Source organism: Humidesulfovibrio idahonensis (assembly GCF_054657715.1).
This window is the reverse complement of record NZ_BAAHYE010000003.1, coordinates 1,477,936-1,534,563: the sequence shown is the minus strand read 5'-3', so window position 1 is coordinate 1,534,563 and position 56,628 is coordinate 1,477,936. Positions and strand designations below refer to the sequence as shown.

The 56,628-nt window shown below is 65.0% G+C and carries 49 protein-coding genes (2 of these 49 cut by a window edge); 33 read left to right on the top strand and 16 right to left on the bottom strand.

The annotated features are described in order from the left end of the window. The 4 genes from exbB to ACYQ4W_RS13225 all read left to right on the top strand — a co-directional run. Positions 1-70, top strand: the 3' portion of a protein-coding gene (gene exbB / locus ACYQ4W_RS13240; RefSeq protein WP_459857472.1) for a TonB-system energizer ExbB. The gene continues 359 nt to the left of window position 1, outside the view; the window shows 70 of its 429 coding nt (coding positions 360-429); its start codon lies beyond the left edge, outside the window; the stop codon is at positions 68-70. Next, a complete protein-coding gene (locus tag ACYQ4W_RS13235; RefSeq protein ID WP_459857470.1) occupies positions 63-446 on the top strand; it encodes an ExbD/TolR family protein in 384 nt (127 codons plus the stop codon). Before exbB ends, ACYQ4W_RS13235 begins: the two co-directional genes overlap by 8 nt. Before the next feature lie 10 nt (positions 447-456). Further along, positions 457-1,128, top strand: a complete 672-nt coding sequence (locus tag ACYQ4W_RS13230) for a TonB family protein (protein ID WP_459857468.1) — start codon at positions 457-459, stop codon at positions 1,126-1,128. Between the two features lie 389 nt (positions 1,129-1,517). Continuing rightward, the gene (locus ACYQ4W_RS13225; RefSeq protein WP_459857465.1) at positions 1,518-2,705 is read left to right on the top strand and encodes a glycosyltransferase; all 1,188 of its coding nucleotides are present in this window, start codon (positions 1,518-1,520) and stop codon (positions 2,703-2,705) included. Between the two features lie 69 nt (positions 2,706-2,774). Here ACYQ4W_RS13225 and ACYQ4W_RS13220 read toward each other — a convergent pair whose 3' ends face one another. Beyond that, the gene (locus ACYQ4W_RS13220; protein ID WP_459857462.1) at positions 2,775-3,479 is read right to left on the bottom strand and encodes a response regulator; all 705 of its coding nucleotides are present in this window, start codon (positions 3,477-3,479) and stop codon (positions 2,775-2,777) included. A 157-nt stretch (positions 3,480-3,636) separates the two neighbouring features. Between ACYQ4W_RS13220 and ACYQ4W_RS13215 the strand changes: the two genes are divergently transcribed. Further along, the gene (locus ACYQ4W_RS13215; protein WP_459857460.1) at positions 3,637-3,846 is read left to right on the top strand and encodes a hypothetical protein; all 210 of its coding nucleotides are present in this window, start codon (positions 3,637-3,639) and stop codon (positions 3,844-3,846) included. A 24-nt stretch (positions 3,847-3,870) separates the two neighbouring features. On the opposite strand, the gene ACYQ4W_RS13210 is transcribed toward ACYQ4W_RS13215, so the two are convergent. Then, a complete protein-coding gene (locus ACYQ4W_RS13210) occupies positions 3,871-4,491 on the bottom strand; it encodes a hypothetical protein (protein WP_459857457.1) in 621 nt (206 codons plus the stop codon). A gap of 329 nt (positions 4,492-4,820) precedes the next feature. Here ACYQ4W_RS13210 and ACYQ4W_RS13205 point away from each other — a divergent pair, with 329 nt between their 5' ends. Both ACYQ4W_RS13205 and gltA read left to right on the top strand, forming a co-directional pair. Beyond that, on the top strand, positions 4,821-5,672 hold the full coding sequence (locus ACYQ4W_RS13205; RefSeq protein ID WP_459857455.1) for a sulfide/dihydroorotate dehydrogenase-like FAD/NAD-binding protein: 852 nt from the start codon (positions 4,821-4,823) through the stop codon (positions 5,670-5,672). A gap of 1 nt (position 5,673) precedes the next feature. Beyond that, entirely contained in the window at positions 5,674-7,137 is a 1,464-nt protein-coding gene (gltA, locus tag ACYQ4W_RS13200; RefSeq protein WP_459857453.1) for an NADPH-dependent glutamate synthase, read from the top strand. Between the two features lie 248 nt (positions 7,138-7,385). On the opposite strand, the gene ACYQ4W_RS13195 is transcribed toward gltA, so the two are convergent. Continuing rightward, a complete protein-coding gene (locus ACYQ4W_RS13195) occupies positions 7,386-7,598 on the bottom strand; it encodes a hypothetical protein (protein WP_459857451.1) in 213 nt (70 codons plus the stop codon). A gap of 151 nt (positions 7,599-7,749) precedes the next feature. Between ACYQ4W_RS13195 and selD the strand changes: the two genes are divergently transcribed. Continuing rightward, positions 7,750-8,829: a selenide, water dikinase SelD gene (gene selD, locus ACYQ4W_RS13190; RefSeq protein WP_459857449.1), complete on the top strand. Its 1,080-nt coding sequence runs from the start codon at positions 7,750-7,752 to the stop codon at positions 8,827-8,829. A gap of 52 nt (positions 8,830-8,881) precedes the next feature. On the opposite strand, the gene ACYQ4W_RS13185 is transcribed toward selD, so the two are convergent. Then, the gene (locus ACYQ4W_RS13185; RefSeq protein ID WP_459857447.1) at positions 8,882-10,342 is read right to left on the bottom strand and encodes a hypothetical protein; all 1,461 of its coding nucleotides are present in this window, start codon (positions 10,340-10,342) and stop codon (positions 8,882-8,884) included. A 287-nt stretch (positions 10,343-10,629) separates the two neighbouring features. Between ACYQ4W_RS13185 and ACYQ4W_RS13180 the strand changes: the two genes are divergently transcribed. The 7 genes from ACYQ4W_RS13180 (at position 10,630) to ACYQ4W_RS13150 (ending at position 19,777) form a co-directional block, all read left to right on the top strand. Further along, positions 10,630-12,171: a sensor histidine kinase gene (locus ACYQ4W_RS13180; protein ID WP_459857444.1), complete on the top strand. Its 1,542-nt coding sequence runs from the start codon at positions 10,630-10,632 to the stop codon at positions 12,169-12,171. Continuing rightward, on the top strand, positions 12,156-13,619 hold the full coding sequence (locus ACYQ4W_RS13175; RefSeq protein WP_459857441.1) for a sigma-54-dependent transcriptional regulator: 1,464 nt from the start codon (positions 12,156-12,158) through the stop codon (positions 13,617-13,619). Before ACYQ4W_RS13180 ends, ACYQ4W_RS13175 begins: the two co-directional genes overlap by 16 nt. A gap of 217 nt (positions 13,620-13,836) precedes the next feature. Next, a complete protein-coding gene (locus ACYQ4W_RS13170) occupies positions 13,837-14,994 on the top strand; it encodes an efflux RND transporter periplasmic adaptor subunit (protein WP_459857438.1) in 1,158 nt (385 codons plus the stop codon). After that, the gene (locus ACYQ4W_RS13165) at positions 14,994-15,938 is read left to right on the top strand and encodes an ABC transporter ATP-binding protein (protein WP_459857436.1); all 945 of its coding nucleotides are present in this window, start codon (positions 14,994-14,996) and stop codon (positions 15,936-15,938) included. Before ACYQ4W_RS13170 ends, ACYQ4W_RS13165 begins: the two co-directional genes overlap by 1 nt. 8 nt (positions 15,939-15,946) lie before the next feature. Continuing rightward, complete coding sequence (locus ACYQ4W_RS13160) at positions 15,947-17,041, top strand: radical SAM protein (protein ID WP_459857433.1); 1,095 nt, start codon at positions 15,947-15,949, stop codon at positions 17,039-17,041. A gap of 263 nt (positions 17,042-17,304) precedes the next feature. Further along, positions 17,305-18,993 carry an arginine--tRNA ligase gene (gene argS, locus ACYQ4W_RS13155; RefSeq protein WP_459857430.1) on the top strand — a complete coding sequence of 563 codons (1,689 nt, stop codon included), beginning with the start codon at positions 17,305-17,307 and terminating at the stop codon, positions 18,991-18,993. A gap of 37 nt (positions 18,994-19,030) precedes the next feature. Further along, positions 19,031-19,777, top strand: a complete 747-nt coding sequence (locus ACYQ4W_RS13150) for an SPOR domain-containing protein (protein WP_459857427.1) — start codon at positions 19,031-19,033, stop codon at positions 19,775-19,777. Positions 19,778-19,917: 140 nt separating this feature from the next. On the opposite strand, the gene ACYQ4W_RS13145 is transcribed toward ACYQ4W_RS13150, so the two are convergent. The 3 genes from ACYQ4W_RS13145 to ACYQ4W_RS13135 all read right to left on the bottom strand — a co-directional run bounded on the left by ACYQ4W_RS13145 (position 19,918) and on the right by ACYQ4W_RS13135 (position 24,494). After that, entirely contained in the window at positions 19,918-20,694 is a 777-nt protein-coding gene (locus ACYQ4W_RS13145; RefSeq protein ID WP_459857424.1) for an HD-GYP domain-containing protein, read from the bottom strand. 622 nt (positions 20,695-21,316) lie between these two features. Continuing rightward, positions 21,317-21,811, bottom strand: coding sequence for an RlpA-like double-psi beta-barrel domain-containing protein (locus tag ACYQ4W_RS13140; protein WP_459857422.1), 495 nt, complete (start codon positions 21,809-21,811; stop codon positions 21,317-21,319). 118 nt (positions 21,812-21,929) lie between these two features. Next, on the bottom strand, positions 21,930-24,494 hold the full coding sequence (locus ACYQ4W_RS13135) for a PAS domain S-box protein (RefSeq protein ID WP_459857420.1): 2,565 nt from the start codon (positions 24,492-24,494) through the stop codon (positions 21,930-21,932). 640 nt (positions 24,495-25,134) lie between these two features. Here ACYQ4W_RS13135 and ACYQ4W_RS13130 point away from each other — a divergent pair. From ACYQ4W_RS13130 to ACYQ4W_RS13115, 4 genes are all read left to right on the top strand, one after another. Beyond that, a complete protein-coding gene (locus ACYQ4W_RS13130; RefSeq protein WP_459857418.1) occupies positions 25,135-27,648 on the top strand; it encodes a heavy metal translocating P-type ATPase in 2,514 nt (837 codons plus the stop codon). Positions 27,649-27,669: 21 nt separating this feature from the next. Beyond that, positions 27,670-27,870, top strand: a complete 201-nt coding sequence (locus tag ACYQ4W_RS13125) for a heavy-metal-associated domain-containing protein (RefSeq protein ID WP_459857416.1) — start codon at positions 27,670-27,672, stop codon at positions 27,868-27,870. Positions 27,871-27,999: 129 nt separating this feature from the next. After that, complete coding sequence (locus tag ACYQ4W_RS13120; RefSeq protein WP_459857414.1) at positions 28,000-29,226, top strand: MFS transporter; 1,227 nt, start codon at positions 28,000-28,002, stop codon at positions 29,224-29,226. A 57-nt stretch (positions 29,227-29,283) separates the two neighbouring features. Then, entirely contained in the window at positions 29,284-30,486 is a 1,203-nt protein-coding gene (locus tag ACYQ4W_RS13115; protein WP_459857412.1) for a glycosyltransferase family 4 protein, read from the top strand. Between the two features lie 113 nt (positions 30,487-30,599). Here the strand turns inward: ACYQ4W_RS13115 and ACYQ4W_RS13110 are convergent, their stop codons facing one another. From ACYQ4W_RS13110 to ACYQ4W_RS13090, 5 genes are all read right to left on the bottom strand, one after another. Next, complete coding sequence (locus ACYQ4W_RS13110; RefSeq protein ID WP_459857409.1) at positions 30,600-31,931, bottom strand: HDIG domain-containing metalloprotein; 1,332 nt, start codon at positions 31,929-31,931, stop codon at positions 30,600-30,602. A gap of 70 nt (positions 31,932-32,001) precedes the next feature. Continuing rightward, complete coding sequence (locus ACYQ4W_RS13105) at positions 32,002-33,363, bottom strand: dihydroorotase (protein WP_459857406.1); 1,362 nt, start codon at positions 33,361-33,363, stop codon at positions 32,002-32,004. 10 nt (positions 33,364-33,373) lie between these two features. Beyond that, entirely contained in the window at positions 33,374-34,339 is a 966-nt protein-coding gene (locus tag ACYQ4W_RS13100) for an aspartate carbamoyltransferase catalytic subunit (RefSeq protein WP_459857404.1), read from the bottom strand. 58 nt (positions 34,340-34,397) lie between these two features. Then, positions 34,398-35,528: an amidohydrolase family protein gene (locus ACYQ4W_RS13095; RefSeq protein WP_459857402.1), complete on the bottom strand. Its 1,131-nt coding sequence runs from the start codon at positions 35,526-35,528 to the stop codon at positions 34,398-34,400. A 151-nt stretch (positions 35,529-35,679) separates the two neighbouring features. Beyond that, on the bottom strand, positions 35,680-36,852 hold the full coding sequence (locus ACYQ4W_RS13090; protein WP_459857400.1) for a homocysteine biosynthesis protein: 1,173 nt from the start codon (positions 36,850-36,852) through the stop codon (positions 35,680-35,682). Between the two features lie 367 nt (positions 36,853-37,219). Between ACYQ4W_RS13090 and ACYQ4W_RS13085 the strand changes: the two genes are divergently transcribed. The 13 genes from ACYQ4W_RS13085 to ACYQ4W_RS13025 all read left to right on the top strand — a co-directional run bounded on the left by ACYQ4W_RS13085 (position 37,220) and on the right by ACYQ4W_RS13025 (position 52,119). Beyond that, positions 37,220-38,671, top strand: coding sequence for a DnaA ATPase domain-containing protein (locus ACYQ4W_RS13085; protein ID WP_459857398.1), 1,452 nt, complete (start codon positions 37,220-37,222; stop codon positions 38,669-38,671). Positions 38,672-38,813: 142 nt separating this feature from the next. Continuing rightward, entirely contained in the window at positions 38,814-39,977 is a 1,164-nt protein-coding gene (gene dnaN, locus ACYQ4W_RS13080) for a DNA polymerase III subunit beta (RefSeq protein WP_459857395.1), read from the top strand. Next, a complete protein-coding gene (gene gyrB, locus ACYQ4W_RS13075; protein ID WP_459857393.1) occupies positions 39,978-42,446 on the top strand; it encodes a DNA topoisomerase (ATP-hydrolyzing) subunit B in 2,469 nt (822 codons plus the stop codon). It begins immediately after the preceding gene. 220 nt (positions 42,447-42,666) lie between these two features. Further along, positions 42,667-45,153: a DNA gyrase subunit A gene (gene gyrA / locus ACYQ4W_RS13070; protein WP_459857391.1), complete on the top strand. Its 2,487-nt coding sequence runs from the start codon at positions 42,667-42,669 to the stop codon at positions 45,151-45,153. A 9-nt stretch (positions 45,154-45,162) separates the two neighbouring features. Next, positions 45,163-46,065: a tetratricopeptide repeat protein gene (locus tag ACYQ4W_RS13065; RefSeq protein WP_459857389.1), complete on the top strand. Its 903-nt coding sequence runs from the start codon at positions 45,163-45,165 to the stop codon at positions 46,063-46,065. Between the two features lie 294 nt (positions 46,066-46,359). Continuing rightward, on the top strand, positions 46,360-46,953 hold the full coding sequence (locus ACYQ4W_RS13060) for a flagellar basal body-associated FliL family protein (protein ID WP_459857387.1): 594 nt from the start codon (positions 46,360-46,362) through the stop codon (positions 46,951-46,953). 127 nt (positions 46,954-47,080) lie between these two features. Next, a complete protein-coding gene (gene fliN / locus ACYQ4W_RS13055) occupies positions 47,081-47,614 on the top strand; it encodes a flagellar motor switch protein FliN (RefSeq protein WP_459857385.1) in 534 nt (177 codons plus the stop codon). Continuing rightward, positions 47,607-48,089 carry a flagellar biosynthetic protein FliO gene (gene fliO / locus ACYQ4W_RS13050; RefSeq protein ID WP_459857382.1) on the top strand — a complete coding sequence of 161 codons (483 nt, stop codon included), beginning with the start codon at positions 47,607-47,609 and terminating at the stop codon, positions 48,087-48,089. Before fliN ends, fliO begins: the two co-directional genes overlap by 8 nt. Continuing rightward, complete coding sequence (gene fliP, locus ACYQ4W_RS13045; protein ID WP_459857380.1) at positions 48,046-48,861, top strand: flagellar type III secretion system pore protein FliP; 816 nt, start codon at positions 48,046-48,048, stop codon at positions 48,859-48,861. The genes fliO and fliP overlap by 44 nt, the downstream gene beginning before the upstream one ends. A gap of 17 nt (positions 48,862-48,878) precedes the next feature. Next, positions 48,879-49,148, top strand: a complete 270-nt coding sequence (gene fliQ / locus ACYQ4W_RS13040; RefSeq protein ID WP_459858552.1) for a flagellar biosynthesis protein FliQ — start codon at positions 48,879-48,881, stop codon at positions 49,146-49,148. Between the two features lie 634 nt (positions 49,149-49,782). Further along, a complete protein-coding gene (locus ACYQ4W_RS13035) occupies positions 49,783-51,333 on the top strand; it encodes an ArnT family glycosyltransferase (protein WP_459857377.1) in 1,551 nt (516 codons plus the stop codon). A 104-nt stretch (positions 51,334-51,437) separates the two neighbouring features. Continuing rightward, positions 51,438-51,701: a helix-turn-helix domain-containing protein gene (locus ACYQ4W_RS13030; protein WP_459857375.1), complete on the top strand. Its 264-nt coding sequence runs from the start codon at positions 51,438-51,440 to the stop codon at positions 51,699-51,701. A 22-nt stretch (positions 51,702-51,723) separates the two neighbouring features. Continuing rightward, positions 51,724-52,119, top strand: coding sequence for a hypothetical protein (locus ACYQ4W_RS13025; RefSeq protein WP_459857372.1), 396 nt, complete (start codon positions 51,724-51,726; stop codon positions 52,117-52,119). Between the two features lie 79 nt (positions 52,120-52,198). On the opposite strand, the gene ACYQ4W_RS13020 is transcribed toward ACYQ4W_RS13025, so the two are convergent. The 3 genes from ACYQ4W_RS13020 to ACYQ4W_RS13010 all read right to left on the bottom strand — a co-directional run bounded on the left by ACYQ4W_RS13020 (position 52,199) and on the right by ACYQ4W_RS13010 (position 55,672). Then, positions 52,199-53,530, bottom strand: coding sequence for an ATP-dependent 6-phosphofructokinase (locus ACYQ4W_RS13020; RefSeq protein WP_459857370.1), 1,332 nt, complete (start codon positions 53,528-53,530; stop codon positions 52,199-52,201). 102 nt (positions 53,531-53,632) lie between these two features. Continuing rightward, positions 53,633-54,652: a D-glycero-beta-D-manno-heptose-7-phosphate kinase gene (gene rfaE1 / locus ACYQ4W_RS13015; protein ID WP_459857368.1), complete on the bottom strand. Its 1,020-nt coding sequence runs from the start codon at positions 54,650-54,652 to the stop codon at positions 53,633-53,635. A 96-nt stretch (positions 54,653-54,748) separates the two neighbouring features. Next, positions 54,749-55,672: a ParB/RepB/Spo0J family partition protein gene (locus ACYQ4W_RS13010; protein WP_459857365.1), complete on the bottom strand. Its 924-nt coding sequence runs from the start codon at positions 55,670-55,672 to the stop codon at positions 54,749-54,751. Positions 55,673-55,773: 101 nt separating this feature from the next. On the opposite strand from ACYQ4W_RS13010, the gene ACYQ4W_RS13005 reads away from it, so the two are divergent. After that, on the top strand, positions 55,774-56,217 hold the full coding sequence (locus ACYQ4W_RS13005) for a hypothetical protein (RefSeq protein ID WP_459857363.1): 444 nt from the start codon (positions 55,774-55,776) through the stop codon (positions 56,215-56,217). Here the strand turns inward: ACYQ4W_RS13005 and ACYQ4W_RS13000 are convergent. Next, a protein-coding gene (locus ACYQ4W_RS13000) for a ParA family protein (protein WP_459857361.1) crosses the window boundary here: on the bottom strand, positions 56,214-56,628 show its 3' portion. 356 nt of this gene lie beyond the right edge of the window; only the last 415 of its 771 coding nucleotides appear in the window; the start codon falls outside the window, past its right edge; the stop codon is at positions 56,214-56,216. The two genes, ACYQ4W_RS13005 and ACYQ4W_RS13000, sit on opposite strands and share 4 nt — an antisense overlap.

Genomic DNA, 56,628 nt, shown 5'->3' with positions numbered 1-56,628 from the left:
GGCGTTCTATAATTATCTGTTGCGCCGCGTGCGGGTCATCCTCCTCGAATGGGACATAGAACATGGATGATAAACCGGTTGACAGCCTGAACATGATCCCGTTCATCGATATCATGCTGGTGCTTTTGACCATCGTGCTGATGACGTCGAGCTTCATCGCCTCGGGCCGCATTCCGGTACAGCTGCCCCAGGCCAAGGCCGCCGAGACGGACAAGACTCCGCCGAGGACCATCGACATCGACGCCAAGGGCGTGGTCTACTTCGAGGACAAGGCGATCACCCCTGCGGAACTCCAGTCCCGGCTGGCGGGTTTGGCTGGGGACACGCCGTTTCTGGTGCGGGCGGACCGCGACGTGCAGCTGCAGCGGTTCATCGATGTGGCCGACGTGTTGAAGCAGCTCAATTTCAAGCGGGTCGCCATTCAGGTCGAAGCCGCAAAACGCTAGGACGCAGCACGTGGGCATCAGCAAAAAAAGTCTCGGCCTGAACCGGGCCCTGGGCATCTCCGCCGGGGTGCATCTCCTGCCCTTTGTGCTGTTCTTCACGCTGACGCAAATCCGGTTCCTCTCGCCCCCCCCAAAGGGCGAACCCCTGCTGCTGGAACTGGCTGGCATCGTCAGCAACCAGCAGACGCAGGGTGAGCAGGCGGTGGCGTCGCGGGGCGAGAAGCAGCCGCAAGCGGCGCAGCAGAAGGCCGCGCCTCCTGCTCCAGCCCGGGCCGATGACCCGGAGGGCGTGTCCGACAGCACCCGCCAGGCCGTGGCGCACGCCGCCCAGGGACAGCAAGCGCAGGCCAGGGAGGGCCAGACCCAGCAAACCACCGGCAAAAACGAGCAAGAGGGCTCGCGCATGCGCCAGTACATGTCCGAACTGGGCCGCCTTGTGAACAGCCGCGTGCGCTATCCGGTCAAGGCCAGGGCCAAGGGGCTTACGGGCGTGACCTATGTCGCCTTCACCGTGTCTGACGGCGGCGGTATCGTGGCGGGCTCGGAATCCGTGCACAGGACGAGCGGCTCTCCCGAACTCGATCAGGCCGCTTTGAGCGCAGTGCGCAACATGGAACGCGTGCCCGCTCCCCCCCACTCCGTGCAGGTGGTCGTCGCCATCAACTTCGCGCAGAGCGGCTGATCCGCACACCCGGCCCTGGTGCTTTTGCATTCCCCCCCTCCTTGCCCGCCGCCCCGCAACGCCTGCCTGCCCGCCGGGCCTGCCGGTCCGGCTTTGCGGACCAGGAGGCCCGGCGCATGGGGAGTCCAGAAGGCGAATGCCCTCTGGCGGGGTCCAGGGGCGGAGCCCCTGCATTCTCCAGCCACCGCTGGCGGAGGGCATGGATATGCCTCCGGCGGCCGGGGGCTGGCCGCCCCCGGACCCGGCGAAATGGGGGGAGGCGGAATTGTTCCCTTGCTCATGGGCATGGGGTAGAGCCCCTGCCCCTCCCCACGGCCCCTTCACTCCTGCCGCTGCTCCACGCTCCATGCCCCAATGACAACCCAGGGCCGATACGCTACGGATGGTCCATGCCCACCCTGCGTCTTCTGCACGTCATCACCGGCCTTGGCCTCGGCGGGGCCGAGAGCTGGCTTGCGCGCCTGCTTTCCCGCCTGCCGGGCGGACAGTTCGAATGCCGCGTCGTGTCTCTGCTCGCCCTGGACGGCGAGGCGGGCGCATTGGCCGGAACTATCCGCGGGCTTGGCGTGCCGGTGCACAGCCTGGGCATGCGCCGCGGCAGGCCCGGCCCGGCCGCGTTCCTTTGCCTGACGGGACTGCTGCGCCAGTGGCGGCCGCAGGTGGTGCAGACGTGGCTGTATCATGCCGATCTGCTGGGACTTTTGGCCACGCGGGCCAGCGGCTGCGACGCTGCCGTGAGCTGGGGCCTGCGCAGCGCCTACATGGATTTCTCACGCTACGGCTTGGGCACGCGGCTCACGGTGCGCGCCTGCGCGGCGCTTTCCGCCTGGCCGGAGGCGGTGACCGCCAACTCCCACGCGGGCGCGGCGCATCATCTGGCCCTGGGCTACAGGCCAAGGCGGCTTGTCGTGCTGGAGAATGGCGTGAACGCCCAGCGCTTCCGGCCGGACGCCGGGGCGCGGGCGCGGCTGCGGGCGGAGTGGGGCGTTGCCGAAAGCACCCCGCTGGTGGGGCTGGTGGCGCGGGTGGACCCCATGAAGGGACATGCGGTGTTCTGCCGGGCTGCTGCGCTTGTGCTCCAGCGCTTTCCAGACGCCCGCTTCGTGTTTTGCGGCGCGGAGACGGAACCGGGCGCGGCGGAACTGGACCGGCTTGTGGCGGCGAACGGATTGTCGGCAGCGGCCATCCGCCTGGGAAAGCGTGCGGACGTGCCCGCTGTGGACGCGGCCCTGGACGTGCTGGCCCTGGCCTCCCTGGGTGAGGGCTTTCCCAACGCCCTGGCCGAGGCGCTGGCGTGCGGCGTTCCCGTGGCTGCTCTGGATGTGGGCGATGCGCGGCGCATTGCCGGGCCGGGCGGCGTGGTGGCGGAGGCCGCGGCTTCCGGGCCGGGCGCGGATGCGGCGGCGCAAGCGAGCGCCTTGGCGGACTGCCTGTGCCGGGTGCTGGAGTTGGAGACGGCGGCGCGGCAGGCAATGGGCGCTGCGGGCCGGGCGCATGTGCTGGAAAACTACGCGGAGGACGCTGCGGCGGCGCGGTGGGCCGCGCACTTCACGGCCTTGGCGTCCAGCCGCTCATAGATTATCGATAAACTAGCAACAAGCTGTTTTAAAAAACTTTTACGCTGTCGATAAGCTTCCGATCAAATACTAGGATTCGGGCTTTGCAACGGGTTTGAAACGGTAACCGACGCCGCGCACGGTCTCGACCCAGTCCGCATAGGGGCCAAGCTTGCCGCGCAAACGGCGCATGTGCGTGTCCACCGTGCGCGAGGTGCCCTCGAAGTCCGTGTCCCACACGGTGTCCAGCAGCCGCTCGCGCGGGAGCACCCGCCCCCGGGAGGCCACAAGCTCCTTCAGAATCTTGTGCTCCGTGGCCGTGAGCCCGGCGTCCTGCCCGTCCACCAGCACGGTGTGCGCCTCGAAATCTATCTCCAGCCCGCCCTCGCGGAAGCCTTCGGCCTGGCTCTCGTGCGGGCCGGCGCGGCGCAGCACGGCCTTCACGCGCAAGAGCAGCTCGCGCGGGCTGAAGGGCTTAGCCACGTAGTCCTCGGCCCCAAGCTCCAGCCCCACGATGCGGTCCACCTCGTCGCCCAGGGCCGTGAGCATGATGACCGGCACCTGCCGCGTGCGCGGGTCCTGCTTGAGCTTGCGGCAAACCTCCAGCCCGTCCATGCCGCCGGGCAGCATCACGTCGAGCAGAATCAGGTCCGGCTTCCCGCGCGAGGCCAGTTCGAGGCCGCTTTGGCCGTTGACGGCGGTGCGCACCAGATAGCCCGCGGCCTTGAGGTTGTAGGCCAGCAGGTCGCGGGTCTCGGGATGGTCCTCCACCACAAGGATGTTCTTCTGCGGCACAGGGGCCTCCGGATGGGGCGGGGTGTAAAGTTGCGGGCGATTGAAGCCGATATCAACAGTGTTGCCGGAACATATCCCCGCAGGCCCAGGCGCGCAAGCCCCGCCGGCGGAGCAGCCATCCGGCCCAGCACCAGCCGACTGACCACCGGGAGAGCGCATGTACTACCACGGATTCCAAAAAAAGTTCCCCTCCAGCAGCGCGCCCTGGACCCCAGGCGACGACCAGCTCGTGGGGCTGCTCTTTTCCAAAATCATCAACCGCACAGCGGGCAACGCCGGAGCGGAGCCCCCTGCCCTGGCCGACGAAATGGCGCACAACCTCTTCGACCTCATGCTGTACATCAGCAAGGACTTCCGCTCCTGTTAGAGCGCTGGCGAAAGGGGAGAGGGGCTAGGCGACGGCGGTGAGCATGGGGCGCACGGCCCCATAGTTCTGGGCGCAGGCGATGTACGCCGCAATGGCCTGCCGCACGCGCGAGGCCGGAGCGGCCTGCTGCTGCGCCGTTTGCCGCTGGCCTGTCTGCTGATCGTTCTCCTGCTCGGCGTCCTGGCTCTCCTCAGCCATGGGCAGCGCCTCGCCCGCCGAGCGCGTTGCCGCTCCGGCCAGGGTCCCGTTCGCGCCATACGTTGCGGAGTCCGCCTGACGCTCGGAAATCTGCCTGCGCCAAGCCTCCAGCATCTCCGAACTGAAGCTGCGGCCCGTCTGCTGCGCCTCGGTCTGGGCGGTCTGCTGGGCATCGGCCTGGCGGGCCGCGGCCGCGTCTTCGGCGCCGGCGCGGCCTGCCGCTCCAGTCTGCGCAGCGCCAAGCCCAGCCTCAAGCGTGCTGGCCGCAAGGCCGGTGGCGGCAGCCCCGGCGGCGGCGCTCCAAAGCACCTGGTCCGTGGAGTAGGTAATGCCCAGCGGGCCGAGCTTGAGGGAGACCCGCCGCGACTGGAGCTGCGGACGCGACGAATCCAGGGTCTCGGCGAGGCCCGTGGAGGATGTTGTTGCGCTGCCGATGGGAGCGGACATGGCCGTCTCCGAGGGTTGCCCGGGCGTCCGGTCCAAAAAAAGACCGGAAGCCGCATAAACCGCCATTGGTCCAGCAATTCACCCCAAAGCACCCTTCGGGATCGCCTCCCTCACTCCAGTGGGGGACCAAGGCAGAAGCGTCTTCCGTCCGTGGAAGCCGTGCGCGGGCCGTGTCGCCTTTCGGCAAACGGGTCATCGCGCCATACGTATACTGTAACCAGCGCGCGTCATAATGGCAAGCCCTCCGGCGGGGCAAAACAGGCCGCGCCTTGCAATCGCCTTGCGAGCGGGCTACAGAAAGCCCAACCAGTAACCCCGGAAGGTGATCCATGAACTATCGCATCCTGGAGAAGAAGGTGCTGATACCAGGGCAAACGACGCTCCTGGTCATCGACGCGCCCCACGTGGCGAAAAAAGCCAAACCCGGCAACTTCGTCATCCTGCGCACCAGCGAGAAGGGCGAACGCATTCCGCTCACCATAGCCGACTGCGACCCCGAGGCCGGAACCGTGACCATCGTGTTCCTCGTGGTGGGCAAGAGCACCGCCGAACTCAACACCTTTGAGGAAGGCCAGAGCCTGCACGACTTCTGCGGTCCGCTGGGCAAACCCACGCACATCGAGAAGCAGGGCACCGTCATCTGCGTGGGCGGCGGCACCGGCGTGGCCGCCATGCACCACATCGCCAAGGGCCACGCGGCCATGGGCAACCACGTGGTGGCCATTGTGGGCGCGCGCAACAAGGATTTGCTGCTTTTCTGCACCGAGCTCGGCAACTTCTGCCCCGAGGTGCTCATCGCCACCGACGACGGCAGCCAGGGCCACCATGGTTTCGTCACAGAGGTGCTCAAAGCGCGCCTGGAAGAGGACAAGGACGTCTCCGAGGTCGTGGCCATCGGCCCCGTGCCCATGATGGAAGCCGTCAGCAAGGTCACCAAGCCCTTTGGCGTCAAGACCACGGTGAGCCTCAACGCCATCATGGTCGACGGCATCGGCATGTGCGGCGCCTGCCGCTGCACCGTGGGCGGAAAAACGCAGTTCGCCTGCGTCGACGGCCCGGAGTTCGACGGCCATGAGGTGGACTTTGGCGAGCTGCGGCTGCGCCTCTCCCAGTTCCGCCCGCAGGAGCAGGAATCCATGCAGTTGTTCCAGCACAAGTGCCAGTGCGGGGAGGGCAAGTAACATGAGCGCCACACCCGAAAAGAAGGCCAAAAAATCCACGCCCCGCACGGAAATGCCCGTGCAGCCGCCCTTTGTGCGCATCCAGAACTATCTGGAGGTCGCACTCGGCTACTCCGAGGCCGACGCCATGGCCGAGGCCGGGCGCTGCATACAGTGCAAAAAACCCGGCTGCCGCCAGGGCTGCCCGGTGGAAATCGACATCAAGGGCTTCATCGGCCAGTTGCAGAAGGGTGATCTGCCCAGCGCCTACAAGGTGCTGCGCGAGTTCAACTCCCTGCCCGCCGTGTGCGGCCGCGTGTGCCCCCAGGAAACCCAGTGCGAGGGCATGTGCATTCTGGGCAAGAACCCGGACAAGACCGGCGGGGCCGTGGCCATTGGCCGCCTGGAGCGCTACGTGGCCGACACCTTCGCCGCGCGCCTGGCCGGGGGCGACGCCGCCTGCCTGCAGATCACCGGCGAGGCCGCCTGCCGCATGACCCGCGACGACTTGCGCGTCGCCTGCATCGGCGCCGGGCCGTCCAGCCTCACCGTGGCCGGCTACCTGGCCAGCCTGGGCATCAAGGTCACGGTCTACGAGGCCCTGCACGAGGTGGGCGGCGTGCTCGTCTACGGCATCCCCGAATTCCGCCTGCCCAAAGACATCGTCCGCCGCGAGGTGGACGCCATGCGCGACCTGGGCGTGGAGTTCAAGACCAACTGGGTCGGCGGCAAGGCCATCACCGTGCAGGAGCTTTTTGACGAAGGCTACAAGGCCGTGTTCATCGGCGTGGGCGCGGGCCTGCCGCAGTTCATGAAGGTTCCCGGCGAAAACAGCATCGGCGTGTTCTCCGCCAACGAGTACCTGACCCGCGTGAACCTGGGCCGCGCATACGACTTCCCCAACTACGACACGCCCATCTTCAAGGCCGACCAGGTCTGCGTCGTCGGCGGCGGCAACGTGGCCATGGACGCCGCGCGCACCGCCCTGCGCCTGGGCGCGAAAAAGGTCTCCATCGTCTACCGCCGCACCAAGGCCGAAATGCCCGCGCGCCTGGAAGAACTGGAGCACGCCATCGAGGAGGGCGTTCAGCTGGAGCTGCTCTGCGCGCCCCTGGCCCTGAACGCCGACGAAAACAAGCGCCTCGTCAGCATGACCGTGCAGAACATGAAGCTCGGCGAGCCCGACGCCTCCGGCCGCTGCCGTCCCGTGCCCATCGAGGGCGACACGCGGGAGATTCCCTGCCAGCTCGTCATCATCGCCGTGGGCACCAAGCCCAACCCCATCCTGCTCGAGGCCACCAAGGGCCTGAAGCTCAGCAAATGGGGCTACATCGACGCCAACCCCGAAACCGGGGAGACCAGCATCCACAACGTCTTCGCCGGCGGCGACATCGTCACCGGGGCCGCCACGGTCATCAGCGCCATGGGCGCGGGCCGCAAGGCCGCCAAAGAGATCGCCAGGCGTCTGCTCGGCGTGGATGCGTAAGAAAATATGCGCCGCAGGCCGGGGGGCATGATGCCCCCCGGTCCCCCTCATACCAGCCAAAAGCCCCTGCCGAGCAGACACTCGGCAGGGGCTTTTGGCTGGAAGGCGTAAAACGGAAAATCAGATGCCCGAGGTGGGCTTCACGGCAAGATAGCCAAGACGGCACCGCTTGAACGCACGCCCCCTCCCGCCAATTCCATGGCGGGACAGGGCTTCAAGATGAAATGCTCAAGCCGGGACAGCCGATGCTATCCGGCGTGCAGCCTGTGCCCGGGCGCGGCCAGCTCGGGCAGCATGGCGAAGGCCGTCGGCGGCATGGGGCTGGCGCAGCCATGGTGGAAGGATTTGCCGCGCGCCAGACGCGTCTGGCAGTCCTGGCAAAGGGTGCCGTCCGAGGGCTCGAAGAAGCGGTCCGTGCGGTTGATGGGGCGTCCGCAGGCGGCGCAGCAGTGGCGGATCATGCGACCTCCCTTTTTGGGGTGCGATGGATGCCATGAGAATGCATCATGCGTGCCTATTCGATTTGTCTTATCGGCAACCAGGGGCAAGACCTTATGCCTCGCATCGGTTTTTCCTCTTGGCTCGTCGCGGCGGCTCTGCTATGCCAGCAGCATGCAGCAATTCACACCCATCACCGTGGCACCGCAAAAGATCCGTCTCACCCAGGGCGTCCGCGCCGCTGGTTGAGCCGCCAAGGTGGCTCCAGGGGACCTGGAGCGGATTCTCGCCGGCCTTTTGACAGGCCAGGACGATCGCATACTCTCGGGGCCGCGCGGCGGTGGCGAGGACGCGGTGGTGGTGCGCTTTCCGTCCGGCCAGGCCCTGGTGCAAACGGTGGATTTCCTGACCCCGGTGGTGGATGACCCCTTCCGCTTCGGCCAAATCGCCGCGGCAAACGCCCTGTCCGATGTCTACGCCGTGGGCGGCGAACCCTACACGGCCATGAACGTGTGCTGTTTCCCCGCGCGCACCATGGACCCGGCCATTTTGACGGCCATCCTCAAGGGCGGGCTGTCCAAAATCGAGGAAGCCGGGGCAGTGCTCTGCGGCGGGCACAGCGTGGAGGACACGGAGATCAAGTACGGGCTGTCCGTGTCCGGCGCGGTGGACCCGAAAAAAATCGCCACCAACCGGGGCCTCAAGCCCGGCGACGTTCTTTTGCTCACCAAGCCCATCGGCACCGGCGTGCTGGCCACGGCCATCAAGGCGGGCCGGCCAGGGGCCGAGCAGCTGGAGGAACTGCTGCATTTCTGGTGCGCCAAACTCAACCGGGCGGGCGCGCAGGCCATTCGCGAACTGGGGCTCACGGCCAGCACCGACGTGACGGGCTTCGGCCTGGGCGGGCACCTGCTGGAGATGGCCGCGTCCAGCGGCGTCACCGCCGAGCTTGTTCTGGCGGAGGTGCCCTTCCTGCCGGAGGCCCTCGACATGGCGGGCATCGGCCTCATCCCGGCGGGCAGCATCCAGAACCGCAACCACTACCTGCCGCGCGCCTTGACCGGCCCGGGGCTCGACGAGCTCCTCGTCACCCTGGCCTTCGACGCCCAGACCTCGGGCGGGCTCATCCTCGGCGTGCCGGAGGACAAGGTCGGCCAGGCTCAAGAGATTCTTGCGCGGGCGGGCGACCTCGCCGTGGTCATCGGCCGCGCCGTGGCCCCGCTGGCCTCGGGCCAGGCGCTCTCGCTGATCTGACCCCCCCCGTTCATCTCACACTGCTCAGCGCATGGTGCTCACCGCATGGTGTTCAGCGCGCGTCGTTCACGCTCCGGGCTTGGCGCGCCGCGCCGCCGCCATTCGCGTCGCCGCACGCCGGGGTGAGCAGCCGCCGGCCCTCGCCCGCGCCCACAAACAGATATTGCGCGGCCTCGCACACGTGGGAGAAGCGGCTCTTCTCCGGCGCGTCGGTGTAGCGGTCCTCCCCGGACACGGCGAGCCGCCGGAAGCGCCAGGCCCCGGCCATGCCCGCGATGAGCGTGCGGCAGCGGGGCGAAAGCACGAGCCCGGGCTGGCCCTCGATGTCGCGGTCCAGGGCCGCGGCCACGGCCTCGCGCCGCAGCAGGGGGTCGTTGGTGTTGGTCGGCCGGGCGTAAAGCCCGCTGGCGCGCAGAATGTCATAGGGCGTGCGCTCGTCGGTCTGGGCGCGGGCCATGCCCGCGGGGTCGCCCCAGATCTCCGGCGTCAGGCCGCCATAACGCGAGCGCAGCAGGTCGTTCAGCAACCCGGCAAAGCGCACCATGCCCATGCTCTGGGACACCAGCTCATCCAGCAGCAGCCAGCGGCCGTTGGGCAGGCGCTGGGCAAGGGCCGCGGCCGGGGTCAGGCCGAAGTCCAGGCCGATGTAGAGCGGCAGACCTTCCACGGCATCGAGCGGAGCCGGAGCAACATGGCGCGGCTCGTCGAACTCCGGGTACACGGGCAGGCCGTCCTGCACAAAGCCGTACCGGCCGCAGTAATACACCCGCACATGGCGCGCGCTCTTGCCCGCCATGCGCCGCAGGTAGAAATCCCTTGGCAGGTGGTCGAGATTCTCGGCCCTTGGGTTGGGGATGAAGACCCCGCCCCGCTCCATGAGCCCACCCGGCTGGCAGAAGAACTCCCAGCCCTCGGGCCGAACCTCCTCGGCCAGGCGGTGCCACCAGTGGTCCGTATCCGGCGGGTTGGTGTCCAGAATGACCCCGGCCCAGGAGCAGCCGCCCTCACGGTCCGAGGGGAAACGCTCCACGCGGTCGCCCAGGGCCTCGACCAGCGTCAGGGGCAGCTCGCGCGCCTCGTTGACCCAGGCCCCGGTGAGTTCGAGCGACAGCAGCTTGCGTGCATCCTGGGGCCGGTCCAGGGCGCGGAAGAGCACCTCCGTGTCCAGGGTGGTGCCGTCGGGCTGGGGCAAACAAACCCGGTGCGCCATGTCCGTGTGGCTGAAGGAACCGAAGTCGTCCTCCGGGAACCACGAGAGCCAGGTGCGCAGGGTGGTGTCCTTGAGTTCACGGTAGGTGTTGCGCACAACGGCGAAGCGCGTGCGGCGGCGGCCCTCCGCGTTTGGCGCCTGGGCAAAGGCCTTGGCCATGAGCTCAACGGAGCAGGCCGAGGACTTGCCCGAGCCCACCGGGCCCATGAGGCCGCGATAAAGAGCGCGCGTGGCCATGAACCGGGCGATGGTGGGCGGGGCCTTGTAGCGTATGCTGATGGATTCCGGCAGTTGGTTCGTCATGGCTGCGCAGTGTAGCACGGCTATTGCGGCCGGACAAAAACAGCAATGATTTGGCCGGTAGAAAGACACGTTTTGCGGATTGACAACGAACCGGACAAGCAGCGCGACCGGCCCTTCCACCCAGCCGGATCAGCATCGGCTGGAAACGTGGCCGGGCGCATGCGCCGGAAACGACGATGCTCCGCTGCTGCGGCAACCGGCTGCGCCACGACGGCGGAAAAGCAAGACGCCCGCGCGGCTGACAAGCGCCCCGGCATGGGCTATGCTGCCGCAGGAGGAACAGGGGCATGAGCACGACGCTCAAACGATTGGCCATGAGTGTGCAGCCCTCGCTGCGCGGACGCGTGTTCGCGCTTCTGGCCGGGCTCACCATCTGCGCCTGCGCCGGAGCCACCGCCACCTACTGGCTGGCCCAGCACTACCTCTACGCCACCGACATTTTGCGCCAGGTGAACCTGAGCCAGCAGGTGGGCGCGCTCTCGCTCTCCGAGCAGCTCTCCGGCCTGGAGGCCGACGCCCTGGCCGCACGCCAGGACCCGGTGCGCTTCAAGGATTTCAAGGACCGCGAATCGAGCATCGCCCAGGCGCTGCTGCAGGTGCGCGCCTCCGAGCCGCTGGAGGCCGGGCGCGAAGCCATAAACCGCGTGGACCAGGGCTTCCGCGATCAGGCCAAGACCCTGCATGAGCTTGTGGAAAGCCGCCCGGGCGAAGGCGCGCGGTTGGCGGCCATTGCCGCGCGGCACCGGCAGGCGGCGCAGGACGCCACGCGCGAGCTGTTCGACCTGCACACGCGCGACGCGGACCTTGGCGTTTCGGCCATGCGCTCCCTGGCGCGCACGGCCACCACGGCCTCGCTGTTCGTCATCCCGGCGGGCGCGGTGCTGGGGCTGCTGCTCGGCTGGGTGCTGCTGCGCCAGGTGCTGGGGCCCATCCGCCGCCTGGCCCTGGGCGCGGCGCTGGGCGCCAGCCACGCGCAAGAGGCGCAAAACGCGGACGGAACGCCCCCTGTTCACGACCCCAGCGGCGACTCCGACGAGGTGCGGGCCGTGGGCGAGCTTGTGGCCGGGCTGCTGCGCGATGTGGACGAGACCCAGGCCCTGCTCAAGGAATCGCGCGAGCATTTGGTCCAGGCCGAAAAGCTGGCCCTTGTGGGGCAGCTGGCCGCGGGCGTGGCCCACAGCGTGCGCAACCCGCTGACCAGCGTGAAGATGCGGCTGTTCTCGCTGGAGCGCAGCCTGGACCTCTCTCCGGGCCAGCGCGAGGATTTCGAGGTCATCAGCGAAGAAATACGCCACCTGGACACCATCGTGCGGAATTTTCTGGAGTTCTCGCGTCCGCCCAAGCCCAAGCTCCAGCACGTGAGCCCCTCGGACGTGGTCGACATGACCCTGGTGCTTTTGAAGCACCGCCTGGAGACCTACGGCGTGGACGTGCGCCTGCTGCGCGAGCAGCCTCTGCCGCCTGTGGACGCGGACCCGGAGCAGCTCAAGGAGGTGCTCGTGAACCTCATCCTCAACGCCTGCGACGCCATGGGCGAAAACGGGCGCATCGAAATCGCCGAGGAAAGCGGGTTCATGGACCCGCTGGGCCGCGTGGCCATTCTGCGCCTCACCGACTCCGGCCCCGGCATTCCGCAAGACATTGTGGACCGCGTGTTCCAGCCCTTCTTCAGCACCAAGGAGGAAGGCACGGGCCTGGGGCTGGCCATCGCCAAGCGCATCATGGAGGAGCACGGCGGCTACATCCACATCCGCCCCGGGGACCGGGGCCAGGGGGCCAGCTTCGTGCTGGTGCTGCCCGTCAGGGAGAACGTATGGCTCAGATCCTGATCGTGGACGACGACGCCCAGCTACGCCAGAGCTTCGGCAAGATTCTTGAGGGCGAGGGCTTCGAGGTGCGGGCCGCGGCCTCCGGCGAGGCCGGGGTGGAGGAGGTCAAAAGCCTGCCGCCGGACCTGGTCATCATGGACGTGCGCATGCCCGGCATCACCGGCATTCAGGCCATGCAGCAAATGCGCGCGGCCTGCCCCGGCCTGCCCGTGGTCATCATGACGGCCTACGGCGGCACCGAGACGGCCATCGAGGCCACCAAGCTGGGCGCCTTCGACTACATCCTCAAGCCCTTCGACATTCCGGACATCCTGCGGCTCATCGCCCAGGCCCTCACCGCCGGGCGGCTCAACCGCGCGCGCGTGGCCATCGGCCCCGAGGACAACGCCGAGGCCGAGGCCGACGACGGCGACAGCGACGCCCTGGTCGGCCAGAGCCGCGCCATGCAGGAGGTCTTCAAGGCCATCGGCCGCACGGCCCCCACGGACGCATTGGTGCTCATCCGGGGCGAGTCCGGCACGGGCAAGGAGCTGGTGGCGCGCGCCCTGTGGCAGCACAGCACCCGCTCGGACAAGCCCTTCGTGGTCATCAACTGCGTGGCCATTCCGGAAACGCTGCTGGAGAGCGAGCTCTTCGGCTACGAGAAGGGCGCCTTCACCGGGGCCGGTTCGCGCCGGGTGGGCAAGATCGAACAAGCCCAGCGCGGCACCATTTTTCTGGACGAGATAGGCGACATGCCCATGAACGTGCAGGCCAAGATCCTGCGGCTGTTGCAGGAGAGGCAGATAGAGCGCCTGGGCGGGCGCGAGACCATTCCGGTGGACGTGCGCATTCTGGCCGCCACCAACCGCGACATGGAGGCCGCCGTGGCCGAGGGCCGCCTGCGCGAGGACCTCTACTACCGCCTCAAGGTGGTCACGGTGACCCTGCCCCCCCTGCGCGAGCGCGAAGGCGACGTGCCCCGGCTGGCCAAGCACTTTCTGGCGCGCCTTGCGCGCGAAATGGACATGCAGAACCCCGGCCTCACGCCCGAGGCCCAGGACATGCTCGCCGCGCACCCCTGGCCCGGCAACGTGCGCGAGCTGGGCAACGTGCTCAAAAAGGCCCTGATCTTTTCGCGCGGGTGCCCCATGGGCCCGGAGGAAATACGCCAGGCCATCGGCCTGAACCGCGGGCCGGGCGCGGCCGCGCGCAATCAGCAGGAGCCGTCTGCGGCCATGACCGACGACACCCTGCGCGCCTTCATCCACAGGGCGCTCATGGACGAGGCGGACAACGCCGCCTACGACCACATCCTGGACACCGTGGCCAAAAGCACCATTGCCGAGGCGCTGGAGGTCACCGGGGGCAACCGCACCCGCGCGGCCAAGCTGCTGGGCCTCTCGCGGCCCACGCTCATCGCCAAGATCGAAAAGTACGGGCTCAAGGTCACCACACAGGTGCAGTAGGCGCAGCAGCGGCCCGCGCGCGAAGCCCGCGAGGCTGCGCCGGGCCGGCGCGCTCTTGGACAGCGGCGCGCTTTCATCGTAAGGGAGACAAACACGGCGCCGGGCCGCAGGCGCTTGCGCAAGCCCAAGGCGGCCGCGCCCAGGCCAATGCAGAACGCCGGACAATGGCCTGAAGGCTTGGCGCGGCCATCACCAACCGGGAACATACACCACGACCATGACGCGCAAAAAAACTCTTTCCCTGATTCTTGGCCTCCTGCTCCTGGCGGGCGGAGGATATTACCTCGTCCAAAAGAACCGCGCCGCCAAGGAAACCAAGGTGCTGGCCACCGCCCGCGTGGAGCGCGACTCCGTGCGCCGCGTGCTGGAGGCCACGGGCATCATCAAGGCCCAGGTGGGCGCCAGCGTCAAGATCGGCGCGCGCGCCACGGGCGCCATCTCCCGCGTGTACGTGCGCGTGGGCGATACCGTGAAGAAGGGCCAGGTGGTGGCGGAGATAGACGCCCGCGAACTGCTGGCCCAACGCGCCGAGGCCGCGGCCCGGCTCAAGCTCTCCGAGGCCAAGGCCAAATTCGCGGCCATCACCCTGCCCCGGCACGAGAGCCTCGTGCGCCAGGGCATGGAGGCCCAAAGCCTTCTGGACGAGGCCGTGCAGAACCACCGGGTGGCCAAGGCCGACGCCGACGCCGCCCGCGCCGTGCTCGATACCCTGGACGTGCGCATCTCCTACACTAAGATCGTCAGCCCCATCGACGGCGTGGTCTCGCAGGTGACGGCCCAGGAGGGCGAAACCATCGTGGCGGGCCTGCAGGTGGCCAACCTCGTCACCGTGCTCGACCCGGCGCGGCTGGAGATGTGGATCTACGTGGACGAGACCGACGTGGGCCGCGTGAAGCAGGGCCTGCCCGTGGAGTTCCGCGTGGATTCGCAGCCGGGCAAAACCTTTGGCGGCACCGTGGACCGCGTGTACCCCGACCCGGAGATCCGCGACAACATCGTGTATTACAAGGCCCTGGTCACCGTGGACCGCGAGGAGGCCCTGTTTTTGCGGCCGGAGATGACCACCCAGTGCAGCATCGTGGTCGACACGCGCGAGGCCGTGCTCACCGTGCCCAACCAGGCCCTCAAGTGGGTTGCGGGCAAGCAGACCGTGTTCGTGGTGGACAAGGCCCAGCCCGACGGCGTGCGCCGGGTGGAGCCCAAGCTCGGTCTGCCGGGCCTGGAGCGCAGCGAAGTGCTGGAAGGCCTGGCCGAGGGTGAGGAAGTGGCCACGCAGATTGTGCTGGCCGGGCAGGAAAAACCGGCCGAAACGCACAAGGCCGAGGAGAAGCCCGCGCTCAAGCCCGCAAGCTCCGGCGCCAAGAAGGGGTCGTGATGGCCGCGGCGCCGCACAAGCCGGAAGCGGGCCACGAAGCGGAAGCAAGCCCGAAGGACGCCGCTGGCGCTGCCGGGGCCTCCGGCGCTGCCGCGCCCGTGGTGGAACTCGTCGGCATCCGCAAGGTCTTCCGCCAGGTGCTGGCCCCGGAGCAGCGTCCCGGCATGCTGGCGCGCCTTTTCCGGCGCGGGGCCACCACGCCTGCGCCAGCCGGGCAGACCTCGACGACGCCGGACGCCGCGGAGCTTGAAGGCGGCGTGGAGGTCCTCTCCGGCATCAACCTCACCATCCACAACGGCGAATTCGTCGCCTTGCAGGGCACTTCCGGCTCAGGCAAGAGCACGCTGCTGCACCTCATGGGCCTGCTCGACTCGCCCACCAGCGGCACCTACAAGCTGCTGGGGCGCGATGTCTCCGGCCTGCCGGACGACGACCTCTCGGCCCTGCGCAACACGGTGCTGGGCTTCGTGTTCCAAAGCTTCTACCTGGTGCCGTACGCCACGGCCCTGGAAAACGTCATGCTGCCCGGCATGTACTCCGACCTCGCCCCGGCCGAGCTGCGCAGCCGCGCCCTGGAGCTGCTGGACAAGGTGGGCCTGGCCGACCGCGTCAACTTCAAGCCCGCCAACCTTTCCGGCGGGCAGCAGCAGCGCGTGGCCATGGCCCGGGCGCTCTTGAACCGCCCCCGGCTCATCCTGGCCGACGAACCCACGGGCCAGCTCGACAGCGCCACCAGCGCGGAGATCATGCGGCTTTTCGCCCAGGTGAACGAGACCGGCACCACCATCGTGCTGGTGACCCACGACGAAGGCGTGGCCGCCAAGGCCAGGCGCGTCATCCGCATCGTGGACGGCCGCATCGCCGACGGACAGGTGCAGACGGCTGCTTCGACGGCGGCCCAAGCAGGCACATCCCCGGGCGCGCCGACCAACCCCGCAGCGTGAGACGCCACGTGGACCGCGCCCAGGCACACGCCCCCCTGCCGGAGAACGCCCGTCTTCTGCTCCGCTTTCCCCACCCCGCCCCGGCGCGGCGGAACCGGGCCCGCGTGCTGCCGGTGTTTTTGCCTTTCGCCGGGTGCCCGCAACGCTGCATCTATTGCAATCAGCCCGCGCAGACCGGCGCCCGGCCGGAACCGTTGGAAACCATTCACGCCCGCCTGGCCGAAACCCTGGCAGCGCAAGCCCTTGCCGCGCCCGCCCATGCGGAACCGGCGGACGGCCCTGCGCCGGAACTGGCCTTCTACGGCGGCACCTTCACCGCCCTGCCCGCGCCCTGGCCGGAGCGCTTCCTCGAACTGGCGCAGCCGTATCTGGAGCGCGGCAGCCTGAGCCGCGTGCGCTGCTCCACTAGGCCCGACGCCGTGACCACGGAACAGCTCTGCCGGCTGCGCAGGCTGGGCCTTTCGCTGGTGGAGCTGGGCGTGCAGAGCTTTAATGACAACGCTCTCGCGGCCAGCGGACGCGGCTACACGGGCCAAACAGCCCAAGCGGCCTGCGGACTGGTGCGCGCGGCCGGGCTGGCCCTGGGCGTGCAGCTCATGCCGGGCATGCCGGGCATGAGCCCGCAAGCCTTCCGCGACGATGCGGCCATGGCGGCGCACCAGGAGGCGGAGCTTGCCCGCCTGTATCCTTGCCTGGTGCTGGAGGGCACGCCCCTGGCAGACCTGTGGCGCGCCGGGGGCTACACGCCCTGGCCCCTGCAACTGGCCGCGGAGGAGCTGGCCGCCGCGCTGCTCGTCTTGTGGGCGGGCGGAGCGCGCGTGGGGCGCATCGGCCTTGCGGAGGAGCCGGGCCTGCGCGTGCTTGCCGGGCCGCGGCACCCGGCCCTGGGGCAAATGGCGCGGGCGCGGGCGCTGCAAATGCACGTGGCCAGGCTGGCCGCCGGGCTGCCCATGTCCGCGCCGCGGCCGAACCTGCTTTTGCTGCCGCGCGGCCTGCAGGGCGAGGCCCTGGGCCAGAGCAACACGCTGGCCAAGGGCTACGCCGACCTGGGGCTGGCCATTAAATTTCGGGATGTGGCGGAGTTGGCCCTGGCCGTGGCCTGAGCAAACAGGCCGGGACGAACCGCGAAAAGCCGCGCCCAGGCTAGGCCGCTGGAATTGCCGCCATGTTCGCGGCAAAGCGCAACCGCCAAGCCGCAGCAGCGAAACGCGGCCCCGCGGCCGAGCGCAAGCCTTGCGATCACGGATTGGCCAGACCTTGGCGCGCGGCTGGGCGCCTCCCGCCCGGTTCGGGGAGGCAGGGCGCACGGGGCTTTGCTCCCGGCGCGAAATCTGGTAGGCAGGGGCAGTTTTTCCAAGGGGAACGCATGAAAGCCAAACAATATTTCGAAGATGCCCTGCGCGCGGCGCTGAGCCGCATGGACCTCTCCTGGCCGGAGAAGACCCTCATCGAGCCCCCGCGCGAGCGCAAGTTCGGCGACTACTCCGCCAACGCGGCCATGCTTTTGGCCGGCGCGGCCAAGCAGAAGCCGCGCGACCTGGCCGAGGCAATCGCCGCGGATCTGCGCGCCCACGACGCCCTGGGTCAGTTCGAGCGCATCGAGGTGGCCGGCCCGGGCTTTTTGAACGCCACCTTTGCGCCGGGCTTCTGGCACACCATTCTGGCCGACGTGAACGCCGCCGGCGCCAGCTATGGCGCGTCCGACATGGCCAAGGGCGAGCGCGTGCAGGTGGAGTACGTCTCCGCCAACCCCACGGGCCCGCTGCACATCGGCCACGGCCGCGGCGCGGCCCTGGGCGACAGCATCGCCCGGCTGCTCAAAAAGACCGGGCACGACGTCTCCTGCGAATACTACATCAACGACGCGGGCCGCCAGATGCGCATCCTGGGCGATTCCGTGTGGCTGCGCCTGCGCCAGCTGGCCGGGCAGAACGTCCCCGATCTGGAGGACTTCTACCGGGGCGATTACATCAAGGACATCGCCGCGCGCGTGCATAAAGAAAATCCCGACATTCTCAACATGCCGGAAACACAGGCCATCGACATCTGCTTCCACGAGGCCGTGGACGAGATTCTGGCGGGCATAAAACAGGACTTGCGCGATTTCCGCGTGGGGCACGATGTCTGGTTCTCTGAGAAAAGCCTGGTCGACGCCGGGCGCATCACCGAGACCTTCAACGACCTGCTGTCGCGCGGCCTGGCCTTCGAGCAGGACGGCGCCCTGTGGTTCAAGACCACGGAATACGGCGACGACAAGGACCGCGTGCTGCGCAAATCCTCGGGCGAGCTCACGTACTTCGCGTCCGACATCGCCTACCACCACGACAAGTTCAAGCGCGGCTTCGACCGCGTCATCGACATTTGGGGCGCGGACCACCACGGCTACGTGCCGCGCATGCAGGGCGCGGTGGAGGCCCTGGGCCGCAAGGGCGCGCTCACGGTCATCCTGGTGCAGCTGGTGAGCCTGTTGAAGGACGGCGAGCAGGTGGCCATGAGCACCCGCGCGGGCAAGTTCGAGACACTGGCCGATGTTGTGGCTTACGTCGGGGCGGACGCCGCGCGCTTCCTGTTCCTCTCCCGCAAGAGCGACTCGCCCCTGGAGTTCGACCTGGAGCTGGTGCGCAAGAAGAGCATGGACAACCCCGTGTATTATGTGCAGTACGCCCACGCCCGCGTGCACTCCATGCTGGCCAAGGCCAAGGACGCGGGCATCGTTCCCGCCGCCCCCGGCGCGGCGTGCCTGACGCACCTGAGCACGCCGGAGGACCTGGAGATTTGCCGCCAGCTGGAGCGCTTCCCCGACGTTGTTGCCAGCGCGGCCCAAACCTTGGCGCCCCATGTGGTCAGCCATTATCTCTCGGAACTTGCCGCGGCGCTGCACAAATACTATACGCAGCACCATGTGCTTTCGGCCAGGCCGGAAATCGCCTCCGCCCGCCTGCTGCTGCTCTCCTGCGTGGCCGCCACCCTGGCCGCCGGGCTGGACCTTCTCGGCGTCAGCGCGCCGGAACGCATGGACCAGGTGAGCGAAGACGCCACCGCGGCAGACGCTTAAGCCGACCAGCAGAAGATCTCCCAAGGAGTCCCGCGAGATGAATGCGCCGATCCGGATCAAGGACCCCAATTCCTCCAAGCAGTACAGCTTCAACCTGACCTTTGGCGGCATGGCCGTGCTGCTCAGCGCGCTGACCCTGGCGCTGACCCTGTTCTTCATCCTGGGCGTGCTGGTGGGCCGCGGGCACAGGCCCGAGACGGCGGTGCCCGTCGTCGCCGGCATGATGCCCAAGGACCCCATGTCCAGGGCGGTGCCCTCGCCGGAGGTGCTGAAGGCCGAGGACCTGAATTACGGCGAGCAGCTCGGCAAACGCAACGATGCCCCGGCTCCGGCGCGGGCCATGGACAAGAACGAGCACAAGGCTCCGGAAAAGAAAGCGGAAAAAGCCGAGGCCAAGAAAGATCCCAAGAAGGACGCCAAAGCCGAGGCCAAGCCTGAAGCAAAGCCCGAACCCAAGGCGGAGGCCAAGACCGACGCCAAGAAGGCCGAGAAGCTGGCCGACAAGAAGGCGGCGGAAAAGAAGCCCGATCCGGATACGCAGCGCTACGACTATGCCTACCAGGCGGCCACCTTCCCCGACGCCGACTCCGCCAAGGCCTTCCTCAAGCGGGTCAAGAGCATGGGCCTCAAGGGCGACATTGAAACCGGCACCACGAACGGCAAGAACTGGCATCGCGTGGTCGTCTTCTTCCAGGGCACGCCGACCGACACGCGCGCCCTGAAGGAAAAGCTGGGCACCCTGGGCGCTCAGAAGCTGGTCATGCGCTCCAAGACCCCGATCTAATACCCTTTCATATCTTTCGACGCGAGTGGAGGCGGCCCGGATGTTCGTCGATCCGGGCCGCCTCGCTGCATAAGGAGGGGGAGGAATGGAGCGTCTGCCTGGGGTGGGAGTGGAAGCGGAAATTTCTTGCCCGGACCGGGCTAGCCCATGACAGCCAGCGCTTGGCGCATTGCCGGCCAGGATGCTTGCCCCTCTCCGTCACCCCTCTCCGCGCTCTGAGCCTTGCCCCCCAGCAACCCGGGCAGCACGCCGCGCAGGGAAAGCAGGTCGCGCACCACCTCCGGGTCGAACATGGTGCCGGACCCGCGCACAATCTCCACCACGGCATAGTCCAAGCTCAAACTCCGGCGGTAGGGCCGCTCCTCGGTCATGGCGGAGAGGGCGTCGGCCACGGCCACCAGGCGCGCCCCAAGGGGGATGTCGGCGCCGCGCAAGCCGTTGGGATACCCGGACCCGTCAAAGCGCTCATGATGCGCGAGCACGATCTCGCACACGCCGGGCCTGCCGCAGAACACGCGCACCGGACGCAGAATCTCCGCGCCGATGCGGGGGTGCTGGCGCATGATCTCCCATTCGGCGGCGTCGAGCGGGCCAGGCTTGCGCAGGATGTGATCCGGAATGCCGATCTTGCCCACATCGTGCAGGTGGCCGGCCATGTGCACCATCTGCGCCTGGCGGGGCGTCAGGCCGTGCGCCTGGGCCAGCAGGCTGGCAAGGTCCGCCACGATCTCCGAATGCTGGAACAACCGGCTGTCGCGGGCGTCCACGGCCCGGCCAAGGCTCTCGGCCAACTCGTGCGCCGTGTTGGTGGCGCAGGCCCCCAGGCCGCCGCATTTCCCGGAGCAGGCGCGGGGAGCGCTTTGGGCATTCTGTTTGTCTGCGCTTGAACGCGCCCCTTGTCCGGACCCGGTTTCCATGTAAATGCGCCTCTCCTGTGCGACGGATTCGGCAAACATCCGCTTGCCGGCACAGGCGTTCCACGCTGCGCAAAGCCCTTATGCTTGAATTGAAATTGAATGTCAACTTCACAAACTGCGTAATGACGGAACTGCGCAGTAAACACGCGCCTGCCGCAACCGGCCGGTCGTCAACGCAGAACATGACCGTGGGCGGGACCACGCCAAGTCCGGCAAGCGCCCAACGGAAATCCGGACGACGCATCTGTCCAGCGCGGCCAAGGACAAATCGCCGCGGACGCATGCCAAGGTCCATTCAGCAAAGCGCGTGCGGACGGCCTGTCCATGACGCGCGCCCTGCTCCGCTCCGGGTCGAAGCAAGACAAAGGAGCATGGCATCCGGGTTGGACAAGAGGCGTTGCGCGCACCACAAGCGGAAGGGCGCGGCGAAAAGACGTCCTGGGCACGCGGCGGTTTCGCCGCAGGCGAGGCCAACGACAATACCGCGGCATGCCCTCACGGCGAAGATCTGAGGGAAGGAAACAGAAGGCGGGGCGCTCAGGCACCGCGCCAGAACGCGGCGCAGCGGCCAGGACGCAAAGCAGCCGCCGGACGGGACCGGCGACCTTTTCTCGGCACCGGGTTAGATGCTCAACAGGGCGGCGTGCATGCGGCGCTTGCCGAAGGCATGGCACTGCTGGTTGCTGCCGATGAAGATGTCGATGCTCTTGTCGTGCCGCGCAGCCATCAGGTCGTTGATCTCAAAGATGCCGATGCCCTCGATGCGGACCTTTCTGCCAAACACCCAGCCCTTGTCGAAAAGGTCGCGGGAAACGGCGATGGTGCCGGGCCGCACATGGCGCATGGAGGCTGCGATGTTGGGATCGGAATCGGTCTGCGAAGCATCGGCGTTGTATGCGGTGACCGTGACCAGGGCCACGGGCCGGGTCTGCGCTTCCAGACGGCGCAGGTATTCCTGGTCCGTCACAAGCATGTGCACTGCCTCGGCCCGGTATTCGTAGCTCGTGGAGCTTTTCAGCGTTTGCAGCTCGCTGGCCTGTGCGGCCAAAGCGGCCAGAGAGCAGACCAGGGCGGCGGCCAGGGCCAGGAACACGGCTATGGTGAGATGCCGGGTCATGGAGCCTCCTTGGGAACGGTGGTTACGTCGTGTCGGGTGCTTGGTGCAGTTCTCCGCGTCCCCGGCACGGACAAGCAAGGTCTGTTCCAATGCGCGATAGCGGGCCTTGCGTGGCCCTTTATGGATTGTTACCCGCCATGCAGTCAACGGGAATTGTCAAGCGCATGACGGTGCCGCCGCCGGGCCGGTCCAGGGCCTCAAGCACGCCGCTCAGGCAATGGACCAGCCGGCGGGCAATGGCCAGCCCGAGCCCCGCGCCGCCAAACGTGCGGGTGAAGCTGGCATCGGCCTGCACAAAAGCCTCGAACACCTGCTCGCGCTTGTCCGGCGGAATGCCGATGCCGCTGTCCTCTACGCGGAAAACAAGGCGGCCGTCGTGCTCCGGGTCAAGCCCGGCAGCCAGGCCCACATGTCCGGCCGGGGTGAACTTGATGGCGTTGTCCAGCAATTTGGTAAGCACTTGGCGCACGGCCTGCGGATCCGCGCGCACCAGTTCGGGCAGCCCCGTCCCGGCCTCCAGCCGAAATTCCAAGCCCTTGGCCAAGGCCAGGGGTTCATACACCGCACGCAGGGCGTTGAGCAAATCCGTGGGCGGAAAGAGCAGGCATTCGCTCTCGCCCTTGGCGGCTTCAAGCCGCGCATACTCGATGACATTGCCGAGAAGCTGGTTCAACCGCTCTGCGGATTCCAGGGCCACGGCCGTGAAATCCTTCTGGTCCGGGGTCAGGTCCGTGCTCTGCAACACCTGGAGCATGCCCAAAATTCCGTTCAGCGGCGTGCGCACCTCATGGGTCATGTTGGCCAGGAAATCGCTTTTGGCCCGGCTGGAGCTCTCGGCCTCCTCCTTGGCGGCGAGCAGGTCGCGCTGGGACAGCAGCTGTTCCGCGCCAAGGGCGAAGACGTCCGCCAGGGAGGCCACGGTGTCCAGATCCGCCTGGGTGTAGTCTCTGCCTGGGTTCGCCAACGTTATCTGTCCCACCAGGCGGCCCTTGCTCAGCGCCGGCATGGAGAGCAGCTGGCGGATGGCGATGTGCCCCTCCGGCAGGCCGATGGCGCTGGGATGGCGCTGCGGATCGTTCTCGAAGTATCCCTCGCGCGTGTTGAGGCTGTGCCCCCAAAGGCCGCGGTAGCGGCCATCCGCTCCAACGGGAAAGGTCACCGGCAGTGCGCCCATGGTGCATTCGCCGCTGTTCATCATGGCGCTCATGGCGCGGGGCTGCATGCCGCCGGTGCGCTGGTCGATGAACGCCACATAGCCGTGGCGGCTGCCCGTAAGCTCACAGGCGCGGGCGAGCAGGTGCTCGGCGATGACGTCCATATCCGGGGCCGAGCCAAGCAGAGCCCGGGCGGACTCGGCCAGGCTGCGGCTCAGGCGCGTTTCGAACTTGAGGCGTTCCTCTGCTGCCTTGCGCGTGGTTATGTCGCGCGCAATGCCGACGGCGTACTCCTGGCCCTCGTGCACGACAGCGGAGATGCTGGTTTCCACGGGAAACACGCTGCCGTCTTTGCGGTAGTATTCGGCCTCAAAGGTCATTCGGCGCGCCTGCCGCAGCTTGGCGCTCATCTCCTGCCAGCTCTCATTGGTGCGCGTGGGGTTGATGCACCGCAGGTCCAGCCCTATCAGCTCCTGGTGCGCATAGCCCAAAACCTCGCAGGCGGCGCGGTTGGCGTAGGCTATGCTCCTGTCGCTCACGCGGACCCACAGGATCATGTCCTGCACGTTGCTCATGCCCACTTCGGCCTGCCGCAGGCTGGCCTCCAGCTCCTTGCGCTTGGTGATGTCGCGCACGATGTTCAGGGAGTATACTGCCCCGCCATGCTGCACCAGCGTCGCGGCGCTCTCCACGGGCACCGAGCTGCCGTCTTTGCGGCGGAACGTCATCTCGGCCATGGTGGGACCGTAATTCCGCAAAGCCTGCCCATGGGCGCGCCAGTTCTCCAGAGTGCGCGCGGGGTTGAAGTCGAGCACGCTCATGCCGAGCAGCTCGGCGCGCGTATAGCCCAGGGTGTCGCAGGCGGCCTTATTGGCGAAGACGATATGCGCGTCCTCGATGTCGGCCCACAGGACCATGTCGCCCGCGTTGTCCACGCTCACCTGGGCCTGGCGCAGGTCGTCCTCCAGGGCCCTGCGTTCCCGCAGGTCCTGCGCGATGCCCAGATAGCCCTCCAGCGCGCCGGCTTCGGAATATATCCCCGTCACGGTGAGATCCACAGGCACATGGCGGCCGTCTTTGGCCACGTAGGTCCAGTTCCGGGTGTCGAAACCCTGGGGTCCCCCCTCCCGGGCCAGGGCCACAAAGGCGTCGAACCCGGCCACGGGACGCCCCAGGCGCTGCCTCAGCTCCCGGCCGTAGGCTTCAACCTCCGCTGGCAGATGAAAGACCTGGGGCGTGGCCTTGCCCACCAATTCCCCGGCCGTGTAGCCCAGCATGTGCTCCGAACCGGAATTGAAAATGCGGATGATGCCCGCGGGATCCGTGGCAATGATGGAGATGCGGCTGGCGGCGCGCAACACGCCGGCAAGACGCGCGCGCGCATGCTCCTGGGCCTCGTGGCCTTCGCAGAGGTGCTCCATGTGGCGCAGCCGGGCCTTGGCGCGGCGTTGGGTCAGGGCGCAAACGACGGCGCCCGCAGCCAGCAGAAGGGCCAGCCCCCACAACCCCAGCGGGCCGAGCAGACTCATGGCCTGGTCAGCGCCGCCCGCCGCAAGGGCCGGTGGCGCAAAAACGGCCGGCAACGCCAGAGCGCAAAGCAAGGCCAAGGACTGCCGCCTTGTCGAATTTGCAGTGTTCCGCCCCGTGGTCTGCGGCAAAAGGTTCCCCCTGGTCGCACAGTCTTTCAATATTTCTATCAAATCCGGTAATAAGAGGCAATGGCGTCAGCCGGAAAGCAAAGCCGCGCACGCCTGGACGCAACAAGCGGCTTGCCGCGCCGCAGGGCGAAAGCCAGCATGTTCCCTCCGCCCGCCATGCCTTGCATCACGCGTCACGCTCCTTGCGTCAGAGCGGAGAGAACTCGCGCCGCACCGCCTACCGCAAAGAGCCAGCATGCTCCCGCTTCTGGCGAAGAGAATGCGCAGACGCCAAAGAGCGGCCCCGCTGTCGCACTTGCGGAAGATTGTCGCTCCTGCTGGCGGCGCCACGGCGCTCACCATCCGTCCGGGCTGCCGGACTCGACCGGCCTTTGCCCGCGCAACTCCACCCGCCCGCTTGCCCCCAGCGCCGCCCGGGGATAACAATTGGCACACTGCGGGCTTTACATGCCCGGCGCCGACCTTACCTATGGCTCCGGGGCTTGCGGCATCGGCCCCGGCTGGAGGTTTCATGGCGGAGACGATCACAGCGCGGGCGCGCATCAAAGGCATGCACTGCGCGGCCTGTTCCGCGCGCATTGAGCGCATTCTGCGCGGCCGGGAAGGCGTGGCGCGGGCGGACGTGAGCCTTGCGGCGGAAAGCCTTGAAGTCGCCTTCGACCCGGACCGCGACAACACCGAAGACATGGCCCACGCCATCGCCGACGCCGGGTTCGAGGCCTTGTTCGACGCGCCGGAGGCGGACGCGCCAAACGCCGCCAGCCTGCACCTGGCGCTGACGGGCATGACCTGCACGGCCTGCTCCGCGCGCATCGAGCGCGTGTTGAAGGCCGCCGAGGGCGTGCGCGAAGCCGCCGTGAACCTGGCGACCGAAAGCGCCAGCGTGGTCTACGATCCGCGCCTGGTCCGCCCCTCCGCCCTGCTCCAGCTCATCGCCGACGCCGGGTTCGGCGCGCAGATCGTTTCGCGCTCGGCCGCGCAGTTTGAGGAGCGCCGCCACGAGGCCGAACAGCGGCTGGAGCGCCAGAAGCGCGAGCTTATTCCGGCCTTCGCCTTCGCCCTGCCCCTGCTAGTGCTCTCCATGGGGCACATGGCAGGCCTGCCGCTGCCCGGCTTTCTGGACCCGGAGCAGAGCCCGGCGGCCTTTGCCTGCGCCCAGCTACTGCTGACCCTGCCGGTGCTGTGGACCGGACGCGGCTTCTATTTGCGGGGCATTCCCGCCCTGCTGCACAAAGCGCCCAGCATGGACACCCTGGTGGCCGTGGGCACGGGCGCGGCCTTCCTGCACAGCCTGTGGAACACGGCGCTTATCCTCCTGGGCGACATGCCCGCCCACCGCGCCCACGACCTGTATTACGAGTCCGCGGCCGTGCTGCTGGCCATGATCTCCCTGGGCAAGTACCTGGAGGCCAGAAGCAGGCTCAAGACGACAGGCGCGGTGCGGGCGCTGCTCTCCCTCGCGCCGGACACGGCCACCCTGCTGCGCGACGGCGAACTCGGGCCGGAAGAAACCAAGGTGCCCGCGGCCGAGGTCATTCCCGGCGACACGGTGCTGGTGCGCCCGGGCGAGCGCATTCCCGTCGACGGCGCGGTGCTTTCCGGCTCCGGCGGCGTGGACGAAAGCATGCTCACGGGCGAAAGCCTGCCCGTGGCCAAGGGTCCGGGCGACCGCGTTGCCGCCGGAACCCTCAACGGCGCGGGCGCGCTGACCATCCGCGCGGAAAAGACCGGCGAGGACACCATGCTGGCGCGCATCGTGGACATGGTCCAGCAGGCCCAGGGCTCCAAAGCGCCCATCGCCAGCCTGGCCGACCAGATCAGCGCGGTGTTTGTGCCCACGGTCATGGCCATGGCCGTTTTGGCGGGGCTGGGCTGGCTTCTCTATGGCGCGGGCGCGCCCTTCGCCCTCAAGATCTTCACGGCGGTGCTGGTCATCGCCTGCCCCTGCGCCATGGGGCTGGCCACGCCCATGTCCATCATGGTCGCCACCGGGCGCGGCGCGCAGCTGGGTGTGCTCGTCAAAAGCGGCGAGGCCCTGCAGGCCGCCAGCAACGCGGGCGTGGTCATCTTCGACAAGACCGGCACCCTGACCCACGGCAAGCCGGAGCTGACGGAGATCGTCAGCGCGCCGGGGTTGGCCCTTGCCGAGAATGAGCTCCTGGCCCTGGCCGCCGGGGCGGAAAGCCGCTCCGAGCATCCCCTGGCGCAGGCCGTGCTGGCCGGAGCCGCGGCGCGCGGCATCGCCATTCCCGCGCCGGAGTCCTTCCAAGCCCAGCCGGGGCAGGGCATAGAGGCCCGGGTTTCCGGCCATGCGGTGCGCCTGGGCAACGCGGCCTTTGCCGGCGCGGCTTTTGCCGAAGGCCCCTTCGGTGAAGCCGTGGCGCGCATGGCCGATGCGGGCCAAACCCCGCTGTGCCTTGAGGTGGACGGCGCGCCGGCGGCCATTCTTGGCGTGGCCGACCAGCTGCGGCCGGAGACCGTGGACGTTCTGGCCCGGCTCAAGGCCCTGGGCATGCATGTGGTCATGCTTACGGGCGACAACGAACGCACTGCCAAGGCCATCGCCGCGCGCGCCGGGGTGACGAACATCATCGCCGGGGTGCTGCCCGAGGGCAAGGCCAAGGTGGTGGAGGTGCTGCGCGACGAATTCGCCGCCTCGGGCAAGACCGTCGTCATGGTGGGCGACGGCATCAACGACGCGCCGGCCCTGGCCAGCGCGGGCGTGGGCCTGGCCATGGGCTCGGGCATCGACGCCGCCGTGGAGAGCGGCGACATGGTGCTCCTGTCCGGCGGGCTTTCCGGCGTGCTCACGGCGCTGGCCCTTTCACGCGCGGCCATGCGCAACATCCGCCAGAACCTGTTCTGGGCCTTCGCCTTCAACTCCATCGGCATTCCCGTGGCCGCCGGACTATTGTACGCCTTTGGCGGGCCGACCCTGAACCCCATGCTTGCGGGAACCGCCATGGGCCTCAGTTCCGTCACCGTGGTGGGCAACGCCCTGCGTCTGCGCTTCTTCAAACCATAACCGCGAAAAGGAGAGCCCCCTATGCCCAGCATCACCGTGAAAGGCATGACCTGCAACCACTGCCGCATGTCTGTGACCAAGGCCCTGGAATCCCAGCCGGGCGTCTCGAACGTCAACGTGGATCTGCTCTCCGGCAAGGCCACCTTTGACGCCGCCGACTCCTACGACCCCGCCGCGGTCAAAAAGGCCATCGAAAAGATCGGCTTCGAGGTGGCGGACTAACCCCCGCCGCAAGCGCCGGACAGGCAACGCGTCTGTCCGGCGCTTTTGGGCCAATTGGCCCGGCGATTCAGGGCTTGATGCTCCGGGGTCATGCGCGTAGTTTCGCGCGGGCGCAACGGAGGCCCCCCCATGGACCAGACGCCACAACAGGCCACAGGCCTGCGAAACACGCCATTCCCCCGCTTCGTCAGCTCGCAGACAGCCGACTTCATGGCATACAACATGCTCACCGTGGCTGTGGGCTGGCAGGTGTACGACCTGACCCGCAGCGCCCTGAGCCTTGGGCTGGTGGGACTGGCCCAATTCCTGCCCCAGTTCCTGCTCACGCTCGTTGTGGGCCACGTCGCAGACCGTTTCGAGCGCCGCCGCGTGGTCATGATCTGCCAGGGCGTGCTGCTGTTCGTGTGCTTGCTGCTGGCCGCCGGCAGCCTGACGCACAGCCTCACGGAACTGGCCATGCTCGTCTGCGCCGCCGTCATGGGCGGAGCGCGGGCCTTTGTGCATCCGACCATGTCCGCGTATCTGCCCTCGCTCATCCAAACGCGCCTGCTGCCGCGCGCCCTGGCCTTAAGCGCCTCGGCCCGGCAAACCGGCATCATCATCGGCCCGGCCCTGGGCGGCGCGCTCTACGCCGCCGGAGCGGAGGTGGTCTACGCCGTGTGCGCCCTGGCCTTCCTCGCCTCCATCGCCGCGTTGAACGGCATCCGCGCAAGCCGCCCCACGGGCGCGCGCGAGCCCTTGAGCGTCAGCTACATCCTGGGCGGCATCGCGTACATCAAGAGCAAACCTGAAGTGCTCGGCGCCATCTCGCTGGATCTGTTCTCCGTGCTTCTGGGCGGCGCAACGGCCCTTCTGCCCATGTTCGCGCGCGACATTTTGGACGCCGGCCCCATGGGCCTGGGCCTTTTGCGCGGCGCCCCGGCCGTGGGCGCGCTTCTCATGTCGCTGTACCTGGCGCGCATGCCCATGACCCGCGCCGTGGGCCGCAAGATGTTCGCGGCGGTGGCCGTGTTCGGTCTGGCGACCATCGTCTTCGGCCTGTCGCGCAACTTCGCGCTGTCCTTGTCGGCCCTGGCCGTGCTTGGCGCGGCGGACATGGTCAGCGTCGTGGTCCGTTCGTCGCTGGTGCAGCTGGAGACCCCCGACGAAATGCGCGGCCGGGTGAGCGCCGTGAACTCCGTGTTCATCGGCACCTCCAACCAGTTGGGCGAATTTGAAAGCGGCGTCACCGCGGCCTGGTTCGGCGCCGCGCCCTCGGTGGTCATCGGCGGGGCCTGCACCCTGCTTGTGGTCATTGTGTGGATGCGCCTGTTCCCGGCGCTGCGCGATAGGCAAAGCCTGGCCCACAAAGGATAGGCGGCCGGCGCTTGCGCGTGTTGCCATGCCGAGCGCAAACACGCTACAGCCACAGCCATGAACATCCTCATCCTGCACCAGAACTTCCCGGGGCAGTTCCGGCACATCGCCAAGCACCTGGCCGAAAGCGGACACGAGGTGCTGGGCGTTGGCGCGCAGCAGGCGGCTGGGCTTCCGGGCATCCGGCTCATCCGCTATGTGATCAAGAACGCCCCCGCGCCCAAGCAAAAGTACCTGGGCACCCTGAACGCCGCCGCCCTCCGGGGCGAGGCCGTGGCCAAGCTCATGCTGGAGATGAAACGGCAGGGCTACGCGCCGCAGGTCATTCTGGCCCACCCCGGCTGGGGCGAGGCCCTCTATGTGAAGGAAGTCTTCCCCGAGGCGCGGCTGGTGTCGCTTTTCGAGTTCTACTACCACGCACGCGGAGCGGACGTGGGCTTCGAGCCCGGCAGCGAGGCCGACTTCGACCATGCGGCCATGCTCACTTCGCGCAACATGCTGCATTTGATGAATCTGGAGCGCTGCGACGCGGGCATTACGCCGACCCTGTGGCAGCGCTCGCTGCACCCCGACGCATACCAGCACAAGCTGACCGTGGCCCACGAGGGCATCGACACCACGCTGATGGCCCCGAACCCCGCCGCGCGCTTCCCCCTGGCCAATGGCCGCGTCCTCGCGCCCGGCGAGCCCGTGGTGACCTACGTGGCCCGGCACCTGGAGCCCTACCGGGGCATCCACATGTTCCTGCGCGCCCTGCCCGAGATCCAGCGTCGCAACCCCGACGCCGTTGCGGTCGTCGTTGGCGGCGACGGCGTCAGCTATGGCCGAATGCCCACGGACGCGCCCAGCTGGCGCGAAAAGCTGCTGGCCGAGGTCGGACCGCGGCTCGACCTCTCCCGCGTGTTCTTCACCGGGCAGATCCCCTACGCCGCCTACAGGTCCCTGTTGCAGGTCTCTGCCGCGCACGTGTACCTCACGTATCCCTTCGTGCTGTCCTGGTCGATGCTGGAGGCCATGAGCTGCGGCTGCCTGGTTGCGGCCTCGGCCACGCCGCCGGTGCAGGAGGTGCTGGAGCAGGGCAGGAACGGGCTGCTGTTCGATTTCTTCGACACCGAGGCCCTGGCGACCCAGGTCACTGCCGCCCTGACCCTGCCGCAGGACCACATGGCCCTACGCGCCGCTGCCCGTCAAACCATTGTGGAGGGCTACAACATTGCCCGAGGCGTGCGGGCATATGCCGCGCTGCTGCAAGGATCCTAGCCTTTCGCCTCAACCACAACAAACACCAATAGGTGCAAAAAAAGGGCGGCGGGAGATGCATCTCCCGCCGCCCTTTGGCGTCGTTGCTTCGGCTTGCTCGCGTGGTCCGCGGGCTAGCTCACCAGGCCTTCGTCCTTGGCGTAGCGGACTACAAAGCCCTTGGCCTCCTCGATGCCCGTCACGTCGCCAGCGATCTGCGCCTTCAAAAGCGCATCGCGGATGATGCCCACGGTGGGGCCGGGCTGCAGGCCCGTGGCCAGCATGATGTCGCGGCCGTTGAGGAACGGCTCCAGGGCCTCTTCCGGCGTGTCGCCGCGCTCCAGCATCTTCAGGTTGTGGTTGAATTCGCGGTAAGAGCCGTTGCGGGCCTTGATGTCCGCGCGGACCATTTCCAGGATGCGCGGGTACTCGTCGATGGCCTTGAGCCGGCGCATGCCCTTGTCCGTGAGCATGAAGTGCGGCCGCATGTGGTCGCGCACCAGGGTGCAGATGAGGTCGATGTCCTCAGGCGGGAAGTGCAGGCGGGTCAGAATCTTGCGGGTGACCTTGGCGCCCACGCGGTGGTGCTGCAAAAAGCTCCACTGCCCTTCGGAGTACTCCGCCGTGTAGAGCTTGCCCACATCGTGGAACATGCAGGCGAGGGTGCCGTACCAGTCAAAGGGCAGCACTTCCGGGTAATGGCGCATGACCTGGATGGTGTGCTCGAAGACGGTCTCCTCGCCCTCCTCCGGGTTCTTGGTCTGCTTCACGCGGGCAAGGGCCGCTATTTCCGGGATGAGGCCGTGCAGAATCTGGCATTCCAGCAGCAGCTTCACAAAGGCGTGCATGTTCTCGGCTTCGACCTTGCGCCACTCGTCCATGACGTCGGACACGGGGCAGTAGTCCAGCACGCGGCGCGCGCCGCGGATGATGGCCAGCCAGGTGTTGGGCTCGATGACCAGGTGGTAGTTGGCCGCAAAGCGCATGACGCGCACGGCCAGCAGATAGTCCTGCTTCAGGGCCTGGTCGGGGAAGCCCTTGATGCGCACTTCGCCGCCGTCGAACACGAGGCCGTGGTCCTGCTCCTGCGGCGAGGGCAGGTACGGGCAGGCCGCGGAAAGGGGAATCTCGCCCTTGTCCTGCAGCAGCTTGAGCAGGCGCGGCGTGAGCCGGGCGACGCATTCTTCCGGATGTCCGCCGTCTTCCACCGCGGCGGGGTGGAAAAAGAAATTGGCTTCGCCCTGGCGGATGAAGCCGACCACGCCGTCTTCATTGCAGGTTTCGATGTTCGGGAACAGGCGCTTCAGACCATCGAAGTCCAGTTCGGTGCTGATGTCCATGGCCAGTTCCGAAGCGGCCTCGGCCAGGATGGACTTCTGCAGGCGGGCGTTGATGACGTATGCGTCGTAGCCGTTGCGCATGATGGTCTTGCACAGACCCACCGCGTCTTTGAAAGGCTGGCTCATTGCTCCTCCGCTTGAAGGCCCCGCGAATGAAGGGGGGCTGGGGCCCGGGGTTCAAAATCGTCTGGCGGGGCTACGCGCCCGCCGTTAATTTTCCTACCACGTATTTCCCCGCAAGGAAATGGGCCGCGACCCGTCCCCGCAGGGTGCGGCCAAGCAACGGGGTGTTCTTGCTCTTGCTGTGCATCGTCTCGGCGCTCACGGTCCACTGGGCGTCCTGGTCGAAGAGCACAAAGTCCGCGGTGTCGCCGGGCTGGAAGGCGTTCACCGGCAGGCCGAAGCGCCTGCACGGGGCCGTTGTCCAGGCGCGGATGAAGGCATCGAAAGGCAGCTTGCCGCAGCGCACCAGCTCCCAGGTGATGGCGAGGGCCGTGTCCAAGCCGGAGATGCCGCAGGGGGCCTCGTCGAACTCGACCTCTTTCTCGTGCGCGGCATGGGGCGCGTGGTCCGTGGCCAGCATGTCGATGGTGCCGTCGGCAAGGGCGTCAAGCAGGGCCTCCACATCGGCCTGGGCGCGCAGGGGCGGGCTCACCTTGGCCCGGGCACTGAAGCCCCCGGCCTCTTCTTCCGTCAGCGTGAGGTAGTGCGGGCAGGTTTCCGCCGTCACATCGACGCCGCGCGCCTTGGCGAAACGGATGAGCGCCACGCTCTTTTCGCACGAAATGTGCGCCAGGTGCATGGGCGCGTTCAGATACTCGGCCAGGAGCACGTCGCGCGCAACCTGGATGGCCTCGGCCACGTCCGGCTGGGCGGGCAGGCCCAGGCGGCTGGAGACCACGCCCTCGTTCATGCCCGCGGCCGGGGCAAGGTAGGGGTCCTCGCAGTGGTCGATGACGATGCACTGCAAATCCTGGGCGTACTCCACGGCGCGGCGGAACAGCTCGGTGCTGGCCACGGGGCGGCCGTCGTTGGAAAAGGCGCGGCAGCCCGCGGCCTTGAGCTCGGCCATGGGGGCCAGCTCCTCGCCCTTGAGGCCCTTGGTGAGCGCGCCGATGGGAAACAGGCGCGGCCCCTGGGGCCAGCTCTTGCGGGCCTGCTCCAGCATGAATTCGGTGATGCTGGCGTTGTCGTTCACGGGCCGGGTGTTGGCCATGCACATGATGTTGGCGAAACCGCCATGAGCGGCGGCGGCAAGGCCGCTCGCAATGTCTTCCTTGTATTCCTGGCCGGGCTCGCGCAGGTGCACGTGCACGTCGGTGAGGCTCGGCAGCAGCACCTGGCCGTTCGCCTCCACCTCGTGCGCGGCGCGCAGGTCCAGGCTGCCCGCGGGGGTCAGGGCCACGATCTTGCCCTTGGACACCAGCACGTCCACCAACTGCCCCTTGCCGGGCTGCCCGCCTTTCTTGGCCGTCCTGCCTTTGCCGTCGGCCTTGAGCGGGCCAAACCACAGGGCGCCGCGCACAGCGAGGTCGAGTTTCTTCTGCTTCTCGGGCATGGGCGGCCTCCTATTCGGGCATGCCGGGCTGGCCAACCTGGCTGGCATCCGGCGATTTGCGGGTAAGGTAGAGGAAAAGCAGGGCCATGCGCACGGCCACGCCGTTTTCAACCTGCTCCAGAATCAAGCTCTCGGCGCTGTCCGCCAGGTCGGAGTCGATCTCGACCCCCCGGTTGATGGGCCCCGGGTGCAGGATGCAGCAGCCAGGGGCCGCGTCTTTCATGTGCCGCGCGCCCAGGCCGTAGGTGCGCGCGTATTCGCGCAAATCCGGCAGCAGGCCCGCCTGCTGGCGCTCCAGCTGCAGGCGCAGGCACATGACCGAGTCCACGCCCTTGCAGGCCTTGGCCAGGTCGCTCTCCACCTCAACGGGCCAGGTGTCGAGCCTGGGCGGCATGAGGGTGCGCGGCCCGCACAGGCGCACCTTGGCGCCCAGCAGGTTCAGCAGCAGGACATTGGAGCGCGCCACGCGGCTGTGGGCGATGTCGCCCAAGATGAGCACCGTCTTGCCCGCGAAGTCGCCCTTCCAGTGGCGCGAAAAGGTCAGTGCGTCGAGCAGGGCCTGGGTGGGGTGGGCGTGCCTTCCGTCACCGGCGTTGATGACGCTGCATTCCAGACGCTCGGCCAAAAACTGCGCCGCGCCGCTGCACGAGTGGCGGATGACGATGCCGTCCGGATTCATGGCTTGCAGGGTCAGCGCCGTGTCCTTCAGGGTCTCGCCCTTGACCAGGCTGGAGCCGCTCTTGGCCAGGGCGAAGGTGTCCGCCGAGAGGCGCTTGCCCGCCATGTCGAAGCTGGTCTTGGTGCGCGTGCTGGGCTCTGCGAAAAAGAGCACCACGCTGCGGCCCTTGAGCGTTGGGACCTTTTTGACGGGCCGGCTGTTGATCTCCCGAAAATACGCGGCAGTGGCCAAGATATGGCGCACCTCATCCGCGGAAAGCTGGGAGACATCCAGCAAATCTTTATGTTTCCACTGCATGTCGGCTTCCTTCCTCCCCCGGCCTCAAGCCGGGCGTCTCCCCCGTGGGGGCGGGTCGTTACCTTTGGGACAAAATATCCACTATGGCCGGGGGCACCACGGAAAAGCGCGCCAGCTTGCCGGGAGCCAAACTGCCCAGGCGCGCGGCCTGCGGCACAGACCGGCCAAAGTATCGCGCCGGGTTCACGGTGATGAACGCCAGGGCCTCCACAAGGCTCAGGTCCTGATCGTGGGCCAAGAGCCAAGCCACCTCGCCGTAGGGGTCCAGGTCATTGTTCGAGCACAGGCCGTCCGTGCCCAGGCACACGTTCACCCCTGCGCCAAGATACTTGCGCAGCGGGGCCGTGCCCACGCCGATGTACTCGTTGCTGCGCGGGCACAGGCACACCGTTGCCCCGCTCTTGGCCACCAGGACCACGTCGGCATCGCTGAGCGTGACGCAGTGCACGCAGAGCGTGTCCGCATCCAGCAGCTCCAGTTCCGCCGCCAGGGGCGCGGGCAGCTTGCCCGGGGCCTCGTAGCCGCTGATGACGCCGCGGCTCTTGAGCAGGTCCAGGAACTCGCTTTGCCCCGTGAGCAGGATGCTGTCCTCGTCTGAGTGCTCGGCCAAATGCAGGGAGTAGGGCAGGCCCCGCTCTTGCGCCGCCGCCTTGGCCGCGCGCAAAAGATCGCCCCCGGTGCTGTAGAGCGCATGCCCGGCCACAGACATGACGCCCCGGCCGCATTCGTCCACAGCGTTCACCCGGGGCAACAGCTGCGCCGGGTCGGTCGGCACTTCGCGGCCGATGACCTCGTTGAAGGACACGAAGCCGAGGCCGGAGCCGGACAGGATCTCGCCCACGGCAGCGGCGTTGTGCGTGCTGATGTCGGCCACGAAGCCGACGCCGCGCTGCTCCATGCGCAACAGCTCGGAACGCACGCGGGCGACGTCCAGCGCATACAGGGGCTGGGCCACCAGGCTTTTGACCCAGGGCACGAAGCCCTGGCCGGAGGTGGTGACGCCCAGCAGGTGGCACATTTCCAGGTGCACATGGCTGTTGAAGGTGGCCGGGGCCAGAATCACGTCGCCAAGGTCGCGCACAGGGCCGCTGTGCGCACGCTTCATGTCCGCATAGCCGCCCACGTCCAGAATCTCCATGCCGTCGACGACCACTGCGGCGTCGGCAAGCATGGGCTGTCCTGGAATCATGGACGCGACCTGAGCCGCTCGAAACAATTCTGGCATGGTGCGGGTCCTTCGAAGTTTGCACGCCGCGTTCCGCCAGGCGGAACCCCTGCGGCGTCTCCAATCAACACAGTCTGGCCGTCAAAAAAAGGGAGGCTCACGGCCTCCCTTCGTCTCACATGGATGGAATCTTGTCCTGCGGCTCGGTGAGGAAGAACTTTCCTTCCTCAATCCATTTTTTCAACGTCTCCGCTATTTCGAGCGACATGGTGTAGCTCGTGAGCGGAACGGTCTGCGCCGCCCGCTCGTTCACGGTGATGGAGCCGCTCTTCAGCTCCTCAAAGGTCGCGTAGCCCATGATCCGCTGCACGCCCGTGGGGTAGTCGTAGCCATAGTCCTTGATGGGCACCTGGATGTCCGCGTCGGCCACGCCGGTGAACCAGGCCATCTCCTCGTCCAGAATGGGGATGGGAATGCCCACGCCCAGGTTGAGGGAGCAGCCGTAGCCCACCAGGGAAAGACCACGCACGTACCGGGGATCCATGTGCTTCAGGTCGCCCTTGAGCATGAGCGTGCCCGAGCCGCACAGCGGCAGGCCGCGCTCGTTGCGCGGAGGCTTGGGGTTGTGCTGCGTGCCCGCGCCGATGACATAGCCCTCGCCGCCGCCCAGGAAGATGCGGGTGCCCAGGCCGATGGTGCGCAGGTAGGGATCGTTGAACAAAGGCGAAAGCTGGCCCGAGGTGGCGTAATTGGCGTTGCGGCACCCAGGCTTCAGCGGGCCCATATATGTATAGATGGTGCGGCCGCTCATATTCACGGCGCAGTTATAATTCTGATAGCAGTTACGGGGATTGAGCAGCTGGGCGTAGGGCAGGCTCGCCAGGGTGACGTCCTTCTCCAGGTCGCGTCGGGGGTAGCAGTCCGTGACGTACGACTTGGCGCGCAGCCGCACGGGCTTGCCGCGCAGCAGGTCCTCGATGACATGACCGCCGCCGTAGGCGAAACGCCCGGGGTAGACCTTATTCAGCGGATCGTCGGCAGAAGGCTCCGTGGCGCCCAGGTAGGCGTCCACGGCGGCCAAGCCGCCGTAACAGGGCACATTGTTCAGCCACACCTGCGAAGCGCGCATGAGGGGCGGCTCCTGCCCGAAATTGAAGAGCATGCCGGAGGAACACATGGGAGAAAAAGTGCCCGTGGTGACGACGTCGACCTCTTTGGCGGCCCTGGTCTTTCCCAGGCGCTTCACGGTCTCGACCATTTCCTCGGCGGTGAGGACGACGGCCTTGCCTTTTTTGATGCGCTCGTTGATCTCGGCTATGGTCTTACCGGCTTTGGCTTTTACGGCCATGCTTCCTCCGCACGCGCCCAGATTACAGAGGGCGGGAATCGTCTGTTTCGGCGAGGTGATCTGGGCGGTGCTTCGGCTTTTTATGCCGCGCGTCTTCCAAAACGCGTGTGGCAGGGGCGAAAGCCTTGCGTACGCGCGCGGCCCCGGCTGGAATAACCAGAGTGAAGGCCGTGCTTTTGCTTTTCTTTCCGCTCATACCCATAACCGTTGCTTATCTTTTGCCGCCCGGCCGGAGCAGCCGGGCATTTGAACACTCTCTGGAAAAACCCCGGGCCATCTGTGGAAAATCACACGGCATCCGGCGCTGCACAACATGTCCCAAAACGCGCTGATTGGCAATGTTTTTTCCGGCGCATGCAGCGCGCTTTTGCTTGGCATCGAAAGGGTTTTCAGGTACAAGCAAGGGCGATGGCGACCGGTCTTTACCCCGTCATCCGAACCAAAAAAAATATCCTTGTTTATCCACAAATTGCACCGCCAAAGCGAGGCGTCCCCGGCCGTGAAGAAAGCCCTTCGTGAACATTTGTCCGCCAGTTGCTCCGAGCAGGAGCTCAAACGCTGGTTCGACCCCCTGGACATCGAGATGTCCGAGGGCGGGCATGAAGTGCGCGTCGTCTTCCCCCACAGCTACTTTGCCCAGTGGTTTGCCGGGCGCATGCAGGACCGCTTCGAGGCCGAGCTGTTCCGCTTCCAGGGCCGCGCCTGCGACATCCGCTACGTTGCGCCCGCAACCCGCCGCGCACCGGCTCCCTCAAACGGAAACGGCGCGCAGCAGCCCGAAGCCTCACCCAAATTTTCCCGCAAGTTGGCCTTCCCCTTCGACGCCCAGTACAGCTTCGAAAGCTTCCTGACCAACTCCAAAAACTACTTCCCGCTGGAGACCGCCCGGCAAGTGGCCCGGTCTGACGGCGCACAGTTCAATCCTTTTGTCATCTGCGGAAAGTCAGGATCCGGGAAAAGCCATCTGCTGAAGGCCATAGCCAACGAAATAGCCAAAACCCACCCCCTGGAAACCATTTTGGTCACCACGGGCGAAGGGTTGCGCACCATACTCTCCGGACCGGATGTCCTCACGGCTCGGGAGAATATCAACCAGCACAATTTTCTGCTCATCGACGACATCCACTGGCTGGCTGGCGACGAGCGGCTGCAACAGGAACTGCTCGTCCTCTTCAACCAATTCCAGGATACGCGCCGGCAGATGGTCTTTACCTGCCAGGACCGCATAGGCGCATGGGAAGAGCTTCTGCCCACGCTGCGCTCACGGCTCGAGGGCGGCCTCGTGGTCGGCCTCAAACAGCCGGACATGGAAGTTCGCGTGGCCCTGATCCAGGAACGTGTGCGCGCCAAAAAACTGCCGCTCTCCAAAGAGCAGGTGCTGACTCTGGCCCAGCGCTTTCAAAATTTCCGGGCCCTGGGCGGCATCCTCATCAAGCTGCTGGCCTTCCGTGAACTGGTCCGGCGCGACATTTCCGCCCGCGACTTCGAGCAGATCCTCTCCAACACCGAAGAACGCGACCAGCCGCAGATCACCGTCGACGTGGTCATCGACACCGTGTGCCAGCATTACCAGGTCAGCAAAAAAGACGTTCTCGGCGAGGACAGAAGGCAAAACATAGCCCTTGCCCGCCAGGTGGCCATGTATTTGTGCCGGCACATGCTCGGCCTCTCCTACCCGGCCCTGGGCCGCTCCTTCGGCGGCAAGGACCACTCGACGGTCATTTATTCCGTCAAAAAAATTCATGAATTACAAGAAGATGCCAAGGATATGAAACAGGTGTTGAAAGATTTGAAGCTTCGTTGTCGGCAACCGGTCTAAAGCCTGTGCGCACCTCCGTGAAACACCAGGCTGTTCCTGTGAAGCGACAGGGGATGTTCGCAATAAACGAAACAAAAATAGTCAGTTGCCCTAGTTTGGAACAAAACGGCGCGGCTAATAATAGCCATCAAGGAGAATATCTATGTTTGTGAAAGTAAACCGCGACGAAATCATTGAAGGCCTCCAGAAGTCCGCCGGCATCATCCCGGCCAAAACGGGCGCCGCGTTCCTGCGCAGCATCTGGCTGGAAGCCGAGGGCGCCAGCCTCAAGATCATGTCCACGGACTCCAGCCTGGAGTTTTGCGGCGAGTATCCCGCCCAGGTGGAGACCGCCGGACGTGTGGGCGTGCAGGGCCGAGCTTTCTGCGACCTGGTGCGCAACCTGCCCGCGGGCGAGCTGGTCATCAAGGCCGATGCCGAGGGCAAGAACGTGCTCATCGAGCAGGGGCGCCGCAAATACAAGCTGCCTGCCAACGAACCGGAATGGTTCCAGGCCTTCGCCCCCTTTCCGGAGGGAGAGACCGTGTTCTGGAGCGGCGATTTTCTGCACGAGGTGATTGAGAAGATAGGCTTCTGCATCAGCGAGGAAGACAGCATGGAGGCCATCGCCTGCCTGTACCTCAAGCCGGAGCAGGACGCCCAGGGCAAGCGCGTGGAGGTTTGCGGCCTGAACGGCCATCAGTTCGCCATGTTCACCTTTGTGAACGACGATATTTTTGGGCTGCTCCCGCGCGAGGGCGCGCTCATTCAGCGCAAGTATCTCTCCGAGCTTAAAAAATGGCTTGGCGCGGATGAAATCGAATTGGCCCTGGGCGAAAAGCGCATGTTCCTGCGCACCGGCGACCACCGCGAGACCTTCAGCCTGCCGCTTTCGTTCTACCAGTATCCCAACTACCAGGGCTTCCTGTCCAAGTTGAAGGATCCCGCGGCCTCGCGGCTCACGGTGAACCGGGCCGAGCTCATCGATACCCTGGAGCGCATTTACATCTTCAACACGGATTCCAACCGCTGCACATACTTCCTGTTCAGCCCGGGCGAAGTGGTGCTCTACAGCCAGGGACAGGATGTCGGCACGGCCCAGGAGCCCCTGGCCGCCACCTACCAGGGAGATCTGCAGCGCATCGCCTTCCCCACCAAGAACCTCATGGAGATTCTCTCGCACTATTCGTCCGAGGAAGTCACCCTGACCCTTACCGGAGCCGAGGCGCCTTGTGGCGTTTCCGGCGCCAAGGATCAGAATTACAACGTCATCATCATGCCGATGATGATCCAGGAAGAGACTTATTACGCTGAGGAAAACGCCTAAATGACCGACAAGGAAAAAAACGCTGCGGCCTATACCGCAGACAGCATCACTGTTCTTGAGGGACTTTCCGCGGTCCGCAAACGCCCGGCCATGTACATCGGCTCCACTGATGTGCGCGGCCTGCACCACCTGGTCTACGAAGTCGTCGACAACGCCATCGACGAGGCCATGGCCGGCTACTGCACGCGCGTCAAAGTCACCCTGCACATGGATAACTCGGTCACTGTCTCCGACAACGGCCGCGGCATCCCCGTCGACATGCATCCCAAGGAGCACAAGACCGCCCTTGAAGTGGTCATGACCATCCTGCACGCGGGCGGCAAGTTCGACAACAACGCCTACAAGGTTTCCGGCGGCCTGCACGGCGTCGGCGTCAGCGTGGTCAACGCCCTGTCCGAGAGCCTCATCGCCACTGTGAAGCGCGGGGGCAAGCTCTATCAGCAGACCTACGAGCGCGGCGCGCCCACGGGCCCTGTGAAGGAGATCGGCGAGTCCACCGGAACAGGCACCAAGGTGCGCTTCAAGCCGGACGATGAAATTTTCGAGACCAACCAGTTCGAATATGCCATTCTGAAGAAGCGCTTCCAGGAACTGGCCTATTTGAACCGGGGCATGGAAATCGAATTTTTGGACGAGCGCACCGGCGACCATGACAATTTCAAGTTCGAAGGCGGCATCCGCTCCTTTGTCGAGGACTTGAACCAGGGCCAGTCCGTTGTGCACGACATCATCTACGCCATCGGCGAGAGCGATTCCGGAGAACACGGCACCGTGGTCACCGAGATAGCCGTGCAGTATAACCAGGGCTACAAGGAAAGCGTCCAGACCTTTGCCAACAACATCCGCACCATTGAGGGCGGCACGCACCTGGCGGGCTTCAAAACGGCCCTCACGCGCGCGCTGAACACCTACATCCAGAAGTCCGAGCTTTCGAAAAAGCTCAAGGAGAAGCTGGCTGGCGACGATGTGCGCGAAGGGTTGACCGCGGTGGTGAGCGTGAAGCTGCCCATGCCGCAGTTCGAGGGTCAGACCAAGACCAAGCTCGGCAACTCCGAGGTGGCCGGCTTGGTGGCGACCCTTGTGTATGAGAAGCTCACAAACTTCCTTGAGGAGAATCCCAAGGACGCCAAGGCGATCATCGAAAAGGTGGTCGATGCGGCCAGGGCCCGCGAGGCCGCGCGCAAGGCGCGTGATCTGGTCCGCCGCAAAGGCGCGCTTTCCGACAACGCCTTGCCGGGCAAACTGGCCGACTGTCAGAGCAAAGACCCCTCCGAGTCTGAAATCTTCATCGTCGAGGGCGACTCCGCAGGCGGTTCGGCCAAACAGGGCCGAAACCCCCGCATTCAGGCCATTTTGCCCCTGCGCGGCAAGATTCTGAACGTGGAGAAGACGCGTTACGACAAGATGCTGGGCAACAAGGAAATCCGCGCTCTCATCACGGCCATGGGCGTCGGCGTGCCCGGCAACGGGCTTGACGACGACCAACTGCCGGACTTCAACCGCCTGCGCTACCACAAGATCGTCATCATGACCGACGCAGACGTGGACGGCAGCCACATCCGCACCCTGCTGCTCACGTTCTTCTATCGCCAGTATGGCGAGCTGCTTGCCCGCGGCAACATTTACATCGCCCAGCCGCCGCTGTTCCGCGCGCACAAGGGCAAGTTTGAAAAGTACATCAAGGATGAGAAGGAGCTGCATGCCTTCCTGCTCTCCCAGGCGGAGAAGGATTTGACCGCCACGGCCGAGAACGCCCCCGCCGACCATTCCGAACACGCCGGCGGCGACCTCAAGGTCTACAAGGGTAAGGATTTGCGCAAGCTGCTCGACTCCATCCGCATGCTGAAAGACCGCGTGCGCGAGGCCCTGCACATGGGCGTCGAGGAGCCGCTGTTCATTGCGCTGCTGAAGGTCAAGCTGACGCCGGAAGCCTTCGAGACGACCCCGGTGGAGGAGCTGCTGGCGTCGGTCATCGCCGCCGGCTATGGCGTGCATATGGACATCGAACAGGGCGAGGACGAGACGGAGCGCCGCAGCTTTGTGGTCTTCACCAGCGTCAACGGCCACCGCACCCGCCTGGCTTTGGAGTTCTTCAACTCCAAGACCTACCGCAAGGCCCACGAGACGCACTACACCCTCACGGCCGACTGCGGCGGCGAGGCCTTCAGCCTCTCGCGCGCGGAAGGCGTGCCCATCCGCGTGAACGGCTTCTTCAGCCTTTTGAGCACGGCTCTCGAGGAATCGAACAAAGGCTACACCGTCCAGCGGTACAAGGGTCTGGGCGAAATGAACCCCGAGCAGCTGTGGGAAACCACCATGGACCCGGACAAGCGCACCCTGCTGCAGGTCCATGTGGAGGATGCCGAGGCCGCCGACCGCATCTTCAGCGAGCTCATGGGCGACTCTGTCACCCCGCGCCGCGAGTTCATTGAGCGCAACGCCATGACTGTGGAAGAATTGGATATTTAGCCAGGTGATCCGTCCGGCCGCAGCGTTGCCGGACTTCAGCCAAGGGCGCGTTTCGCCCGTGGAATCCTGAGCTATTGGAGTTTGTTGTAGATCAGCTTGAGCCCCAGGCTCCCGATGCGGGCAAGGGATCTCAAGCCCCCTGGCGGGACTGGGGGAATCGCGGAGCAGGCAAGGCCTCTCCATCGGATTCCACCCGGACCGCCTTATACGGAGGACATACGTGAGTCAGAACGTCACCATCGAACGCGAGATGCAGAAATGCTACCTGGAGTATTCGCTCTCGGTCATCGTGGGCCGCGCCATTCCGGATGTGCGCGACGGCCTCAAACCCGTGCACCGGCGCATCCTGTTCGCCATGCACGAGCTTGGCAACGCCTACAACCGTTCCTACAAGAAGTCCGCCCGCGTCGTCGGCGACGTCATCGGCAAATACCACCCGCACGGCGACACGGCTGTCTACGACGCCCTGGTGCGCATGGCCCAGCAATTCTCCATGCGCGACACGCTCGTTGACGGGCAGGGCAACTTCGGTTCCATCGACGGCGACTCCGCGGCCGCCATGCGTTACACCGAAGTGCGCATGGCCAAGCTGGCCAGCGAATTCTTGGGCGACATCGACAAAAACACCGTCGATTTCCGTCCCAACTACGACAACACCCTTGAGGAGCCCTCGGTGCTGCCGGCCAAGGTGCCCAACCTGCTGCTCAACGGCAGCTCGGGCATCGCCGTCGGCATGGCCACCAACATTCCGCCGCACAACCTGGGCGAACTCATCGACGGCACGCTCTTCGTGCTGGACAATCCGAACTGCGGCCCGCGCGACCTCCTGCCCTTCATCAAGGGGCCGGACTTCCCCACCGGCGGCTTGGTCTTTGCGGGCAAGGGCCTTGTGGACGCCTACATGACCGGCCGCGGCTCCATCCGCATGCGCGGCGTGCTCAACGTCGAAGAGGTCAAGAAGGGCGGCAAGGAGAACGTGGTCATCACGGAGATCCCCTTCGCCCTCAACAAGTCGAGCCTGGTGGAGAAGATAGCCGCCCTGGTGAACGACAAGAAGATCGACGGCGTTTCCGACCTGCGCGACGAGTCCGACCGCAAGGGCATCCGCATCGTGCTGGAGCTCAAGCGCGGCGCCATCGCCGAGATCGTCATCAACGCCCTGTACAAGTTCACCCCCCTGGAAACCTCCTTCGGCATCAACATGATGGCCGTTGTGGGCAACCGGCCGCGTCTGCTGAACGTCAAGCAGATCCTCTCGCACTTCCTGGAGCATCGCCGCGAGGTGGTCATCCGCCGCACGCGCTTCGACCTGGACAAGAGCGAGGCGCGCGCCCACATCCTGCTGGGCCTCAAGATCGCCATCGACAACATCGACGAGGTCGTGGCCCTCATCCGCGGCAGCAAGAATGTCATCGAGGCCAAGACAGGCCTCATCGAGCGCTTCGGCCTCACGGACATCCAGTCGCAGGCCATTTTGGACATGCGCCTGCAGCGCCTGACCAACATGGAGCGCGAGAAGCTGCTGGCCGAGTATGAAGAGCTCTTGAAGCTCATCGCCTACCTCAAGAGCATCCTGGCCGACGAGTCCGTGCTCAAGGGCGTCATCGGCGACGAACTGCGCCGCATCCGCGAGGACTACGCCACGCCGCGCAAGACCCAGATCATGCCCGACGAGGCCACGGACATCGCCATCGAGGATCTCATCCCCGATGAAGAGGCCGTCATCACCTTGTCGCGCCGCGGCTACATCAAGCGCACCAGCCTCTCGCACTACCAGCAGCAGAAGCGGGGCGGCAAAGGCATTGCCGGCGTGTCCACCAGCGACGGCGACTTCGTGCACACCTTCCTTTTGACCAGCAACCACCAGTTCCTGCTGCTCTTCACCAACCAGGGCCGCATGTACCAGCTCAAGGCCCACCAGGTGCCCGAGGCCGGCCGCTACGCCAAGGGCGCGCATATCGCCAACCTGGTGCCTCTGGAGAAGGACGAGAACATCACCACGGCCATAACCCTGCGCGAGTTCGCCGAGGACCGTCAGTTCCTGTTCATCACGCGCCGGGGCATGGTCAAGCGCACCAGCGCGGCCCTGTACGCCAACAGCCGCACCACGGGCATCCGCGCCGTCAGCCTCAAGCCCGAAGATGAGCTGATGATGGTCTGCGACGTGCACAACGATGCCGAGATCCTGCTCATCACCGAGCAGGGCACGGCCATCCGCTTCGCCATTTCCGAGGTGCGCCCCACCGGCCGCGCCACGGAAGGCGTCAAGGGCATCGCCCTGCGCGGCAAGGACCGCGTCGTGGCGGGCGTCGTTACTGGCGACCCCGACCGCGAGCAGATTCTGACCGTGAGCGAGTACGGCTACGGCAAGCGCACTCCCCTCGACCAGTACCGCGCCCAGTCGCGCTCCGGCATGGGCATCATCAACATGCGCGTGACGGAGAAGACCGGCAAGGTCGTGGGCGCCGTCATGGTGGCCGAGACCGACCAGATGGTCGTTCTCTCCAGCGCCAACAAGATCGTGCGCTTCCCCGTTTCGCAGGTTAGCCTGAACCTTGGCCGCGCCACCCAGGGCGTGCGTCTGGTCAACCTTGGCGAGGGCGGCGTCGTGGCCGGCTTCGACATGGTGCAGCGCCAGGGGCTCGACCCCGTGGACGGTCTTGAAGACATCGAAGGCTTGACCGAGGAGCTCCCCGGCGAGGAGTAGACTCCAGCAATGACCGGCATCCGATTAATCCTCTGCGCGTGCGCCCTGGTCCTGGCCGTCCTTGTGTCGGCCTGCGACCGGGGCGCATCCGCGGGGTCGGAGGTCGACCTCGACATTGCCCGCGACGCCTATGCCGGCGGGTACTTCCTGGAGGCGGAAACCGCCTACGAGCGGTATCTGCAGTCCGATCCCCAGGGCAAGCATCGCCTGGAGGCCTGGACGCGCCTGGTGGACATCTGTTCCGGCGTCAAGGGCGATCCCGAGAAGGCCGTGACCCTTCTTGAAACGGCCACCCTGGAATATGCCTCGCGCCCCAAAGACAACTGGGGGCTTTTGTTCCGTCTGGGCGAACTGTACGAGCAGCAGGGCCAGCGCAAGAAGGCCCTGGACGCCTGGGGCCGCTGCCTGGACACCGCGGGCGACGACCCGGCCAAGACCGTGCAGGTGCAGATGCGCATGGCCGTGGCCGACCGGGCTTTGGGCAAATCCGACCTCGCCGTGGACCTCTTTTCCTTGTGCATCCGCCAGGCCAAGGACGTGGACGCCAAGAGCCGCGCCATGTACGAACTGGCGCAGACGTACGGCATGTCGTGGAACTGGCCCAAGGCCAAGACGATACTCGAAGAGATTTTGGCCATGGACAAGGCTCCGCAAGAGGTCAAGGTCATGAGCACCTACCTCTTGGCCGATGCCTACGAGGCCGACCGCAACCTTCCCAAGGCGCGGGAGCTGCTCACTTCGCTGAAGGACACCTATCCCAATCCGGAAGTCATCATCAATCGGCTGAACACCCTTGGGCAGCACAATGAAAGTCCGGCAGTGGCGCAGTTGCAGCCTGGAGATGGCCCGCCTCCGGACATGGAGCACGCGGGAAGCGCCGATGTGAAGCGGCGCCGGGTGAGCGCCAAATAGTCCTGCCGAGTCCACGGGTTCAGTCTTCGCGCTCCATTCATTGTATTCTGGCAGCCGTGTGATTGCGCTGGGACGCATGCGTCATCGTGATGCCTCTTGCCCACCGCCCTCTGTGTTCCAATCGCCAAAATGGGCGCACGGCGCGAGAAGCCCTGAAGACGTGGTCTGCTGGCCTCCTTGCCATAATGTAAGCATATTGGGTATACCTTTTCGTCATGCGGTCGATAAGATAACCGCGACCTGTGGTCTATCTGCCGGGTGGTCCCGGCTGCATCGAAGAAGGCGGTTACTGCTGTGGCAAAGAAAGCGGATAAGGCTCCTGCGGAAGAAGTCGCCCTTGAGGGTGAGGCTCCGAAAAAGTCCAAGAAGAAGCTGATCATCATGATCGCTATTCTTGTTGTGCTGCTTGGCGCTTTGGGCGCGGGCGGGTTCTTTGGCTATAAGTGGTGGATGGGCAAAAAGGCCGCCGCCGGCGCGGACAACGCCACGGAGCAGAAGGCCGAGGGCGGCCATGGCGAGGCCAAGGACGAGAAGGGCGGACACGGCGATGCCAAGGGCGGCGACAACGCCACAGGCGTTGAGGGCGCGGGCGAAATCGTCAGCATTCCGCCGCTGCTGGTGAACCTTGCGGAACCGCAGGGACGCCGCTACCTCAAGCTTGCGCTCGACATCGAATGCAAGGACAAGATCGCCGCGGATCAGCTCAACAAGAACATGGCCAAGGTCAAGGACGCGCTTTTGCTGCTGCTTTCCAGCAAGACCTACGAGGATCTTGGCAGCCTTGAGAACAAAATTCTGCTCAAGAAGGAAATTGTGGAGCGCTTGACGCTTGTCTTGGGCGAGCAGAAGGTCTTGCGCGTCTACATCACGGAGATCGTCATCCAATAGCGTGCGGGCTTCGCCGCCTTGCATCGCTGTTGCACCAGCACGGGTTTTGCAGTAGGTGCTGAAGTGACCCGCGATTGAGGCGCCTTTCGCCAAAGCGGATCGAACCTTCAGCTCAAGAGAGGTCAGCATGGCCGACGACCAAGACCAGGACAAACTCGCGCAGGAATGGGCCAACGCCCTTCTTGAGCAGGAGCCCGCTGCCGACGCCGCACCCGCAGGTGCTGCCCCGGCTTCTTCCGACGAGGCCTTGGCTGACGAATGGGCCAAGGCTTTGGCCACGCAGGAAGCGGATGACGTCAAGAAGGACAAGGAACAGTCCTTTTTGCGGACGCAGACGCACGAGCCCGAATTCCGCGACATGACGGCGGAGCACAAGGCCCAGCGTCAGAATCCCGGCACCAAGCGCGATCTCGACTTCATTCTCGACATTCCTCTTGAGGTTTCCGCCGAACTCGGCCGAACCAAACTGCTCATCAACGAACTTTTGCAGCTTGGGCAAGGCTCAGTTGTCGAGCTGAACAAGCTCGCAGGCGAACCCATGGAGATCTTCGTCAACGGCAAGCTTGTTGCCCGCGGCGAAGCCGTCGTCATCAACGAAAAATTCGGCATCCGTCTCACGGACATCATAAGCCCCATCGAGAGGGTCAAGCAGCTTGCCTGATCAGCTATTTTTTGACATCGTAAAGATGGTTGTGGCGCTCGCGTGCATCGTGGGCCTGATCTTTGGCGTGGTTTTCGTGCTGAAGCGCGTCATGCCCGGAGCCGTGCGTTCCCCTGAAGACAGGGTCGATTTGCAGATTCTCGGGCAGCTTTCCCTTGGCTCACGCCAGCGGGTTTGCGTCTTGCGCGTTCAGGACCGCACGCTTCTTGTCGGCATCACCGAGGGATCCATCAATACCCTTGCTGAATTGCCAACCCAAAGCTCGGCAGCCCAAAAGGAAGCTGATGATCCTAAAATCTTTGCCGATCTCTTGTCATGGCGCAAGGACAGCCCGCAAACTTCCAGGCCAGCAGCCTCGGCGGGCAATTCCCGCGACGCTTCTGACCTGCCGGAACCCGCTAAAAAGCATTCGGCCCTTGACGACCTTGGCGATGGACCGCTTCTCTTCGCCCCTGGCGAACGTCATCCGCGCTAGCCTGCCTGTACTGCTGCTGCTGGCTGTTTTCGTTTTTCTGCCAGCCTTCGCGCAGGCTGCGGCGCCTGCTCCGGCCCATGCCGCCGCGGCAGCCAACAGCCCCACGCTGACCATGCAGCTCTCCGCCGGTCAGTCAGAGCCCGGCAAGGTTTCCGTGATGCTGGAGCTCATGTTCCTCTTCACGGTCCTTTCCATCGCTCCGTCCATCGTGCTGACCATGACCTCGTACACGCGCATCATCATCGTCTTCCACTTCCTGCGTCAGGCCATGGGCACGCCGCAAATGCCCCCTGCGCAGATCATGGCCTCCCTGGCCCTGTTCATGACCATCGTCATCATGGGCCCGGTGATAAAGAACGTGAACGAGGAAGCGCTTCAGCCCTATCTGGAGGAGCGCATCGGCTTCAAGGAGGCCCTGGACAAGGCCCAGGTTCCCATCCGCGCCTTCATGTTCAAGCACACGCGCGAAAAGGACCTGTCCATCTTTTATTCCATCACCAAAGAGGAACGCCCGGAGAACAAGGAGCAGGTCTCCACGATCATGCTCGTGGCCGCGTACACCATCAGCGAGCTCAAGACCGGCTTCTCCATCGGCTTCCTCATCTACATCCCGTTCCTGATTCTCGACATGGTCGTGGCCAGCATCCTCTTGTCCATGGGCATGATGATGCTGCCGCCTGCAACGGTTGCGTTGCCGTTCAAAATCCTGCTGTTTATCTTGGTTGACGGTTGGAGCCTGCTCATCGGCTCTCTCGTCAACTCCTTTGGCTGACGAGGCGCCACATGGCCATCACTCCCGAATTTGTCGTGGGCTTCGCGCGCGAGGCCATGGAACTGACCCTCGTCATCTGCTTGCCGATGATGGGCGTCGGTCTCGTGGTCGGCGTGGCCATCAGCATTTTCCAGGCTGCGACGCAGATCCAGGACGCGACGCTTTCCCTTGTGCCCAAGCTCATCGCCATGTTCGTCGCGCTCATTTTGGCGTTCCCTTGGATTATGGACAAAATGATAACATATACGTCGAACCTGTTGATCAATCTCCCGACGTACATCCGCTAGGACAGCCCTGTCCTTTTCGCCGCGCTTCGCCGTGATCTTGCCAAACTCCTGTGGCCACGGTAATTGATGCGAAACGCGCCGCAGCGCAAAAGGCTCCCTCACTCATGAACAGGCACAAGGATACCTTCCTTGGCGGCATGTCCGTCGACAAACGCCCTTATGGCAGTGTTTTGACCGCCAGGACCTGCGGGTGCGATGGCGTTTTTCCAAAATTTCAGAATAATATTGCATTGTTGCGTGCTTCATCTCTTGGCTGTGGCGTTTTGTCTCAGGACCCCGCATTCAAAATCGATTTTACGGCCTTGCGGCGCTCTTCTTGTTACTTGGTCTTGCGGAGCAGTGGGGGGATGGCTTCTAGACCCCTTGGGCGCATTTTTACGCCTTCTGGCGTGCACGCCACGCGCCTGCGCAATCGCTACGATCTACACCAGCCGACGAACCGGCCTTTTCGTGTGTTGTTTCCCACTGTCCTCACGGCTCCTGCCCCTGGCGGCAAGGATGTGATTGTCCCGGCTGGCCGTTGCTGCGGCCGCCGTTCCTCTTTTGTTCTCCCTACGAAACGCTGAGGCATCTTATGAGCCGAAACAGGCTTCTTGACAGCCTAACGGCCCGTCCCGGGCTTTGGGCTTTTCTCATGGTTGCTGTCGCCACCTGCTTCCGTCTGTGGTTCGTGGGCACCGGGCAGCTTGGCCTGGTCCAGGACGAGGCCCAGTATTGGGATTGGACGCGGCACATGCAGCTCACGTACTATTCCAAAGGGCCGCTCATTGCCTGGGTCATACGATCGGGCACGCTCATCTTTGGCGACACCGAGCTTGGCGTCCGTTTCGGCTCCATTGTGGGCATGGCGCTCTTTCCTCTTGTCATCTGGCTTTTGGTGGCCAAGTTGTGGAAGCGCCCTTTGTGGGCCGTACTCGCCATCTTCGCCCTCAGCGTGTCGCCGCTCTTTTTGGCTCTGGGCATCCTCATGACCACGGACAACCCCTTTGTGTTGTGCTGGGCCTTGGCCATGCTTGCGCTTTATGCCGCCTCCACCCTCGACGACGCCGGCAAGGACCGCGGCCTTTGGCCTTTTGCGCTGCTGGCCTTTGTGTACGGCATCGGCATCCTGGCCAAGTACACCATGCTCGGCCTGGCCGGTCTTGCCGTTGCGTACGGCCTGTTGCTGCAGCGGCAGGGTGTTTTGCCCAGGCGTTTTTGGCTCAAACTCTTCGCGGCTCTTTTGGCCGGCATCCTCTGCGGCTTTTTGCCCACACTTCTTTGGAACATGCAGAACGGCTTTGTCGGCTACAAGCATGTGCTCTATCTCATCGGCGTTTCCGGTGAGGGCGCCAAGACGCTGTTCCGCATTTCGCGGATGCCCGAGTACCTGGGGGCCCAGTTCGGTTTTGCCCTGCCGTGGTGGTTCGTGCTCATGCTGCTGGCCGGGTGGCGTGCCGCCATGCAGCTTTGGCGTCCTGCGAATGTGGATGCTGCGGCGGCCACGCGCATGACCTACCAACAATCCGCGCTCTTGGTGGTGTTCTTTTGGCCCATGACCTTGTTCTTTTTGGCCTGGAGCTTTCACACCAAGGTGCTGGCCAACTGGAACACCGTCAGTTTCGTTGCCGGCGTGCTGCTTTGCGGCGTCGAGCTTGAGCGGCTCCTCCGTTCTGATCTTTCCGCCAACGGGTGGCGTTGGCTCAAGGTGGGAGCGTGGGCAAGCGTTGTCCTTGCCGTATTTGTGCATGTGCACCAGTTGCTGCCCATTCCGCCTTCGCTCAACCCCGCGCACCGGCTCAAGGGGTGGCAGGACCTTGGCCAGCACATGAGCCAGGTGGCTTCGGAACGTTTTTCCGACCCGAAGCGTGTCTTCTTCATGAGCTCTGTTTACGACATTACTGCGGAATTGGCGTTTTACGTGCCTGGTCAACCGCAGGCGTATTGCCTGTGGGGCGCCGACAGGCGCATGAACCAGTATGACCTCTGGGGCGGGCCCCAGGATCGTTTCGGCTGGGATGCCGTGCTTGTGCTTCGGGGCGACTCCTCCGGCGCGCCACCGACCGTGCCCGAGATGTTCGAAAGCGTTTCCGGACCCTACCGCTATGTCGCCAGCTTCCGGGGCACGCCGGTACGCCCGTTTTATTATTATCTCTGCTACGGCTACAAAGGACCGTGGCCGAGGCAGGAGAACGCTCCCTTTTAGGCTTTGCGGGCAATTTGCCCCTTGCCGTTGCTTTTTGATGATCTTGAATGACAATCGTTGACATTCTTTGACAACCGGTGCATAGCACTGTACATCGGTGTCTTATGATAGACACAGACGCCCAAGCGCATGATGGGGGAGGCATACTCCCCAAGCTGCTGACCATACGCGAAGTAGCCGACATCCTGCGCATTCACGCCCGGACAGCCTATCGGCTGGTGAAGGACGGCAACATTGCCGCCATACGGGTGGGCACGCAGTGGCGGGTCACGGAAGACGCCCTGCATGATTATGTGGCGAGCGGCTGGCGGCATTGGAAGCCGGAACCGGCCCGCACAAGGCCCAGGCAGTACAAACTGCCGTTATGACGTTCACGACCCAGGAGAGCGCATGAACCGCACGCCGCTGATGAACCAGCCACTCGGGCCCCGGCCTGTGACCCTTCCCAACGACTTCGGCAATCCCATCGGCATCACCGCCACCATGGTCGCCGAGGACATCCATTTCAGCACCGCCACGGGCGTGCTCACGGTCGAGAAGCTGTACCGCACGGCCGAGGGCAAAACCGGCTACGGCATCATCGCCGCTTCCGGCGAAAGCCGTGAGCGCCGCGCGTACCTCCTGGACGACCAGGGCGACATGGTCCTGGCAGACAACGGCAGCTATGTGGTCGAGCTGCCTGTGGAAGACATGTACGAGTTTCTCGTCATGGCCCTGCAGGCCGAGGATGCCCGCCAGACTGTCGGCGAGCATGTGCAGATGCGCCCCGCGGTGAACGAAGACTAATTCCTCCGATCCCACCAAATGCAAAGACGCCCGGCATGCCGGGCGTCTTTTTTTGTGCGCTGCGTGTTTGGAGCTGGGGCTAGTTTTTGCCTGGAGCCTGCACGCTCATGTCGTCCTGACCTGTCGATTCCAGGACTGCGCGCCAGTAGTCGGACTCTGTGTTGAGCTTCTTGCGCTTCATGGTCACCATTTCCAGCGGGGCGTGGACATAGCGGGACTGCAGACGGCTCACCACCATGCCTGTTTTGCCCGCCATGGCGGCGTGCACGGCGTTTTGGCCCAGGAAGCCGCAGTAGACCCTGTCGTTGGCGTTGGCGGGCACAGAGCGGATGATGTAGCTCGGGTCGATGAACTTGATGGTGGCTTCCATGTCCTTGGCTTTGAAGTGCTCTTTGATGCGCGCGATGAGGATGGCGCAAATGTCGCACAGCATGGGATTGCCGGATGCGTCCGTGCGGCCGCTGGCCTCGCAGAGGTCCTGTCCAGCTCCCTCGGCCACCACAATGACGGCGTGTTTGCGGCTGCGCAGGCGCTTTTCAAGCTGTTCGAGCAGACCGTCCGGGCCGTCAAGGACGAACGGGCTTTCCGGAACGAGCACGAAGTTCACTTCCTTCAAGGCCAGGGTGGCCTGTGCGGCGATGAAGCCTGATTCCCGGCCCATGAGCTTGACGATGCCAATGCCGTTGAAGGCGCCGTTGGCCTCCACGTGCGCACAGGCTATGGCTTCGGTGGCTTTCTCGACCGCCGTGTCGAAGCCGAAGGACGTGCCGACGAAGTTGATGTCGTTGTCGATGGTCTTGGGGATGCCGATGATGCTGATGCGCGAGTTGCGGCTTTTGATCTCCTGCACGATGCGCGCGGCGGCCTTCATGGTGCCGTCGCCGCCGATCATGAACAGCACGCCGACATTCATGCGCTCAAGGGCGTCCACTATCTCGTCCGCAGCCTGGGGACCGCGCGACGAGCCGAGCTCCGTTCCGCCGAATACATGGTAATTGCTGACGTTGTTTGGAGTCAGCTCGATGATGTCGTGCCCGTACTTGGGGATGAACCCTTGCAACCCGTAGCGGATGCCGATGACGGACGCCACGTGGTAATGGTGATAGGCGTCCATGACGATGGCGCGGATGACGTCGTTGATGCCCGGGCAAAGGCCGCCGCAGGTCACGATGGCGCATTTGACCTTGCTGGAGTCGAAGTACAGCTTGCCGCGGGGTCCGGCCTTTTCGAAGAGCAGGGGCAGGCCGTGCGCGCCCGGAACGTCCGATTCCTCCTCGGTCAGGTTCAGCTCAAGCTGGTCCTCCTGTCCGATGAAGTGCGTCAATTTGAGCGGCGAGGGTATTTTGGCCGGGCCGAGCGTCTGGATCGTTGTGTCCATGGCGGCTTTCTTGGCGGATCCTGGTTTGGACATGGTGCGTCCTCCATGAATTCAGGTTGAATACACCTTGCTGTAGCGGATATGCCGCGTTGCGTAAATGCGCTTGGACGAAGTCCGCGCGTTTTCGCGTTTGCTTTACGCCATGCCCGCCAGTGGCGTTATTTGCGCTGCCGGGCTTTCGCTCAGAGCCTTTTGGAGTCCTTCAATGGTGGGCGTGGCCGCTCCGACCTGGCCCACAACGATGCCGGCCGCATGGTTGGCCAGAACGGCCGCTTCAAGCAAGGTCGCTCCGGCGGCCATGGCCAGGGCAAGTGTGGCGATCACGGTGTCGCCCGCGCCGGTGACGTCGAAGACCTTGCGCGCAAAGGTCGGAATCTGTTGCGCCTTGTCGGGGCCTTCAAAGAGGGCCATGCCTTGTGCGCCCAGGGTGATGAGCAGGTCCTTGCAGCGCAGGCGTTTGAACAACGCCTGGCCGACCTTGCCCGGGCCGTCCGGTCCGAGGCAGGCCATGCCCGCTCCTTCGCCCGCTTCCTTGGCGTTTGGGGTCAGGATATCCACCTCATGGTACAGATCGTAATTCTGCGGCTTGGGGTCGACGAGGATCCGGGGGCGAGAGCCACCCGGTCCCTTGAGCGAGCGGAGCGCGTCCATGATCTTCTGTGTGATCACCCCTTTTCCGTAGTCAGAAACAATCACGATATCATGCTGTTGCCCATGTTTGGCGATGATCTCCAGCAAAGCCCCAACCACGGTCTTGTCGAGGGGCGCGGTGTGTTCGCGATCAACCCTGACGATTTGCTGATTTTGGGCGATGATCCGTGTCTTTCGCGTTGTGCGGCGGTGATTGTCGTGAACAAGCGCGCAGTTGACGGAGCTTTCGGCAAGCAATGCGCCAAGCACCTCGCCATCGCGATCATCGCCGATCAGGCCCACCATTGTGGCCTGGCCGCCGAGAGCCACGATGTTGCGCGCTACGTTGCCGGCGCCGCCAAGAAGATATTGCTCGTCGATCACCTCAACCACGGGCACTGGCGCTTCCGGCGATATTCTTGTGACTGTGCCGAACGTGTAGTGATCCAGCATGACGTCGCCGACGATCATCACCCGCCTGCCCGCCATCTCCCTCAGCAATCGTTCCAAACCTTGTGTGATCATGCCGCCTCGTCACCCTGTCGTGTTCAACGTTAGTAGAGGTTTATTCACTTTAATTTTACGTTGTTGTCTGTGATGATGATCTGGTGATTGCCGCGATCAAGACATGCTGATCCCTAGGCGTCTTGTCAGCTCTTCGAGTTGCGATGCAGATTGATACTGGATGGCGACAACACCGCGTTCGATGCTGCCCGTGATCTTGACCGGTTCGCCCAACTCGCTGGCCAGGCGGCCTTGGAGCGCAAGCAGCTCTTCGTCCAATACCTTTGCGTTGCGCGTGCCGCGGGGCGTTTTCCCACGTGGTTTCTCGCTTCCGTAGAGTTCTTCCGGCGCTGCCAATCGCCCGTTCTCTTTGACGAAGCTGGCTTCCGCCTCGGCCTGCCGCACGGAAAGGTTGAATGATTTGATGCGCTGGTAGAGGTCGCGGCAGGCTTGGGCATCCACCGCCATGATGGCCCGGCCGTGGCCAGCGGTGAGCACTCCGGTCTGGATGTCGCTCTGGATATCATCGGGCAGATTGAGCAGACGCAGCGAGTTCGCCAGAGCGGAACGGCTTTTGCCAACCTGGCGCGCCAGTTCCTCTTGGCTCAGGCCGAAATCTTTGAGCAGCTGATGGAAGCCGCGAGCCTCTTCTATGGCGTTCAAGTCGGAACGCTGCAAATTCTCGATCAACGCGATGGCCAGCGTTTCCATATCGTTCAGCACGCGCACAAGGGCCGGGATCTCCGTGAGCCCAGCCATCTTTGAGGCACGCATGCGGCGTTCGCCTGCCACGAGCTCGTAGGCCGCGTCCTCGCCGGTCAAGGGCCGGACAAGAATGGGCTGCAACACACCTTGGCTCTTGATGGAGTTGCACAGGTCCTCAAGCGCTTCCGGATCGAATTCCTTGCGTGGCTGGTGAGGGTTGGGCCTGATGGAGGCGATCGGCATGTGCTTCACTTCCGCCGAATTCACCGACTCCGGTTTGATGCTCCCGAGCAGGGCATCCAGTCCTCTACCTAATCCGCGTTGACCTATGGCCATCGATATCCTCCAAGTCTCATTACTCACACATACGCCGGCACGCTTGCCATGGCTCGGCGTGGGCACTATAAGTCAGGCACTCGAACATCTGGGAGCAAACCATGGATTCTCATCAGCCTGCATTTCAGGAAATATTCGACGCCAACGGGGCTTGCCTTGGGGCTATTCTCGCCCCGGAAGCTTGGTCTCTCGTCCGTGATCAAATCCTTGCACGTTTTCAAGCCGCAGCAGTCGTCACGCCAGATGTCGTCGAACCTCTGCAGGATTGGGAAGACCTCGTTAAGTTTTGGGATTTCAAGTACCCTGTCGATGTTGACGTCTGCTGTTCGGTTTGCGGCAACGAAACCAGCGATTGGCGTCAAGACACACCCCGCAAGTTCAACCTCACCGCTGCCAACCTGGGTGGTCTTGTCACCTTCAAATGCTGCGGTTGCCAGTCCAAAATCATGAAGCGCCATTTCAAGGACACGATCAAGATTGAAACAAAGCCTTTTCTCGCTGAGAAAACGGCGCGCAATCTTGGCCGCCCTGAATCGGGCGTCTAATCGTGGACCTTGCTTCTGGTCACTTCCTGGGCCAAGGCCATGTAAGCTTCGGCACCGCTGGAGCGTATGTCGTAGGTTATCACTGGTTTTCCAAAGCTCGGCGCCTCTGACAAGCGCACGTTCCTTGGGATGATCACTTCGAAGAGGTGCTGAGGCAATGCCTTACGCACCTCGTTTTTTACCTGCCAAGAAAGTTTGTTCCGCTGGTCGTACATGGTCAAAACAACGCCGAGAACCTTCAGATCCGGGTTCAGGCGTTTTTTGACCAGTTCATATGTCATGAGCAATTGTGACAAGCCCTCAAGGGCATAGTACTCGCACTGCAGGGGCACAAGAAGCTCACGTGCGGCGCACAGCGCGTTCACAGTCAGAATCCCCAAAGAAGGCGGGCAGTCTATGAGGATGAAATCA

Excerpts from the sequence above, each read along its gene's own strand:
- ACYQ4W_RS13235 (WP_459857470.1), top strand. The coding sequence starts at position 63 with ATGGATGATAAACCGGTTGACAGCCTGAACATGATCCCGTTCATCGAT.
- ACYQ4W_RS13225 (WP_459857465.1), top strand. The coding sequence starts at position 1,518 with ATGCCCACCCTGCGTCTTCTGCACGTCATCACCGGCCTTGGCCTCGGC.
- ACYQ4W_RS13215 (WP_459857460.1), top strand. The coding sequence starts at position 3,637 with ATGTACTACCACGGATTCCAAAAAAAGTTCCCCTCCAGCAGCGCGCCC.
- ACYQ4W_RS13210 (WP_459857457.1), bottom strand. The coding sequence starts at position 4,491 with ATGTCCGCTCCCATCGGCAGCGCAACAACATCCTCCACGGGCCTCGCC.
- ACYQ4W_RS13205 (WP_459857455.1), top strand. The coding sequence starts at position 4,821 with ATGAACTATCGCATCCTGGAGAAGAAGGTGCTGATACCAGGGCAAACG.
- gltA (WP_459857453.1), top strand. The coding sequence starts at position 5,674 with ATGAGCGCCACACCCGAAAAGAAGGCCAAAAAATCCACGCCCCGCACG.
- ACYQ4W_RS13195 (WP_459857451.1), bottom strand. The coding sequence starts at position 7,598 with ATGATCCGCCACTGCTGCGCCGCCTGCGGACGCCCCATCAACCGCACG.
- ACYQ4W_RS13185 (WP_459857447.1), bottom strand. The coding sequence starts at position 10,342 with ATGACGAACCAACTGCCGGAATCCATCAGCATACGCTACAAGGCCCCG.
- ACYQ4W_RS13180 (WP_459857444.1), top strand. The coding sequence starts at position 10,630 with ATGAGCACGACGCTCAAACGATTGGCCATGAGTGTGCAGCCCTCGCTG.
- ACYQ4W_RS13175 (WP_459857441.1), top strand. The coding sequence starts at position 12,156 with ATGGCTCAGATCCTGATCGTGGACGACGACGCCCAGCTACGCCAGAGC.
- ACYQ4W_RS13170 (WP_459857438.1), top strand. The coding sequence starts at position 13,837 with ATGACGCGCAAAAAAACTCTTTCCCTGATTCTTGGCCTCCTGCTCCTG.
- ACYQ4W_RS13165 (WP_459857436.1), top strand. The coding sequence starts at position 14,994 with ATGGCCGCGGCGCCGCACAAGCCGGAAGCGGGCCACGAAGCGGAAGCA.
- argS (WP_459857430.1), top strand. The coding sequence starts at position 17,305 with ATGAAAGCCAAACAATATTTCGAAGATGCCCTGCGCGCGGCGCTGAGC.
- ACYQ4W_RS13150 (WP_459857427.1), top strand. The coding sequence starts at position 19,031 with ATGAATGCGCCGATCCGGATCAAGGACCCCAATTCCTCCAAGCAGTAC.
- ACYQ4W_RS13145 (WP_459857424.1), bottom strand. The coding sequence starts at position 20,694 with ATGGAAACCGGGTCCGGACAAGGGGCGCGTTCAAGCGCAGACAAACAG.
- ACYQ4W_RS13140 (WP_459857422.1), bottom strand. The coding sequence starts at position 21,811 with ATGACCCGGCATCTCACCATAGCCGTGTTCCTGGCCCTGGCCGCCGCC.
- ACYQ4W_RS13135 (WP_459857420.1), bottom strand. The coding sequence starts at position 24,494 with ATGAGTCTGCTCGGCCCGCTGGGGTTGTGGGGGCTGGCCCTTCTGCTG.
- ACYQ4W_RS13130 (WP_459857418.1), top strand. The coding sequence starts at position 25,135 with ATGGCGGAGACGATCACAGCGCGGGCGCGCATCAAAGGCATGCACTGC.
- ACYQ4W_RS13125 (WP_459857416.1), top strand. The coding sequence starts at position 27,670 with ATGCCCAGCATCACCGTGAAAGGCATGACCTGCAACCACTGCCGCATG.
- ACYQ4W_RS13120 (WP_459857414.1), top strand. The coding sequence starts at position 28,000 with ATGGACCAGACGCCACAACAGGCCACAGGCCTGCGAAACACGCCATTC.
- ACYQ4W_RS13115 (WP_459857412.1), top strand. The coding sequence starts at position 29,284 with ATGAACATCCTCATCCTGCACCAGAACTTCCCGGGGCAGTTCCGGCAC.
- ACYQ4W_RS13110 (WP_459857409.1), bottom strand. The coding sequence starts at position 31,931 with ATGAGCCAGCCTTTCAAAGACGCGGTGGGTCTGTGCAAGACCATCATG.
- ACYQ4W_RS13105 (WP_459857406.1), bottom strand. The coding sequence starts at position 33,363 with ATGCCCGAGAAGCAGAAGAAACTCGACCTCGCTGTGCGCGGCGCCCTG.
- ACYQ4W_RS13100 (WP_459857404.1), bottom strand. The coding sequence starts at position 34,339 with ATGCAGTGGAAACATAAAGATTTGCTGGATGTCTCCCAGCTTTCCGCG.
- ACYQ4W_RS13095 (WP_459857402.1), bottom strand. The coding sequence starts at position 35,528 with ATGATTCCAGGACAGCCCATGCTTGCCGACGCCGCAGTGGTCGTCGAC.
- ACYQ4W_RS13090 (WP_459857400.1), bottom strand. The coding sequence starts at position 36,852 with ATGGCCGTAAAAGCCAAAGCCGGTAAGACCATAGCCGAGATCAACGAG.
- dnaN (WP_459857395.1), top strand. The coding sequence starts at position 38,814 with ATGTTTGTGAAAGTAAACCGCGACGAAATCATTGAAGGCCTCCAGAAG.
- gyrB (WP_459857393.1), top strand. The coding sequence starts at position 39,978 with ATGACCGACAAGGAAAAAAACGCTGCGGCCTATACCGCAGACAGCATC.
- ACYQ4W_RS13065 (WP_459857389.1), top strand. The coding sequence starts at position 45,163 with ATGACCGGCATCCGATTAATCCTCTGCGCGTGCGCCCTGGTCCTGGCC.
- fliN (WP_459857385.1), top strand. The coding sequence starts at position 47,081 with ATGGCCGACGACCAAGACCAGGACAAACTCGCGCAGGAATGGGCCAAC.
- fliP (WP_459857380.1), top strand. The coding sequence starts at position 48,046 with ATGGACCGCTTCTCTTCGCCCCTGGCGAACGTCATCCGCGCTAGCCTG.
- ACYQ4W_RS13035 (WP_459857377.1), top strand. The coding sequence starts at position 49,783 with ATGGTTGCTGTCGCCACCTGCTTCCGTCTGTGGTTCGTGGGCACCGGG.
- ACYQ4W_RS13030 (WP_459857375.1), top strand. The coding sequence starts at position 51,438 with ATGATAGACACAGACGCCCAAGCGCATGATGGGGGAGGCATACTCCCC.
- ACYQ4W_RS13025 (WP_459857372.1), top strand. The coding sequence starts at position 51,724 with ATGAACCGCACGCCGCTGATGAACCAGCCACTCGGGCCCCGGCCTGTG.
- ACYQ4W_RS13020 (WP_459857370.1), bottom strand. The coding sequence starts at position 53,530 with ATGTCCAAACCAGGATCCGCCAAGAAAGCCGCCATGGACACAACGATC.
- rfaE1 (WP_459857368.1), bottom strand. The coding sequence starts at position 54,652 with ATGATCACACAAGGTTTGGAACGATTGCTGAGGGAGATGGCGGGCAGG.
- ACYQ4W_RS13010 (WP_459857365.1), bottom strand. The coding sequence starts at position 55,672 with ATGGCCATAGGTCAACGCGGATTAGGTAGAGGACTGGATGCCCTGCTC.
- ACYQ4W_RS13005 (WP_459857363.1), top strand. The coding sequence starts at position 55,774 with ATGGATTCTCATCAGCCTGCATTTCAGGAAATATTCGACGCCAACGGG.